The sequence below is a fragment of the Kitasatospora sp. NPDC018058 genome (genome assembly GCF_044327205.1).
Taxonomy (GTDB): Bacteria; Actinomycetota; Actinomycetes; order Streptomycetales; family Streptomycetaceae; genus Kitasatospora.
Genome location: NZ_JBIRFA010000025.1, coordinates 76,869 through 132,569 on the forward strand (window position 1 = coordinate 76,869; position 55,701 = coordinate 132,569).

Annotated in this window: 54 protein-coding genes; 35 read left to right on the plus strand and 19 right to left on the minus strand. The window is 73.2% G+C overall.

From position 1 onward, the window contains the following. Positions 1–142: 142 nt before the first annotated feature. On the minus strand, positions 143–1,372 hold the full coding sequence (locus ACH4E7_RS30105) for a serine hydrolase domain-containing protein (RefSeq protein ID WP_396252285.1): 1,230 nt from the start codon (positions 1,370–1,372) through the stop codon (positions 143–145). Positions 1,373–1,603: 231 nt separating this feature from the next. Here ACH4E7_RS30105 and ACH4E7_RS30110 point away from each other — a divergent pair, with 231 nt between their 5' ends. Then, a complete protein-coding gene (locus ACH4E7_RS30110) occupies positions 1,604–2,320 on the plus strand; it encodes a MarR family transcriptional regulator (RefSeq protein WP_396252286.1) in 717 nt (238 codons plus the stop codon). Positions 2,321–2,752: 432 nt separating this feature from the next. On the opposite strand, the gene ACH4E7_RS30115 is transcribed toward ACH4E7_RS30110, so the two are convergent. Next, the gene (locus ACH4E7_RS30115; RefSeq protein WP_396252287.1) at positions 2,753–3,469 is read right to left on the minus strand and encodes an SDR family oxidoreductase; all 717 of its coding nucleotides are present in this window, start codon (positions 3,467–3,469) and stop codon (positions 2,753–2,755) included. Between the two features lie 143 nt (positions 3,470–3,612). Between ACH4E7_RS30115 and ACH4E7_RS30120 the strand changes: the two genes are divergently transcribed. Beyond that, positions 3,613–4,560 carry an AraC family transcriptional regulator gene (locus tag ACH4E7_RS30120; protein ID WP_396252288.1) on the plus strand — a complete coding sequence of 316 codons (948 nt, stop codon included), beginning with the start codon at positions 3,613–3,615 and terminating at the stop codon, positions 4,558–4,560. A 37-nt stretch (positions 4,561–4,597) separates the two neighbouring features. Continuing rightward, positions 4,598–4,765 carry a hypothetical protein gene (locus ACH4E7_RS30125; protein ID WP_396252289.1) on the plus strand — a complete coding sequence of 56 codons (168 nt, stop codon included), beginning with the start codon at positions 4,598–4,600 and terminating at the stop codon, positions 4,763–4,765. A gap of 133 nt (positions 4,766–4,898) precedes the next feature. Here the strand turns inward: ACH4E7_RS30125 and ACH4E7_RS30130 are convergent, their stop codons facing one another. After that, complete coding sequence (locus tag ACH4E7_RS30130) at positions 4,899–5,450, minus strand: RICIN domain-containing protein (protein ID WP_396252291.1); 552 nt, start codon at positions 5,448–5,450, stop codon at positions 4,899–4,901. A gap of 490 nt (positions 5,451–5,940) precedes the next feature. Then, positions 5,941–6,399, minus strand: coding sequence for an ATP-binding protein (locus tag ACH4E7_RS30135; RefSeq protein ID WP_396252292.1), 459 nt, complete (start codon positions 6,397–6,399; stop codon positions 5,941–5,943). 119 nt (positions 6,400–6,518) lie between these two features. Here ACH4E7_RS30135 and ACH4E7_RS30140 point away from each other — a divergent pair, with 119 nt between their 5' ends. The 4 genes from ACH4E7_RS30140 to ACH4E7_RS30155 all read left to right on the plus strand — a co-directional run bounded on the left by ACH4E7_RS30140 (position 6,519) and on the right by ACH4E7_RS30155 (position 8,613). Further along, positions 6,519–7,400 carry a Scr1 family TA system antitoxin-like transcriptional regulator gene (locus ACH4E7_RS30140; RefSeq protein ID WP_396252338.1) on the plus strand — a complete coding sequence of 294 codons (882 nt, stop codon included), beginning with the start codon at positions 6,519–6,521 and terminating at the stop codon, positions 7,398–7,400. Continuing rightward, entirely contained in the window at positions 7,397–7,579 is a 183-nt protein-coding gene (locus ACH4E7_RS30145) for a DUF397 domain-containing protein (protein ID WP_396252294.1), read from the plus strand. Before ACH4E7_RS30140 ends, ACH4E7_RS30145 begins: the two co-directional genes overlap by 4 nt. Before the next feature lie 65 nt (positions 7,580–7,644). Beyond that, complete coding sequence (locus ACH4E7_RS30150; protein WP_396252296.1) at positions 7,645–7,827, plus strand: DUF397 domain-containing protein; 183 nt, start codon at positions 7,645–7,647, stop codon at positions 7,825–7,827. Between the two features lie 24 nt (positions 7,828–7,851). Then, positions 7,852–8,613 (plus strand): serine hydrolase, encoded by a 762-nt coding sequence (locus ACH4E7_RS30155; RefSeq protein ID WP_396252297.1) that lies wholly within the window; start codon positions 7,852–7,854, stop codon positions 8,611–8,613. Here ACH4E7_RS30155 and ACH4E7_RS30160 read toward each other — a convergent pair. The 7 genes from ACH4E7_RS30160 to ACH4E7_RS30190 all read right to left on the minus strand — a co-directional run bounded on the left by ACH4E7_RS30160 (position 8,600) and on the right by ACH4E7_RS30190 (position 15,640). After that, positions 8,600–9,046 carry a VOC family protein gene (locus tag ACH4E7_RS30160; RefSeq protein ID WP_396252298.1) on the minus strand — a complete coding sequence of 149 codons (447 nt, stop codon included), beginning with the start codon at positions 9,044–9,046 and terminating at the stop codon, positions 8,600–8,602. The two genes, ACH4E7_RS30155 and ACH4E7_RS30160, sit on opposite strands and share 14 nt — an antisense overlap. Positions 9,047–9,107: 61 nt before the next feature. Then, a complete protein-coding gene (locus ACH4E7_RS30165; RefSeq protein WP_396252299.1) occupies positions 9,108–10,241 on the minus strand; it encodes an FAD-dependent monooxygenase in 1,134 nt (377 codons plus the stop codon). Between the two features lie 26 nt (positions 10,242–10,267). Further along, the gene (locus tag ACH4E7_RS30170; RefSeq protein ID WP_396252300.1) at positions 10,268–10,870 is read right to left on the minus strand and encodes a GTP-binding protein; all 603 of its coding nucleotides are present in this window, start codon (positions 10,868–10,870) and stop codon (positions 10,268–10,270) included. Positions 10,871–10,873: 3 nt separating this feature from the next. Continuing rightward, entirely contained in the window at positions 10,874–11,239 is a 366-nt protein-coding gene (locus tag ACH4E7_RS30175; protein ID WP_396252339.1) for a DUF742 domain-containing protein, read from the minus strand. A gap of 105 nt (positions 11,240–11,344) precedes the next feature. Then, entirely contained in the window at positions 11,345–11,791 is a 447-nt protein-coding gene (locus ACH4E7_RS30180; protein WP_355677141.1) for a roadblock/LC7 domain-containing protein, read from the minus strand. Further along, positions 11,788–14,712 (minus strand): nitrate- and nitrite sensing domain-containing protein, encoded by a 2,925-nt coding sequence (locus ACH4E7_RS30185; RefSeq protein WP_396252301.1) that lies wholly within the window; start codon positions 14,710–14,712, stop codon positions 11,788–11,790. The genes ACH4E7_RS30180 and ACH4E7_RS30185 overlap by 4 nt, the downstream gene beginning before the upstream one ends. A 241-nt stretch (positions 14,713–14,953) precedes the next feature. Next, complete coding sequence (locus ACH4E7_RS30190; protein WP_396252340.1) at positions 14,954–15,640, minus strand: FadR/GntR family transcriptional regulator; 687 nt, start codon at positions 15,638–15,640, stop codon at positions 14,954–14,956. Between the two features lie 168 nt (positions 15,641–15,808). Here ACH4E7_RS30190 and ACH4E7_RS30195 point away from each other — a divergent pair, with 168 nt between their 5' ends. The 4 genes from ACH4E7_RS30195 (at position 15,809) to ACH4E7_RS30210 (ending at position 20,890) form a co-directional block, all read left to right on the plus strand. Beyond that, entirely contained in the window at positions 15,809–17,575 is a 1,767-nt protein-coding gene (locus ACH4E7_RS30195) for a 2-isopropylmalate synthase (protein WP_396252302.1), read from the plus strand. 183 nt (positions 17,576–17,758) lie between these two features. Continuing rightward, entirely contained in the window at positions 17,759–18,562 is an 804-nt protein-coding gene (locus ACH4E7_RS30200) for a nucleotidyltransferase domain-containing protein (RefSeq protein ID WP_396252303.1), read from the plus strand. 126 nt (positions 18,563–18,688) lie between these two features. Then, positions 18,689–19,903 carry a glycosyltransferase gene (locus ACH4E7_RS30205; RefSeq protein WP_396252341.1) on the plus strand — a complete coding sequence of 405 codons (1,215 nt, stop codon included), beginning with the start codon at positions 18,689–18,691 and terminating at the stop codon, positions 19,901–19,903. A gap of 54 nt (positions 19,904–19,957) precedes the next feature. After that, positions 19,958–20,890: a GNAT family N-acetyltransferase gene (locus tag ACH4E7_RS30210; RefSeq protein ID WP_396252304.1), complete on the plus strand. Its 933-nt coding sequence runs from the start codon at positions 19,958–19,960 to the stop codon at positions 20,888–20,890. A gap of 52 nt (positions 20,891–20,942) precedes the next feature. Here ACH4E7_RS30210 and ACH4E7_RS30215 read toward each other — a convergent pair whose 3' ends face one another. After that, positions 20,943–21,476 (minus strand): GNAT family N-acetyltransferase, encoded by a 534-nt coding sequence (locus ACH4E7_RS30215; RefSeq protein WP_396252305.1) that lies wholly within the window; start codon positions 21,474–21,476, stop codon positions 20,943–20,945. An 89-nt stretch (positions 21,477–21,565) separates the two neighbouring features. Here ACH4E7_RS30215 and ACH4E7_RS30220 point away from each other — a divergent pair, with 89 nt between their 5' ends. The 10 genes from ACH4E7_RS30220 (at position 21,566) to ACH4E7_RS30265 (ending at position 29,897) form a co-directional block, all read left to right on the plus strand. Then, entirely contained in the window at positions 21,566–22,324 is a 759-nt protein-coding gene (locus tag ACH4E7_RS30220) for an alpha/beta fold hydrolase (RefSeq protein WP_396252306.1), read from the plus strand. A gap of 320 nt (positions 22,325–22,644) precedes the next feature. After that, positions 22,645–23,409, plus strand: a complete 765-nt coding sequence (locus ACH4E7_RS30225) for a dienelactone hydrolase family protein (protein ID WP_396252307.1) — start codon at positions 22,645–22,647, stop codon at positions 23,407–23,409. Between the two features lie 563 nt (positions 23,410–23,972). Continuing rightward, positions 23,973–24,113: a hypothetical protein gene (locus tag ACH4E7_RS30230; protein WP_396252308.1), complete on the plus strand. Its 141-nt coding sequence runs from the start codon at positions 23,973–23,975 to the stop codon at positions 24,111–24,113. An 82-nt stretch (positions 24,114–24,195) separates the two neighbouring features. Further along, positions 24,196–24,501 (plus strand): urease subunit gamma, encoded by a 306-nt coding sequence (locus ACH4E7_RS30235; protein WP_396252309.1) that lies wholly within the window; start codon positions 24,196–24,198, stop codon positions 24,499–24,501. Between the two features lie 3 nt (positions 24,502–24,504). After that, on the plus strand, positions 24,505–25,350 hold the full coding sequence (locus ACH4E7_RS30240) for a sirohydrochlorin chelatase (protein WP_396252310.1): 846 nt from the start codon (positions 24,505–24,507) through the stop codon (positions 25,348–25,350). A 23-nt stretch (positions 25,351–25,373) separates the two neighbouring features. After that, entirely contained in the window at positions 25,374–25,868 is a 495-nt protein-coding gene (locus ACH4E7_RS30245; protein ID WP_396252311.1) for an urease subunit beta, read from the plus strand. Beyond that, a complete protein-coding gene (gene ureC, locus ACH4E7_RS30250) occupies positions 25,868–27,592 on the plus strand; it encodes an urease subunit alpha (RefSeq protein ID WP_396252312.1) in 1,725 nt (574 codons plus the stop codon). Before ACH4E7_RS30245 ends, ureC begins: the two co-directional genes overlap by 1 nt. Next, positions 27,589–28,290 (plus strand): urease accessory protein UreF, encoded by a 702-nt coding sequence (locus ACH4E7_RS30255; RefSeq protein ID WP_396252313.1) that lies wholly within the window; start codon positions 27,589–27,591, stop codon positions 28,288–28,290. Before ureC ends, ACH4E7_RS30255 begins: the two co-directional genes overlap by 4 nt. A gap of 45 nt (positions 28,291–28,335) precedes the next feature. Further along, positions 28,336–28,956: an urease accessory protein UreG gene (ureG, locus tag ACH4E7_RS30260; RefSeq protein WP_396252314.1), complete on the plus strand. Its 621-nt coding sequence runs from the start codon at positions 28,336–28,338 to the stop codon at positions 28,954–28,956. A 2-nt stretch (positions 28,957–28,958) separates the two neighbouring features. Then, positions 28,959–29,897: an urease accessory protein UreD gene (locus ACH4E7_RS30265; protein WP_396252342.1), complete on the plus strand. Its 939-nt coding sequence runs from the start codon at positions 28,959–28,961 to the stop codon at positions 29,895–29,897. Between the two features lie 49 nt (positions 29,898–29,946). On the opposite strand, the gene ACH4E7_RS30270 is transcribed toward ACH4E7_RS30265, so the two are convergent. Further along, positions 29,947–30,135: a hypothetical protein gene (locus ACH4E7_RS30270; protein WP_396252315.1), complete on the minus strand. Its 189-nt coding sequence runs from the start codon at positions 30,133–30,135 to the stop codon at positions 29,947–29,949. 68 nt (positions 30,136–30,203) lie between these two features. Here ACH4E7_RS30270 and ACH4E7_RS30275 point away from each other — a divergent pair, with 68 nt between their 5' ends. From ACH4E7_RS30275 to ACH4E7_RS30285, 3 genes are read left to right on the plus strand one after another with little or no spacing between them, the layout of a single operon-like run. After that, positions 30,204–30,389, plus strand: coding sequence for a hypothetical protein (locus ACH4E7_RS30275; protein ID WP_396252316.1), 186 nt, complete (start codon positions 30,204–30,206; stop codon positions 30,387–30,389). A gap of 27 nt (positions 30,390–30,416) precedes the next feature. Beyond that, positions 30,417–31,067, plus strand: a complete 651-nt coding sequence (locus ACH4E7_RS30280) for a DUF2867 domain-containing protein (RefSeq protein ID WP_396252317.1) — start codon at positions 30,417–30,419, stop codon at positions 31,065–31,067. Continuing rightward, positions 31,024–31,374 (plus strand): hypothetical protein, encoded by a 351-nt coding sequence (locus ACH4E7_RS30285; RefSeq protein ID WP_396252318.1) that lies wholly within the window; start codon positions 31,024–31,026, stop codon positions 31,372–31,374. Before ACH4E7_RS30280 ends, ACH4E7_RS30285 begins: the two co-directional genes overlap by 44 nt. Before the next feature lie 11 nt (positions 31,375–31,385). Here ACH4E7_RS30285 and ACH4E7_RS30290 read toward each other — a convergent pair whose 3' ends face one another. Continuing rightward, entirely contained in the window at positions 31,386–31,832 is a 447-nt protein-coding gene (locus ACH4E7_RS30290) for a protein phosphatase (RefSeq protein ID WP_396252320.1), read from the minus strand. Between the two features lie 45 nt (positions 31,833–31,877). Continuing rightward, positions 31,878–33,251 (minus strand): LuxR C-terminal-related transcriptional regulator, encoded by a 1,374-nt coding sequence (locus ACH4E7_RS30295; protein WP_396252321.1) that lies wholly within the window; start codon positions 33,249–33,251, stop codon positions 31,878–31,880. Between the two features lie 149 nt (positions 33,252–33,400). Between ACH4E7_RS30295 and ACH4E7_RS30300 the strand changes: the two genes are divergently transcribed. The 3 genes from ACH4E7_RS30300 to ACH4E7_RS30310 all read left to right on the plus strand — a co-directional run bounded on the left by ACH4E7_RS30300 (position 33,401) and on the right by ACH4E7_RS30310 (position 36,027). Beyond that, positions 33,401–34,330: an NADP-dependent oxidoreductase gene (locus ACH4E7_RS30300; protein WP_396252322.1), complete on the plus strand. Its 930-nt coding sequence runs from the start codon at positions 33,401–33,403 to the stop codon at positions 34,328–34,330. Positions 34,331–34,391: 61 nt separating this feature from the next. Beyond that, positions 34,392–35,168 carry an SDR family NAD(P)-dependent oxidoreductase gene (locus ACH4E7_RS30305; RefSeq protein ID WP_396252323.1) on the plus strand — a complete coding sequence of 259 codons (777 nt, stop codon included), beginning with the start codon at positions 34,392–34,394 and terminating at the stop codon, positions 35,166–35,168. 82 nt (positions 35,169–35,250) lie between these two features. Beyond that, positions 35,251–36,027 (plus strand): GNAT family N-acetyltransferase, encoded by a 777-nt coding sequence (locus ACH4E7_RS30310; protein WP_396252324.1) that lies wholly within the window; start codon positions 35,251–35,253, stop codon positions 36,025–36,027. A 71-nt stretch (positions 36,028–36,098) separates the two neighbouring features. Here ACH4E7_RS30310 and ACH4E7_RS30315 read toward each other — a convergent pair whose 3' ends face one another. The 4 genes from ACH4E7_RS30315 to ACH4E7_RS30330 all read right to left on the minus strand — a co-directional run bounded on the left by ACH4E7_RS30315 (position 36,099) and on the right by ACH4E7_RS30330 (position 41,163). Further along, the gene (locus tag ACH4E7_RS30315; RefSeq protein ID WP_396252325.1) at positions 36,099–37,907 is read right to left on the minus strand and encodes a hypothetical protein; all 1,809 of its coding nucleotides are present in this window, start codon (positions 37,905–37,907) and stop codon (positions 36,099–36,101) included. 534 nt (positions 37,908–38,441) lie between these two features. After that, positions 38,442–38,864, minus strand: a complete 423-nt coding sequence (locus ACH4E7_RS30320; RefSeq protein WP_396252326.1) for a MarR family winged helix-turn-helix transcriptional regulator — start codon at positions 38,862–38,864, stop codon at positions 38,442–38,444. 30 nt (positions 38,865–38,894) lie between these two features. Beyond that, the gene (locus ACH4E7_RS30325; RefSeq protein ID WP_396252327.1) at positions 38,895–40,232 is read right to left on the minus strand and encodes a M48 family metalloprotease; all 1,338 of its coding nucleotides are present in this window, start codon (positions 40,230–40,232) and stop codon (positions 38,895–38,897) included. A gap of 130 nt (positions 40,233–40,362) precedes the next feature. Next, positions 40,363–41,163, minus strand: a complete 801-nt coding sequence (locus ACH4E7_RS30330) for a universal stress protein (RefSeq protein WP_396252328.1) — start codon at positions 41,161–41,163, stop codon at positions 40,363–40,365. A gap of 274 nt (positions 41,164–41,437) precedes the next feature. On the opposite strand from ACH4E7_RS30330, the gene ACH4E7_RS30335 reads away from it, so the two are divergent. The 8 genes from ACH4E7_RS30335 (at position 41,438) to ACH4E7_RS30370 (ending at position 55,612) form a co-directional block, all read left to right on the plus strand. Beyond that, positions 41,438–42,586: a CapA family protein gene (locus ACH4E7_RS30335; RefSeq protein ID WP_396252329.1), complete on the plus strand. Its 1,149-nt coding sequence runs from the start codon at positions 41,438–41,440 to the stop codon at positions 42,584–42,586. Between the two features lie 21 nt (positions 42,587–42,607). Beyond that, a complete protein-coding gene (locus ACH4E7_RS30340) occupies positions 42,608–43,141 on the plus strand; it encodes a GNAT family N-acetyltransferase (RefSeq protein WP_396252330.1) in 534 nt (177 codons plus the stop codon). Between the two features lie 37 nt (positions 43,142–43,178). Continuing rightward, positions 43,179–43,751: a class IV adenylate cyclase gene (locus ACH4E7_RS30345; protein WP_396252331.1), complete on the plus strand. Its 573-nt coding sequence runs from the start codon at positions 43,179–43,181 to the stop codon at positions 43,749–43,751. A 47-nt stretch (positions 43,752–43,798) separates the two neighbouring features. Continuing rightward, on the plus strand, positions 43,799–44,530 hold the full coding sequence (locus ACH4E7_RS30350; protein WP_396252332.1) for an ABC transporter ATP-binding protein: 732 nt from the start codon (positions 43,799–43,801) through the stop codon (positions 44,528–44,530). Between the two features lie 270 nt (positions 44,531–44,800). Next, entirely contained in the window at positions 44,801–45,658 is an 858-nt protein-coding gene (locus ACH4E7_RS30355; RefSeq protein WP_396252333.1) for a DUF4132 domain-containing protein, read from the plus strand. Further along, positions 45,655–50,736, plus strand: a complete 5,082-nt coding sequence (locus tag ACH4E7_RS30360) for a hypothetical protein (RefSeq protein ID WP_396252334.1) — start codon at positions 45,655–45,657, stop codon at positions 50,734–50,736. Before ACH4E7_RS30355 ends, ACH4E7_RS30360 begins: the two co-directional genes overlap by 4 nt. Beyond that, positions 50,733–51,923, plus strand: a complete 1,191-nt coding sequence (locus ACH4E7_RS30365) for an AAA family ATPase (protein WP_396252335.1) — start codon at positions 50,733–50,735, stop codon at positions 51,921–51,923. The genes ACH4E7_RS30360 and ACH4E7_RS30365 overlap by 4 nt, the downstream gene beginning before the upstream one ends. Before the next feature lie 2 nt (positions 51,924–51,925). Beyond that, complete coding sequence (locus ACH4E7_RS30370; RefSeq protein WP_396252337.1) at positions 51,926–55,612, plus strand: DUF5682 family protein; 3,687 nt, start codon at positions 51,926–51,928, stop codon at positions 55,610–55,612. Positions 55,613–55,701 lie beyond the last annotated feature (89 nt).

The window sequence follows — 55,701 nt, forward strand, 5'->3', positions numbered from 1 at the left end:
CAGTCGTCTGGCCGCCGGCGCCGGGGGGGGGCCGCCCCGCCCCCCCCGCCTCCCACCCCCCCCACAACACCCCCCGCGGCCCGGGGGGGGGGGGCGGGGGGGGGCCCCCCCCCCCACTCCTCTTTCGTTGTGCGGGCCGGTGTCAGTCCTCGATCGCCTGGTAGACCGTGGTCCAGAAGTCGTGGATCAGCCGCGCCGAGTGCGGGACGGACATCCCGACCTGGGTGAGCACGATGCCGACGAGCCCGTTCTCCGGGTCGGCGTAGGTCGAGGTGCCGCTCCCGCCGTCCCAGCCGAACTGGCCGACGGGCGCGTAGTCGCCGCGGTAGGTGCGCACCGTCATCCCGAAGCCCCAACCGCCGTGCTGGCCCTGGCCGTACGAGAGGTGGACGAATTCGCGGGCCAGAGCGGCGCGGGCGGCGGTCAGCTCGGGCGTGAGGCGGTTGGTGGTCATCAGCTCCACGGCGGGCCGCGACAGGATCCGCTCGCCTCCGTGCATGCCGTGGTTCAGCAGCATCCGGAAGTAGGCGTGGTAGTCGTCGACGGTGGAGACCAGCCCGCCACCGCCGCCCTGGAACGCCGGGGGCTTGCTCCACTGTCCGTCCGCGGGCTCGTCCCCGACGGTGAACGCCCCGGTCTGCGGGTCGGGGGCGTAGAGCGGAGGCAGCCGGTCGATCTTGTCGGCGGGCACGTAGAAGCCGGTGTCCTTCATCCCCAGCGGGTCGAAGATCCGCTCGCGCAGGAAGGTCTCGAACGGCTGGCCGGTGACCCTGGCGACGAGCACGCCGAGGAGGTCGCTGGCGATGTGGTACTGCCAGAACTCCCCGGGCTGGTGCGACAGCGGAAGCGTGCCGAGGCGGCGCATCCACTCGTCCGGCTCGGGCATCGGCGTCGGCAGATTGGGCGTCAGCCCCTGTTCGAAGACCGCGTTCATGATCGGGGTGCCCAGCGCCGTCATATCCATGCCGAGCCCGAAGGTGCTGGTCAGCACGTCCCGAACGGTGATCGGCCGCTTCGCCGGCACGGTGTCGTCCAGGGGGCCGTCGATCCGCTTCAGTACACGGCGGTCGGCGAGTTCGGGCAGCCACTGCTCCACCAGGTCGTCCACCCGCAGCCCGCATTCGTCCAGCAGGACCATCGCGGCCGCCACCGAGACCGGCTTGGACGTCGAGGCCATCCGGAAGATCGTGTCCCGGCGCACCGGCGCGCCACCGTCGTGGCTCATCGTCCCGATTGCTTCGACGTACGTCTCGTCGCCCCGGCTGACGAGGGCGACGACCCCGGGGATCCTCCCGGAGTCGACGTGTCGCGTCAGCACGTCGCGCATCCTGCGCAGCCCTGCTTCCGAGAAGCCGCCGTTGGTCTTGCCCATGATGGATCTCCCCCTGCGTGAGTGTTCGGCAGTTGCTGAACGATTTCGAAGCTACATTGCGTTCATGAATCCGTCAACGAATGCTTGGTGGTCATTGCGCTTGCCAGAATGGGAGAACGGCCAAATATTGCAATGAGTGTGAAGGTGAATGCAATGGTTGATCAGAGTTCATGTTGCAATGAGATGTGAGTGAATGCATACTGCGCAGACCGACGGAGAAGGGGAGAGCTGATGCCCGGAGACAGACTCACCGGCGAGGACCGCCGGCTCATCGCCGAGGGACTGGCCGAGGGGCTCGGCTACACCGGGATCGGCCGACGCCTCGGGCGGCCCGCCTCGACCGTCATGCGGGAGGTCACCCGCAACGGCGGGCCCGAGGGCTACCGGGCGAACCGGGCACAGGAGGCCACCCGGCAACGCGCGCGCCGCCGGAAGCAGGACCTGCCTTCGGCGTCGACGGTTCCCGCCGGCGGCGACGGGCGCGACCCCCAACAGGTCCAGGAGTTCACGGAGTTCTTCACGGCCCTCGTCGAACAGCAGGGGCTGCCCAGGATGGCGGCCAGGGTGCTGACGTGCCTGTGCGTCACCGACTCCGGCGCCCTCACCGCCGCCGATCTGGTCCAGCGCCTCCAGGTCAGCCCGGCGTCCGTCTCGCAGGCCGTCAACGTCCTGGAGCAGCAGGGAATCGTCGGGCGCGAGCGGGCACCCGGCGAGCGCCGCGAGCGCTACGTCATCGACGACGACGTCTGGCTCCGCTCCACCCTCGCCGCGCTGCGGATGAACGACGCCCTGATCGCCGCATCGCGGCGCGGGGCGGAGATCCTCGGCGCCACCACCCCGGCCGGTGCTCGCTTCGAATCCTCCGCGGAGTTCCTCCTCACCATGAGCGAGGCCCTCCAGCAGGTGATGGACCGGTGGCGGCAGCGGGCGGCCGAACGGGAGCGGTGACGTCCGCTACGAGACGCCTGTACGTGCCGCGAGCTCCCGCGCACCGGAGGCCGTCACCGGCCCGTAGAGCAGGGCCGTCAGCGCCCGCAGCGCGGGTCGGCGTACCTCCTGGTACTCCGGCGTGACTCGCGATTTATGTGTTGGAGGGGGCGGAGAGCCGCTGCCGGTCATGGCTGCGACGTGCCGAAGCTTGGTGGCTTCCGCACCAGATCGACCAGTGCAGGAGTGCGTTCAGGGCTGTGATCGGCGGGCTGAACAGTGCGCCGGTCAGGCGGCGGATCTCCGGGACGGTCAGGTCGACCGGGTCTCCGCTTCGGGCCGGACGGTTCGGATCCGCACGTCTGGTCGGCCTCGCGTCGTTGACTGCCGTGGCAGGGAACGCGTCGTGTCGGTGCGGCGTTGCTCCGTTGGCTGTTATGTGTGGCTCCTATGTCACGCCAGTGCCGCGCCGCCGTCTATCGCGAGCGTGGTGCCGGTGACGTAGGCGTTGGACAAGACGAAGAGATAGGCCGCCGCGGCTTCCTCGGCAGTGCCGACACGCCGCGTGAGCAGCTCGGCCCCGGCGCCCTGGAGGAAGGCCTCCGGGTCCGGGACACTGCCGTCCCACAGCTCGGTACGGATCACACCGGGCTGGATCACGTTGACGCGCAGAGGGGCGAGTTCGACGGCGAGTGCCCGGGACAGGGCCTCGATGCCGCCGGTGATACCTGCCGTGAGCACGGTTCCGGACAGGGGGCGGATCGCGAGGACGCCGGAGCTGAAAGTGATTGAGCCGCCGTCGCGCAGTCGCGGTGCAGCGTACTTGGCGGAGAGGAACGCGCCCCAGAACCGGCGCTCGAAGACGGCCCTGGCCTCCTGCGGGGTGGTGTCGACCAACGGCTTGATCAGCAGAGGTTCGCCCGCGGTGTAGACGAGGTGGTCGAACTCCCCGACCTGCTCGAAGAACGCGGCGATGGCGTTGCCGTCGGCGACGTCCAGGCGGCGGCCTTCGGCCGGCTCGCCCAACCGCTTCGTCGCGGCGTCCACGCGGTCCTGATTGCTGGAGGCGACCACGACGTCCGCGCCAGCCGCCGCGGCCTGTTGGGCTACCGCGAAGCCGATGCCGGAGGTTCCACCGATGATCACGATCTTCTTGCCGGCCAGAGACATGGGATCCATTCCTTCGTCGATGCAGTGCCGGGGTTCGGCAACCGCCATGGCAAGAACGTACGCCTCCACATCGAGACGATGAATGACTTAAGATCTTGATTCCCTGTCATATCGTCTCGCCATACGGGCACTAGAGTGGCGCTATGGACATCCTGAGCGACACCCTCGAAGTCCTGCGCACGGGACGCCCGATGGTGACTCGCACCGACGCGCACGCCCCGTGGGCCCTGAAGTTCCAACCCATCTCAGGAGCCGGATTCCACGTGGTCGTGGAAGGGCACTGCCACCTGCTGCCACCGCACGGCCAACCGCTCGCGCTCGGGCCCGGCGACATCGTGTTCCTGCAGCGCGGCAGCGGACACACCCTGTGCGACGTGCCGGGCCGCGATCCGGTGGACTTCGTACCGGAGCGCGTGGACCGTTCCTCGCCGATCGGCCAGGTCACCGTGGACGGACCGGGGCCGCACACGGTGCTGGTGTGCGGCGCGTACGCGATCGACGTTGATCGCCCGCATCCGCTGTTCAGCGATCTACCGGAGGTCATCCACCTCCCTGCGGTTCCGGGCCGCCACCCGGTGCTGCGCTCGGCGGTCGATCAGCTGTGCGCCGAGTTCCACGCGCCGCAGCCGGGCTCGGACGCGGTCGTCACGGCGCTCATCGATCTGCTGCTGCTGTACATCCTCCGGTCGTGGTACGCCGAACTGCCGAAGGAGCGGACCCGGGGTTGGACAGCCGCGCTGACCGACCCGGCAGTCGCCCCGGCCCTGAAGGCGATCCACGACGATCCCGGCCATCCCTGGACCGTGGAGTCGCTGGGCACCCGCGCCGGGTTGTCCCGCGCGGCGTTCGCCCGCCGCTTCGCCTCGGTGGTCGGCGAGCCGCCGTTGACCTACCTGACCAACTGGCGGATGGCCACCGCGGCGCGGTTGCTGCACCGATCGCCGGCCCCGCTGAGCGCAATCGCGCAGCACACGGGGTACACGTCGGAGTTCGCCTTCGCCAAAGCTTTCAAACGACACTTCGGGTCGCCGCCGGGGGCCTACCGCAAGCGGGTCAAGACGGCAGGCGACGAACCAGGCGGATACAACTGACGGTGAGGGCCAGGACATCACCGCAGCGGATTGGGAAGTGGTGGTGGCTGCCGATCCCGGCCTCGCGGTGGCCCCGATGTGGTGGAGCGCCGAGCGGATCGTGTCCAAGAACCCCAGCGATGCGGTGATTGCGACGATGCGCGAGGTGGCGGATGTTCTGGAGGCGAAGGTCCAGGGTGACGACGGTGATTACTACGACGCCTGATGCGTGCGGCCACCGCGAGATGATCAAGGGTTTGTGTGGACTCTTGAAGATCGTGCGGTGGCCGCGGGCCGTAGCGTAGACCCTGCTCGATGGCAGGCGTTGTTCGACCAGGCCATAGCAGCGTGGTCCAGTCCTAGACCCGGTGCCAGCTCTGCTCGGGGCCGGCGTCGCAGCCCCACTGGATCACCGGGGCGCCGGAAACCGTGCTGCCGGCCCCGACGGCCGCGCACAGGCCGTTGAGGTTCCTCAGTTCCCATCCTCCGGTGCTGGTTCCGATCAGGGACCACCAGTGGTCGTTCCAGTCGCCGCACGGCCATTGCATCAGCTGGGTGTTCCAAGCGGTGGTGCCTCCTGGAACGGCGAGACACATGGGGGTCCCGTTGGCGGCGGTGCTGTGCTGATTGATGATGTGGAAGTACTCGATGCCATTGACGATCTTGCTCGGCAATGTCATGAACGACCAGTACTGCTCCGATGCCCCGGAGACGCAATCCCACTGGATCACGCTCGCACCGTTGTTGGTACTTGCGGCCCCGACGGCCAGACACTTTCCGCTGTTCGCGTTCTGGACCCAGGAGTAGCCGTCTGCGGCGGACGCGGTCGCCGCCCCTGTGCCGAGGACCAGCGCAGGGAGGCCGAGGATCAACGCGACGATCTTCGCACGGGTCTTGCGGAGCTTGAGCATGGTTACCGTCTCCTGACGTCGGGCGTCATGGCCCCGGTCGGGGGCGCGAGACAGTTGACCGTCATTGACGGGGGCACGTCCAGATATCCGGCAGAAGCGAAATGCTTCGGATTCGATTCACCGCAAACGGAAGGTCCCTTGCCTCCTGGGGTGAAAGCGCTTCGTCCGCTCTCACTCACCCCTCATGAATGCGATCACCAGCGAGTCCGACTCCGATGCGATGCAGTCGTACGTCGGGGAGTCGACGTGCCAATGATCGCGCGCATCCGCAACGGAGGCGAAGTCCTCAATTGAGGAGTGGGAAGTCGGCCCCGCCGACTTCCCACTCCTCGTGTTTCAGTAGGCGGTGGTTGGGCTCGAAGTGGGGTGCGGGTGTTGGTGGTTGTCGTGGCGGTGGGTGGTGAGGGGGTAGGCCCAGGCGAGGAGGGCGAGGAGGAGGGCGAAGGGGAGGAGGGTGCAGAGGGTTGCGTGGCCCTCGCTATGGCGGGGTTCAGGTGGCATCGGGGGTGGTGAGGTCGAGTTCGGCCCAGACGGTCTTGGAGTTGGGGTGGCGGGGGATGGTGCCCCAGCGGTCGGCGAGGGCGTCGATGAGGGTGAGGCCCCGGCCGGACTGGGCGTTGGGGAGGTGGACGGTGGGGAGGACGGGGAGCTTGTCGCCCCTGGGGTCGCTGAGCTCTATGCGAAGGGTGGTGCCCCGGCGCGCGGTGGTGGTGATCGTGAGGTGCAGCTCGAAGCCGCGCCCCGGAACGCGTCCGTGCGTGATCGCGTTCGCGGCCAGTTCGGCGACGATGAGGAGCGCGGAGTAGAACGGTTCGGTGTGGCTGAAGTTAAGTCCCCAGGCGGTGAGTTGGCGCCGGTCGATGCGGCGGCAGATCGCGGCACCCTTGGGTGTGGCGGTGAGGGTAGTGGTGTGGCTGCGGGGCCTGTCGAGGGGGATTTCGGTCGTCATGGAAGAAGGCGTGGCGGCGCGGACGTACGCTGACCATGCATCTGGCAAGTACGGAGAGTGCTTGTGCGGGTGCGGACAGCTTTTTGTCTCGTGGCTCAATCACAGGCGGGGTGGTCGCGATGGGTGCGGCGCGTAACAGCGAGTCGGGCGACGATGTGCGGACGGAACTGTCGGAGGACCTGACGGAGGTCTCGGACTTCTTCCGGGCGATCGGGAAGCAGATCAAGCTCCTGCGGGAACAGGCCGGACTGACGCGGAAGGAGCTCGGCGAGCGCGTCGGATACGGAGAGCACCTGATCAGCGCGGTGGAGCGCGGGGTGCGGACCCCGCAGCCGGAGTTGCTGGTCGCGGTGGACAGGCTGCTCAACGCTGGCGGGATGCTGGCGGTCGCGAAGGATGACGTGGTGAGCGCGCGGGCCAAGGCGCGTGTGCGGCACCCGGGTTGGTTCCGGGGATACGCCGCGCTGGAGCCCGTGGCGGTCGAGGTCCACGAGTACAGCCTGTACGCCATCCCGGGCCTCTTGCAGACAGAGGCGCACGCGCGAGCCGTGTACGGGATGAGGCAGCCGTTGCTGACCGAAGAGGTCATCGAGGAGCGGGTGGCGTCTAGGATTGCCCGGCAGGAGATCCTGACGCGATGGCCGCGTGCGATCTTCAGTTGGGTCATCGATGAGAGTGTGCTCCTGCGGCCTCTGGGCGGCTGGGGCGTTCACGAGGAACAACTGCTGCACCTGCTAGCCGTGGGACGCATGCGAGGCATGGCCATCCAGATCATGCCGTTGAACAGGAGCGAGCACGCCGGACTGGGCGGCCCGTTCAATCTGATCACTCCCAAGGGGCGTCCGCAGGCTGGGTACATCGAGGCGCAACAGAGCAGTCGACTGATCATGGATCAGGAGGAAGTCCGTATCATGAATGCACGCTACGGCGCCCTCAGAGCGCAGGCTCACACGCCGGAGGAGTCCCTGACGTTGATCGAGAAGATGTTGGGAGAACGATGAAGCAGGAATGGTTCAAGAGCAGCTACAGCACCAACGAAGGTGGTGCTTGCATCGAGGTCGCTGAGGCGCCCGATGTCGTTCACGTGCGTGACTCCAAGGACAAGAGCGGCCCGCAGCTGGCGTTCGAGCCGGCCGCGTGGGAGGCGTTCGTGACGTTCGCCGCCACCGCCGAGGTCTGACCGGACCTCCCCTCAACGGCCCACCGCCTTCCCGGCGGCGGGCCGTTGGCGTACCGTCAGAAGGCATGGAACTGGTCTGGTTCAAGAGCAGCTACAGCATCAACGAGGGTGGTCAGTGCGTCGAGGTCGCCGAAACCCCTGGCCTTGTCCACGTGCGTGACTCCAAGGACAAGAACGGTCCGCAGCTGGCGTTCGATCCCGCCGCGTGGGAGGCGTTCGTGTCGTTCGCCGCAACGGCCGAGGTCTGACCCGATCTCCCCTACTCTTCCTCCATGCTCTCCGTGGTGGTGGCCCCCTGGGCTGGCAATGCCGAACCGGTGTTCACGCATGCGCCGGACGAACTGCACGACGCTGCAAGCACGATGAAGATCGCGGTGCTCGCCGCGTTGACCCGCAGTGGGGCGAACCTCGATGCCGAGGTTCCGGTGACGAACCACCACAGGTCGGTCGTCGGTGGAGAGTTCGGCAACGACCCTGACTGGGACAGCGATCCGCTGCCCTGGGAACTGCTGGGCACCCATGTCCCACTCCGCCTGCTCGCCGAGCGGATGATTACCCACTCCTCGAACCTGGCCACCAATCTCTGCCTCGCTCGCACCGACCAGCGAGCCGTCGCCGAGGTCTGGCGCCAGGCGGGAGCCACTCGCAGTGCCAGCCCGCGCGGGATCGAGGACTACGCGGCGCGCGATGCGGGCGTGCACAACCGAGTGAGCGCCCGTGACCTCGTACGGCTGTTGCACTCGCTCGCGGACGAGCCGGAGCTCCTCGCGCTGCTGGAGCGCAACGACTTCCGGGTGGACCTCGCCGCCGGGCTGCCGCCGGGCACCCGGATCGCGTTCAAGAACGGCTGGGTCCCCGGCGCCCGGCACTGCGTCGGGCTGGTCCGCCCGTACGACTGCCCGCCGTATCTGATCGCGGTCTGCTATACCGGCCCGCTCGCCTCCGGCGCGGACCGTGACGACCCGGCGGCCCGCCTGCTGGCCCGCGTCTCGGCGAGAGTGTGGAAACGCCGTCAGGAGATCACTCCTCGCTGATCGCGGGCATCGCCGCGCCGTCCGGGTTCCAGGCCGCCAGGAAGTCCGGCTGCCGGGCGAGGTCGACGAGTTCGACCTGCGCGCCGATGCTGTCCAGCCGGTGGTAGGCGAAGGGCCGGCCGTACGGGCAGCCCGAGAAGGCCTCCGGGAATCCGGCCGCGCCGAGCCGGGCCGTGCCCGCCGTGACGTCGGTGGACCAGAAGCCGAGGTGGTGGAAGCGGGCTGCGGAGGTGTCGCCCCAGGGCCCGCCCGGCGGCGCCTCGATCAGCTCGATGTACGGTGCGTCCCCGGCGGTGAACACGATCCGGTAGTCCCACTCGCCGATCCGCCCGGCCACCGGCTCGCGCCATTCCACCCCTGCCGCAGCGGTGAGGTCGGCCATGGCGGCTGAGAGGTCCGGGACGGTGAAGCAGGCATGGTAGAAGGCCGTCATGATCGCCAGCCTGCAACGCGGTCCCGCGCGGGTGCAACCCCGCGCGGGACCGGACATCGCATCAGTACGGCTTGACCAGCACGTGGGCGGCGCCGGGGATGCCGACCTTCAGCAGCTCGTCCTCCTCCGCCGAAGTCGGCGTCCCGGTCTCCTGCTTGAGGATCGCCCGGGACATCGCCTGTACCCACATGGCGCGCGGGCGGCGCCTGGCCTCCCACGCCGCGAGCGCGGCCGGGACGGAGTCCGCCGCGTCCAGGCTCTCGGCCAGCACGAGGGCGTCCTCGACGGCCATCGCGGCGCCCTGGGCGAGGTGTGGGGTGGAGGCATGGGCGGCGTCGCCTGCCAGGGCGATCCGGCCGACGTGCCAGGGCTCCTCGACGGTGACCTGGGAGATCCGGGAGTAGACCACCGCCGCCGGGTCGGTGACCTGGGCGAGCGCCCCGGTGATCGGGCCGCCGAAGCCGGCCAGCCGCTCCCGCAGCTGCTCATGGGCGGTCGACGGGTCCGGGCGGAAGTCCTCGGCCTCGGCGAACACCGAGCCCAGGTACATGAGTTCCGCGCTGATCGGGGTGAGCAGTGCCTTGGCCTTGAGGTTGCCGGCCGACATCACCACGCCCTGGATCTCCGGCGAACGCGGCAGCGTGACGCGCCAGTTGGCGAAGCCGGTGTACTCGGGGGCGTACTTCTCGCCGTACAGGTGCCGGCGCAGCGGCGAGCCGATGCCGTCGAAGCCGACGACCAGGTCGTAGCGGCCGCCGTGCCCGTCGGTGAGGGTGACATCAACGCCGGAACCGTCGTCCTTCACCGAAGCGATGGTCGTCCCGAAGCGGACGGTGGCGCCCGCCGAGGTCGCGGCGGCGGCGAGTACCCGGGCCAGGGCGGGGCGCGGGATGCCGTTGTTGGAGGGGGCGTCGCCCATCCGGGGCTGGGGGATCCGGGCCAGGGTGGTGCCGGCCGGGTCGCAGATGGTCAGCACCTCCCACTCGAAGCCGACGGCGAGGCACTCGTCCAGCACGCCGATCTCGCGCATCACGTGCAGGGCGTTGGAGGGCTGGATGATGCCGACGCCGAGTGCCTCCAACTCGTCGCGCAGCTCGGCGACCTCGACGTGGTGGCCGCGGCGGGCGAGGGCGGTGGCGAGGGTGAGGCCGCCGATGCCGCCGCCGTGGACGAGGACGCGCAGGGGTGTGGTCATGGGTAACTCCCGTACGAGGAGGGGATTCAGCCGACGGGGGCGACGGCGGCGAGGTCCATCAGGTGGTCGACCAGGGCGAGCAGCAGGTCGCGGCCGAAGGCGCGCTCACGGACGTCGCCGATCAGCATCGGGACCTGCGGGTCGAGGTCGAGCGCGGCCCGGATCTCGTCCGGGGTGCGGGTGTTGTGGTTGTGGAAGCAGTTGATCGCGACCACGAACGGGATGCCCCGGCTCTCGAAGAAGTCGATGGACGCGAAGCTGGTCTCCAGCCGCCGGGTGTCGGCGATGACGACCCCGCCGAGGGCGCCGTTGACCAGGTCGTTCCACATGAACCAGAAGCGTTCCTGCCCGGGCGTGCCGAACAGGTAGACCACCAGCTCGCGGCTGACGGTGATCCGGCCGAAGTCCAGGGCGACGGTGGTGGTGTCCTTCTGGTCGACGCCGGCCAGGTCGTCCACGCCGACGCTGGCCGTGGTCAGGTACTCCTCGGTGCGCAGCGGGGTGACCTCGCTGACCGAGCCGACCAGGGTGGTCTTGCCGACGCCGAAGCCGCCCGCGATGAGGATCTTGACGGCGGCCGGGGCGGCGGCGCTCCCGTCAACGGCAGTGCTGGAGTGGGGTGTTGCCATGGTTCAGATTCTCCGGAGTCCTTCGCGTACGGCCGTGAGCAGGCCGAGGTCCACGCCCCCGGCGGTGCGGGCCACCGAGAGCGGAGCCCGGGCCCTCAGCAGGCCCTGGGCGACCAGGTCGCCCAGCAGGATCTTGGTGACCGAGACCGGGAGGTCCAGGCCGGCCGCCACCTCGGCGACGGCTGCCGGGCGCCGGCAGCGGTCGAGGATCAGCCGGTGCTCGGGCTGGAGGCCGCGGGCACCGGCGCGGCTGCCCCGCGCCAGGGCCGCGTCGGCCTCCTCGTCGACCGTGGTGATCACGGTGATCAGGGTGAGGTCGTCGCACTCGGGCGCGGTCCGGCCGCGGGTGATGGTGTACGGGCGCACCATGACGCCCGTCTCGTCCTCCGCCTCCGGCTCCTCCAGCTCGCTCCAGTGCGGCACCCGGTCGCGCGCCCAGCCGTCCCCCGGTTCGCTGTACGGGCCCACGCGGCGTCAGCCCCGGTTCCGGCTGGCGAAGACGTCGAAGGAGGCGGGCGCGGCCTCGGCCCGGGCGGGGGTGGTGAGCTTCTGGCCGACCTGCTGCACCAGGGTGTGCATCGCGACGGACATCACCTCGGCGTCCACCTCCTGGGAGGCGACCACGGCCAGGTGGGTGCCCTGCGCGGCGGCGATGATGAACAGCCAGCACTCGGCGAGCTCGACGATCACCTGGTGCACCGGCCCGCCGTCGAAGAGCTGGCCGACGCCCCGGGCGAGCGACTGCTGGCCGGTGGCGACGGCGGCCAGCCGCTCGGCGTCGGCCCGCTCGATGGTGCGGGAGTGGCTGACCACGAGGCCGTCGTCGGAGAGCAGGACGGCGTTGCGGGTCCCGGGCACCGAGTCGACGAGTCCGTCCAGCAGCCAGTCCAGGTCCTGGTGGGTGGCGATCGTGCGGTTCATGGCTGGTCTTCCGTTCGTGTGTTTCGGGGTTCCGCGGCCGGCAGGGCCCAGGGGGACGGGGTGGACGCGGAGGCTGGGGGACCGGCGGGCGTGCTGGGGGGAGCCGGCGGGGTGGTGGCGGCCCGGGGCAGCGGGTGTTCAGCGCTGTCCTGGGCGCGGGCGGCGCGGGACTGGCGCTGGAAGGCGCCGATGGTGGCGCCGGAGCGCCGTACCGGACGCTCGGGGCGGCCGGGCTGGTCGGGCCGGTGGAACGGGCCGTCGGCGGGCTGCCCGGCGGCCGGCTCGATCCACTCCTGGCGGGTCGTCGGCGGTACCCGCAGCTCGGCGGCCAGGCTGGCCTGACGGACCCGCTGCGGCAGTGGCGGCTGCCCGCCCTCGACCGGGCTCACCGGCACGGCGGAGGGGTACTCGCGGTGCCGGCGCCGCTCGGCCAGCCGGTAGTGGTCGGCCGGGCGGTACTGCTCGTCGGCGTACGGGGCCTCGGCCTCGGTGACCCGGGCGTAGGCGATGTCCGGGTAGGCGGGGGTGTCCTGGACGGGGTGGGTGTCCTGGACGGCCTGGGCCTCGTACGCCGGGGGCGGGTCAGCGGGGGAGCTGTGGTCGATCGGCTGCTCGTGCGGCTGTTCCCGGACCGTCTGCTCCTGGAACGTCTGCTCCTGGAACGTCTGCTCCTGCACCGCCGGTTCCTGCACCGCCGGTTCCTGCACCGCTGGCTTCTGGAGCGCCGGTGCGACGCGTTCGGCGGGTGCGAAGGACTCCCTGGGCCCGAAGGAGTCCACCGGTGCCACCGGCGGCCCCACCGGCAGGGCGGGCTGCGGCGCCTCGTCGGAGGCGGAGCGCACCGCCCGGCGGGACCGCCGGACCAGCGGGATCGGCTCGACGGGCGCGGCGTCCGGCAGCCCGGCGTCGCCGTCGATGACCAGCTCGTCCGGGACGAACACGACCACCCGGGTGCCGCCGAAGGCCGACGGCCGGAACTCGATCTTCAGACCGTTCAGCGCGGCGAGGCGCGCGACCACGTGGAAGCCGAGCCGGATGTCGTCGGCGCGGGCCAGCACGTCGGTGCGCGGCGGGCGGCTCATCAGCTCGTTGGCAGCGTCGTACTGCTCCGGGTCCATGCCGAGGCCGCGGTCCTCGATCTCGACCGCGAGCCCGCGCCCGACCATGGCGGCCCGGACCTCGACCGGGGTGGGCGGCTTGGAGAAGGTGGTGGCGTTCTCCATCAGCTCGGCCAGCACGTGCGCGACCGGCCCGACGGCCCGCTCGGAGAGCCACGGGTGGCCCTCGACGTCGATCACGATCCGGCGGTAGTCCTGCACCTCGCCCTGGGCGGAGCGCAGCACGTCCAGCAGCGGGACGGGCTTGCGCCAGCGCCGCTGCGGCTGGCCGCCGGCCATGATGACGAGGTTCTCCTCGTAGCGGCGCAGGCGGGCGGTGAGGTGGTCGAGGTCGAACAGGCCCTCCAGGACCTCCGGGTCCTCGTGCTTGCGCTCCAGCTCGTCGAGCTTGCGCAGCTGGCGTCCGATCAGCAGCTGGGTGCGGCGGGCGATGCGCTGGAGCAGCCGCTCGAAGCCGCGGTGCTGCTCGGCCTGCCGGACGGCGGCCTCCAGGGCGGCGGAGCGGGCCAGGTTGAGTGCCTGGCCGAGCCGGGCGAGTTCGTCGGTGCCGTTGCCGTGCGCCCCGGTGGTGACGGCGTGGCTCTCTGCTTCGACGTCGACCTGCTCGCCGCGGCCGAGGCGCTCGACCACCTCGGGCAGGGTGCGTTCCATCTCCTCGGCCTGGGTGTGCACCTCCTTGATCCGGCGGCGCAGCGAGCGGCTGAGCCGCCAGGAGGCGATGACGACGGCGACCACGGTGATCAGGCCGATGACGGCGGTCAGCACGACCTTGGTGAGCAGGTGGAGGATGCTGCCCTTGCCGACCTCGACGACCGCGCTGGTGCGGGCCTCGATGGCCTTGACCAGCAGCGGGTTGACCTGGTCGACGCCCTTGCGCCACTGGTCCTGGGCGGGCGGCAGTTTGACGGTGCCGTTGGAGTCGGCGGCGGTGGGCTTGGTGAGCTGCTGCTCGACGGCGGTCTTGGCCTGCCAGGCCGGACTGTTCAACAGGTCGTGCCAGGCGCCGGCCTCACCGTCCGGGACGTACGGGACGACCTGGACGGTGAACAGGTGGTCCTGGGCGCCGATCAGCTGCTGGACCTGCTGGTAGTCGGCGGCGCTGAGCCGCCCGCCCGGCCAGCCGCGGGCCAGGATCGCGTCCTCGCGGGCCAGCATCTCCTTCGCCCAGAAGGAGTTGACCAGGGTCTTGGACACCCAGGTGACCTCGCCCGTGTCGACGTGGCTGAGCGCGGTGAACAGCCGCAGGTCGACGGCGATCAGGTCGGTGTAGTAGGTGAAGACCGTCTGCTGGTCGATCGAGCCCTTGTCCACGGCGGCGCGCTGCTCGGCCAGTTTGCCCATGGCCTGCCGGGCCTCGGCGACGGCGGTGCGGACGTCGTCGGGGGCGTTGTCGGCGGTCTCGCCGGACAGCGCCTGGAACTGGCGCACCGCGTCATCGGTCAACTGCCGTTGGCGGCGCAGCTGGTCGGTGTTGGAGGCGGGCCGGGCGAGCGCCTCGGCGCTGAGCCGGCGCTCCTCCTGGAGGTTGTAGTAGACGATGTTGGACGGCTGGCCGGCCTTCTGGGCCAGCATCCCCTGGGCCGCCAGGCGCTGGAAGTCGAAGACTGTCTCACCGCTGGTCACCGCCCAGAGGGCGACCAGGGCCAGGCTGGGGACGACGGCCAGGACGAGCAGCGCCGTCCGCAGGGACAGGCGTGGACGCCTGCGGGGGGTCTTCGGCGTCGGGGGCCGCCGATTCGCACGCGCGCGCAGAGCAGACTCCTTGGGGCTGGCGGCCGGCTGAGGGGCGGGCCGTCCGGGCACGGGCTTCTTTTGACGAGGCGATATTAGCCATATCGTGTGATTGGAGTGAAAGCCCGTTCGCCGCCTGAGCGGTGCTTACACACCGACTGGACACAATGTCACCCGTAGGTTGACTGTTTGTGTCCGAAGCAGCCTGGTCCGAGGCTGCTTGACATAGTGTCAACACCGCTCGCAGACGCCGGATGGCCGCGGTGTGAAAACTGTGTGATGCCCCTTCCGGAAGCCCACCGGGCTGCCGTCTCTAGGAGCTGAGCAGCCGGGAGCGGGTCGCCTCCAGCTCCGCCGCCAGCACCCGTCCGGCGGTGTCGGGGTCGCCGTCGCGCAGTGCCCGGACCAGCTCCTCGTGTGCGGCGTACCCCTGGTTCGGATCGGCGTCGCGCAGGCCGAACAGGCTGACCAGTGCCACCAGATGATCCCTCAGAACCGGGGCGAACTGAGCGAAGAGGTCGTCCAGGACGGGGTTGTGGGCGGCAGCCACGATCGCCGTGTGCAGCGCGATGTCGGCGGCGACGAAGTCCGCGTCGTCCGCCCCGCCCGCCGCCAGGCGCGCGGCCAGCGCGGTGTCGACGGCGGCGAGGTCGGTCTCCGAGCGGCGCTCGGCGGCCAGTCTGGCGGCCTGCACCTCGACCATCGTCCGCACCTCGTAGACGTGCGCCAGTTCCGCGGCGCGCAGCCTGGTCGACCAGTCCCCGACCGTCGGGCGGTCGGCGGTCACGAACACCCCCGAGCCCTGCCGGCTCTGCACCATCCCGGCCGCGGCGAGGGTGCGCAGCGCCTCCCGGACGGTCGAGCGGCCCACGCCCAGCTCCTTGGCGAGTGCCACCTCGCCGGGCAGCTTGCCGCCGACCGGCCACTCGCCGGCCCTGATCTGCTCCTCGATCCGGGTGGCGGCCTGTTCGGCGAGGGGGGAGGGGCGGAGCGGGGGCATCGTCGTCACCTGTCAGGTTGTCTGAGGACTTCTGTCGTGGTTACCCTACCCGGCATGCAGTCGTGGGGGCTCCTCCTTCTTGGCGGCCGCAGCGGGGCGTGACCGGACCGGCACCCCGCTGCGGGGCGCCGTCCTGCCGGTCGCCGGTATCCCACTTGAGGACCTCCCATGCGATTCCCCGTGCAAAGCCCCGTGCAGAGCCCCGTGCGATTCCCGACCCTGCACGCCCCCGCCGGCCCCGTCCCGGCCGACGCCCCCGCCTGGAACCCGCAGCGCGGCGGTGCCATGCCCTCCCACCGCTACCGCCCCGCCCACGAGCGGGTGTACGTCCCCGCCCTGCCGCGCCGCTGGCCCGGCCGCCGGATCGAGCGCGCACCGCTGTGGGTGCCCGTCGACCTGCGCGACGGCAACCAGGCGCTCGCCGAGCCGATGGACCCGGCGCGCAAACAGCGGATGTTCGACCTGTTCCTGGCCATGGGCTTCAAGGAGATCGAAGTCGGCTACCCCTCCGCCAGCCGGACCGACTTCGACTTCGTCCGGCAACTGGCCACCACCCCCGGAGCGGTACCCGAGGACGTCACGGTCGTCGTCTTCACCGCCGCCCGGGCCGACCTCATCGACCGCACCTTCGAGGCCGTCGAGGGCCTGCCGCACGTGGTCGTCCACCTCTACACCGCGACCGCGCCGCTGTGGCGGGACGTCGTCCTCGGCAAGGAGCGGGCCGAACTGCGGGTGCTGATCACGGCGGCGGCGGAGCGGATGGCCCGGCTGGCGGAGGGGCGCGACGGCGTACGGTTCCAGTTCTCGCCCGAGGTGTTCAACCTGACCGAGCCGGACTACGTACTGGAGGTCTGCAACGGACTGAGCGAGCTGTGGGACGCCGACCCCGACCGGCCCGTCATCCACAACCTGCCGGCCACGGTCGAGATCGCCACCCCCAATGTGTACGCCGACCAGATCGAGTACATGGACCGGTACCTGGAACGGCGCGACTCGGTGATCCTGTCGGTTCATCCGCACAACGACCGGGGAACGGGCGTGGCCTGCGCCGAGCTGGCGGTGCTGGCGGGTGCGCAACGGGTGGAGGGGTGCCTGTTCGGCAACGGGGAGCGGACCGGGAACGTGGACCTGGTGACGCTCGCGCTCAACCTGCACACCCAGGGCGTCGACCCGATGCTGGACCTCTCCGACATCGACGAGATCCGCCGCACCGTCGAGCACTGCAACCGGCTGCCGGTGCACGAGCGGCACCCGTACGTCGGGGACCTGGTGCACACCGCCTTCTCGGGCACCCACCAGGACGCGATCAAGAAGGGGTTCGCGCACCACCGGAAGGCCGCCGCCGCGTCGGGAGTGCCCGAGCGGGAGGCGCCCTGGTCGGTGCCGTACCTGCCGATCGACCCGGCCGACCTGGGGCGCGACTACGAGGCGGTGATCCGGGTCAACAGCCAGTCCGGCAAGGGCGGGATCGCCTACCTGCTGCAGGCGGAGGAGGGGCTGGAGCTGCCCAGGCGGCTGCAGATCGAGTTCGCGCGGGTCGTACAGGAGGCGACCGACGACAGTGGGCGGGAGGTGACGGGGGAGGAGCTGTACGGGCTGTTCCGGGCGGAGTACCTCGACGCGGCGGCCGCTCGCGTCTGGCAGGTGGGCGACGACTGGGCCGAGGTGGACGGCCGGCGGGGCGCGGGCGCCGGGCCGGTGGACGCGGTGGCGGACGCGGTGGGGGTGGAGATCCTCTCCTTCAGCGAGCACAAGGTGGGGAGCGGGCGGGACGCGGTCGCGTACGTCGAGGCGCGGACCGGCGGTCCGGGCGGTTCCGACGGTTCCGGCGGCGCGGTGGTGTGGGGCGTCGGGCGGGACACCTCGGTGCTCACGGCGGGGGTGCGGGCGGTGCTGAGCGCTGCCGGGCGGGCGGCCGCCGGACTGACGCACTGACGCAGGTGGAGCGCGGCCCGTTGCACACAGACGGGCCGCGCTCCCCATCCGGGGGGATACTGCCGGGATGCTGTTGACGCAGTGAACGTCCGCCGGGCCGAGGGCGTGAAGGCGGGGCGCTGATCCGGTCGGCGCGCCGGAATCCGCTGGCCCGGCGCCCGTTCTGCGGCCAGACTTCCCGTCATGCGAGCGATCATCGAGCAGATGGCGGGCCAACTGGCGGACGTGCCGGGCGTGGTGGGGGTGATGCTCGGCGGGAGCCGGGCGCGAGGTGAGCACCGGCCGGAGTCGGACTGGGACCTCGGGGTCTACTACCGGGGCGACCTGGACCTCGCCGCGCTGCGGGAGTCGGCCGGGCCGGAGGTGGAGGTGGCCGGGCCGGGCGGCTGGGGGCCGTGGGTGAACGGCGGCGCGTGGCTGCGGGTCGACGGGGTCGCCGTCGACTGGATCCTGCGCGACCTCGACCGGGTCGAGCGGGTGTGGGCGGACTGTCGCGAGGGCCGGTACGAGGTGGGGGTGCAGGCCGGGCATCCGCTCGGCTTCTGGTCGCCCTGCTGCGCCGGTGAGGTCGCCCTCGGACGGGTACTCGCCGATCCCGCAGGGGAGTTGGCGTCGCTACAGGCGCAGACCGCCACGTACCCCGAGCCGCTGCGCGGCGCCTTGACGGCGGGTGCGTGGGAGGCGGAGTTCCTGGTCGGGGGCGCGGCGAAGGGCGCTGCGCGGGGCGACACCCTGTACGTCTCGCTCTGTCTGTCCCGCGCGGTCGGGGTGCTGGTGCAGGCGCTGTACGCGCACGACCGGCGCTGGTGCCTCAACGAGAAGGGCGCGCTCACCGTCGCCGCCCGACTCCCCGCTGCGCCCGAGGAGTTCGAGCGACGTGTGCGGAACCTGCTGGGGGTCGCGGGGGAGAGCGCCGGGGCGTTGGTGGAGACCGTGGAGCGGGCGCGGGCGCTGGTCGAGGAGACCGTGGCGGCGCTGCGGGGCTGATGAGGCGTCACCCACCCCCCGCCACTCTCAACGTATAGCGCACAGGGGGCCTTGCCGCAAGGCCCCCGTCGTGCCGCAGAATCTCCAACTCCAGGGCGGAGCCTGGGGGAACGGGAGATGCACGGGATGCGAGTGGTGTTGTCCACGTACGGGTCGCGCGGTGACGTCCAGCCGCTGGCGGGCCTCGCGGTCAAGCTGCGGGAACTCGGTGCGGAGGTACGGGTGTGCGCGCCGCCGGACGAGGAGTTCGCGCAGCGGCTGGCCGCCGTAGGGGTGGAGATGGTGCCGGTCGGGGAGTCGGTGCGTGCGCTGGTGAGCGGGGCGTCGTCGGCGCCGGTGGACTTCCCCACCCGGGTGGCGACGCTGGTCCGGCAGTTTCACGAGGCGGTCGCCGCGGTGGCCGAGCCGAGCGGCGCGGTGGTGGCGACCGGCCTGTTCCCGGCCGTGGCCGGTGCGCAGGCGGCGGCCGAGCAGGTGGGTGCCCGCTTCACGTACGCGGCGCTCCAGCCGACCATGCTGCCGTCCCCGCACCACCGGCCGTTCGAGTTCCCCAGCCAGCCGTACCCGCCGGAGATGACCGACAACCGGGAGCTGTGGGACTTCAACATCGGGACCATGAACGCCCTGTTCCGGGAGCAGGTCAACGCCCACCGGGCGTCGCTCGACCTCCCGGAGGTGGCGAACGTGCGCGACCATGTGTTCACCGACCGCCCGTGGCTGGCCACCGATCAGCTGCTCGGCCCCTGGCAGCAGCCCGCCGAGTGTGAGGTCGTGCAGACCGGCGCCTGGCTGTTGCCGGACGAACGCCCCCTGCCCGCCGATCTGTCGGCGTTCCTGGAGGCGGGCGAGCCCCCGGTGTACGTCGGCTTCGGCAGCATGCCGCTGCACGGCGTGCCGGACGCCGGCCCGGTGGCGATCGAGGCGGTCCGGGCGCTGGGACGGCGGATCGTGCTCGCCCAGGGCTGGGCGAACCTCGCGCCGGTGGACGGCGGGGACGATTGCTTCGCCGTCGGCGAGGTCAACCAGCAGGCCCTGTTCGCCCGGGTCGCCGCCGTCGTCCACCACGGCGGGGCGGGCACCACGACCACCGCGGCCCTGGCGGGCGCACCGCAGGTCGTGGTGCCGCAGATCGTCGACCAGCCGTACTGGGCCGACCGCGTCGCCGTCCTGGGCATCGGCGCGGCCCACGACGGCCCGGCCGCCACGGTCGACTCGCTCTCGGCCGCGCTCAAGCAGGCACTGACGCCCGGGGTCGGCGCCCGGGCGGAGGCGTTCGCGGGCGAGATCCGTACGGACGGGACGGCGGTGGCGGCGAAGCTGCTCCTCGACGCGGCGCGCTGAGGCCGGACGGGGTGTCCGCTGGCGCCCGATCCATTCTCTGACTAAGGTCAGAGAATGGATCGGGTTCAGCCAGAGGCACGGCTCGACGCAGAGGCCAGCGCAGAAGTCGACGCGCAGATCGGCCAGGTGCGGCGGTTCAACCGCACCGTCACCGAACGCGTGGGCGTCCTCCACGACCACTACCTGGGCCAGGACCGGCCCATCGGCGAGGCCCGGTTGCTCTGGGAGATCGGCGAGCAGGGCCAGGACGTACGGCGGCTGCGGGAGCGCCTCGGGCTCGACTCCGGGTACGTCAGCCGGCTGCTGCGCTCCCTGGAGGCCGACGGCCTGGTGACGGTCGAGCCCCAGCCCCGGGACCGGCGGGTGCGCACCGTCCGGCTCACCGACGCCGGCCGCGCGGAACGCGCCGCGCTCGACACCCGGAGCGACGAACTCGCCGCCTCCCTGCTCGAACCGCTCAACACCACCCAACGCGCCCGGCTGGTCGCCGCCATGGCCGAGGTCGACCGGCTGCTCACCGCCGCGACCGTCACCCTGGACACCATCGACCCGGACCACCCCGACGCCCGGTACTGCCTGCGCTCCTACTACGCCGAAATCCGGGAACGCTTCGACACCGGCTTCGACCCGGCGCGGAGCCTGCTGCCCGACGCGGGCGAACTCCGGCCGCCGCACGGCCAGTTCCTGTTGGCCCGGCTGCACGGCGAGCCGATCGGCTGCGCCGGCCTCAAACTGCCGCCCGACGCCCCCAGCGAGATCAAGCGCATGTGGGTCGCACCCCGGGCCCGGGGTCTCGGCCTCGGCCGCCGCTTCCTGGCCGAGCTGGAGGCGCGCGCCGCCCGACACGGCCGCACCGTGCTGCGCCTGGACACCAACAAGGCGCTCACCGCCGCGATCGGCCTGTACCACTCGTACGGCTTCCAGGAGGTCGCCGCGTTCAACGACGAGCCGTACGCCCACCACTGGTTCGAGAAGCGGATCGGCTGAGCGGGAGCGGGAAGTCGGCCCCACCGACGTCCCGCTCTGGGGCCGGAAGCGCTTACTCCTCTCCGTCGGGACGGTTCAGGCTCCGGAGGTACCAGTCGTGCCGGGTGCCGTCCTGCTCGAAGGTGTGCTTGTCGGGGGCGAACCCGGCGCGGCGGGCGACGGCGGCCGACGCGCCGTTCCCGGGCTCCACCCGGATCACCGCCTCCCGCGCGCCCGTACGCGCCGCGTACCCGCAGGCGAGGCGGACGGCGCGGGTGGCCAGGCCCCGGCCCCGCCAGGACGGGTAGAGACCGTAGGCGACGTTCACCTGGCCGGTGGCGAGGTAAGCCTGGACGAAACGCAGATCGACCGTGCCCGCGAGGTCGCCGCGCTCGCCCGCCCGGATCCCGAAGGCGTGCAGCGGACCGGCCGTCTCCCACTGCTCCCGGCAGTGCCGCAGGTAGGCCTCGACCGTTTCCGGGGTGCTGCGGCCGCCGCTGAGCCAGCGGACCAGCTCCTCGTCCTCCCCGGCGAGGTGCGCCTCGGCGTCCTCGGGGCGCAGCGGGGACAGCGTGATGACTCCGTCGGACAGTTCCAGTTCGCGCATCCGGACATTCTTGGCGCGGGGGCTCGGAGCGCGCCAACGGATTGCCAACTCCCTCGCATCCGGCCGCCGCGCTCGTTACGATCCGCCGAATGATCATCTCTCATGACGTATCAGGAACCGGGCCGGCCGTCGTCCTCCTGCACTCCGCGGTGTGCGACCGACGGATGTGGGACCCGCAGTGGCAGGCCCTGCTCGACGCCGGCTACCGGGTGGTCCGCTGCGACTTCCGCGGCTTCGGTGACACGCCCCTCGCCGACGCCCCCTACAGCGTCGCGGCCGACGTCCTGGCCCTGCTCGACCACCTCGGCATCGAGACCGCCGCCCTCGTCGGCGCCTCCTACGGCGGCCGGATCGCCCTGACCGTCGCGGCCCTGCGCCCGACGGCGGTGACCGCACTCGCCCTCCTCGGCGCGGGCAAGCCCGGACACGAGCCCAGCGACACCCTGCTCGCCTTCGACGCCCGCGAGGAGGAACTGCTCGACGCGGGCGACGTCGAGGGCGTCGTCGAACTCAACGTCCGGACCTGGCTCGGCCCGGAGGCCGACGAGGCGACCCGCGAGCTGGTCCGCCGGATGCAGCGCCACAACTTCGAGGTGCAGCTGACGGCGCAGGTCGGCCCGGAGAAGGAGGACGTCGACCTCACCCGCATCACCGCCCCCACCCTGGCCCTCTCCGGAGCCCACGACCTCCCCGACTTCCGCCAGATCGCCGCCTCCCTGCAGACCCTGCTGTCGAACGCCCGGCACCTCGAACTGCCCTGGGCCGGCCACCTCCCCAGCCTGGAGCGCCCGGCCGAGGTGACGGTGCTGCTCACCGACTTCCTGCGGGAGACCCTCGCGGGCGAGTAGGGCCGGAGCGGTCCCCTGCGAGCGGCGGGGCGGGACGTCGGACGGGCCGACTTCCCGCGCCGGCCGCCGGTCACTTGAACCAGAACCTGGCGGTCTCCATCGGCTTGGCCAGCCCGGTGGTGCCGATCCGCATGGCGAAGTAGCCGTCCGTGCGGCGGCGGCGAACCCGGCTACCGCAACTCCGGTTGGACCTTCAAGGCTGACGGGGCGAGCATCAACGCTCACCGTCCTGGCCTCCGATGCGACCACTGCGTGGTGACTATTGGCCAGGGCGGTGAAAGGGCAGGACTCGAACGTGCGTCGGGCGCCATCATGAGGGGATGCACTTCACCTCGGACACCATCCCGGACCTCAGCTCGGTCGGTGTGACCCAGCACCGCTTCACCCTCGACGGCGTACCCGGGGTGCTCTGGCAGCCCGAGGGATCCGCCCTGGGCGCACGGCCGTTGGTGCTGCTGGGGCACGGAGGGGGGCAGCACAAACTGAGTCCGTGGATGGTGGAGCGGGCCCGTGGATGCGTGACGCGGTACGGGTGGGCGGCGGTGTCGATCGACGCGCCCGGGCACGGCGAGCGGGAGCGCACCGCGCAGGACGAGCGATTCGCCACGGAGATCGGTGAGTTGCTGGCGGCCGGGCGGCCGATCAGCGCCTGGGTGGCGCGGCACACGGCGGCGCTGGCGGAGCGGGCGGTGCCGGAGTGGCGGGCGGTACTGGACGCCCTGGACAAGGCCGGTGGCGGCCTCGGCCCGGTCGGGTACTGGGGGCTGTCGCTGGGCAGCGTGATCGGCATTCCGCTCACCGCGGCCGAACCCCGCATCGCCGCCGCGGTGTTCGGGCTCACTGGGCACGCCGCGCAGGTGGAGGCGGCGCGGCGGGTGACCGTGCCGGTGCAGTTCGTGCTGCAGTGGGACGACGAACTCGTGCTCCGCGAGCACGCGTTGGCGGTGTACGGTGCGCTGGGCTCGGCGACGAAGACGCTGCACGCCAACCCCGGGGGCCACATGGCGGTGCCCGACTTCGAGCTGGACTCCGCGGAGCGGTTCCTGCTCCGGAAGCTCGGCACGATGGCGCGTGCGGCCGACTGACGGAATCCGGTGCGAGCACATCCCGGGTCGAACACATTTCCGCCACATCGACACCCCGTTCCACAGCGCCCTCGAGGCTTGAGATGTCCGTATTGCCGGGGTGGGGAGAATTTGTCGCGGATCGGTTGACGTGGTCACAATCCGGGGCCTGTTACCTGTAAGTAAAACTTCGCAAAGAATTGCCCCCTCCGGCCGCTCGCCGAGGCTTCATTTTCAACAGAATGTTGCAGCTCAGAGCCGTGGCGGTCACCCAGGGTTGGTGTGGCGTGACGCCAGGTATCCATCCCATTCGGCAATCCGCAGGAGTACGGTTCCCAACGAATCGCCGAACGGGCTCCCGAGCAATCTCCGGGGCCTTCTCGGCCGTACCGGGAATTGGTGCGCTGTATGGCTCGACAAAAGGGTGGGGAAGGTGCCTCGGAAGGGGCTCCCGAGGCTGCCTTCGCCGGCCCCTCCGAAGGGAGTTCGGAAGGGGGCGCCGGCTGGGGGTCCGGCCTCTACGGCCTCTACGGCCTGCTCGGAAGCGCCGTCTCCACCGCCGTCGCGTACGGGCTGGGGCTGCGGTGGGACGCCGCCGTGCTGACCCGGCGCTCGGCGCGATCTCCGCGCCCCTCGGTGGCCACGCCTTCACCCGGCCCTTCGTCCTGACCACCATGCTGTTCCTGGCAGCGGTGCCGACGATTCCCCGGTTGCGTCGGGTCTGATCCCGGCAGGCGCCGAACCTGAGTTTCCGCCGTCCGACTCCCTTTCATTTCATCGGATTCTCGGAAAGGAAGAGTGATTCCCGTGAATCTCTCCCCGCGTGAGATGGACAAGCTCTACATCTACGTCGTGGCCGATCTGGCCCGTAAACGCCGTGACCGCGGCGTCAAGCTCAACTACAGCGAGGCCTGCGCGCTGATCAGCGAGGCGATCATGGAAGGCGCCCGGGACGGCCGCACCGTCGCCGAGTGCATGGAGATCGGCAAGCAGGCCGTCAGCAGCGCGGACGTGATGCCCGGCGTGCGCGAGATGCTGTCGCTGCTCCAGGTCGAGGCCGCGTTCCTGGACGGCACCAAACTGGTCTCCTGTCACGACCCCGTGGGTGCCTGAGCGATGCCGGCACGTCGGGCCGCCACCGTCGAGCTCGCCACGGTGGTGCTGGCCGGCGGCCACGAGAGCGACGGCGGCCGCGACCTGGCCGCCCTGGTGGAACGCAGACCCGCCGCGAACGGGCCCACCGTACGGGCCGCGGCCGCCCCGGGTCGACAACTCGTCGAGGCCGTACGGTCGGCGCTGGCGGCCGCCGACGGACCGGTGTGCGTCGTACCGATGACACTCGGACGCGACCCCGCGTTGGTCGCCGACACCGCCCGCGCCCTGCGCTGGCTGACGGCCGGTGAGGGCCGGGGGCGGCTCACGCTGACCGCGCCCTTCGGCGCCGCCGAGCACCTGATCGGCTGGCTGCGCGCCGCGGCCGGAGCCGGCGGCGAGGGCGCCGTACTCGTCACCGCCCCGGCGGCCGGGCCCTTCGAGGACGCCGAGCTGTTCCGGATCGCCCGCCTGGTCCGCCAGTACGGGCGCCACCGCTGGGTCGAGGTCGCCCTCGCGGGCGGCGACCCGGACCCCGCCGCGGGCGCCGAACGCTGCCGCCTGCTCGGCGCGCGGGAGGTGACGGCCGTCCCGGCCTCCTTCGGTCCGGCGCTGCGCACCGCCCTGCCCGGCGTACGGGACGGCGGGCCGCTGCTGCGGCCGTCCGCGATCGCCGGCGTGGTCGCGGCCCGGACGGCGGCGGCGGTGCACCTGCTCGGCCACGGCGAGGACGGCATCGCGGCCGGTCTCGACGCCGAGCACGGACACGGCTACGCCCACAGCCACGGCCCGGGCGAAGGGCGCCACCACACGCACCCCCACGGCCACTCGCACCAGCACCCCCACGACCCCGCACACATCCCCCACTGAACCGGCAGAGAGGAAGGCCAGCCATGTCTGGTGGCGCCGCATACCTGTACGGCGACGACCCGGTGGAGATCAACGCCGGCCGCGCCAAGGCCGTCATCACGGTCAGCAACACGGGCGACCGGGCGATCCAGGTCGGTTCCCACTACCACTTCTTCGAGGCCAACCGCGCCCTCGACTTCGACCGCAACGCCGCCTTCGGCAAGCACCTGGACATCCCGGCCGGCACCGCCGTCCGCTTCGAGCCCGGCGACACCAAGGACGTCACGCTCGCCGAGTTCGGTGGCCACCGCCGCCTGGTCGGCTTCAGCAACCTCGTGGACGGCGGCATCACCGCGCCCGCCACCCGCGCCCGCGCCATCGACCGGGCGATCGCCCACGGCTTCAAGGGCACCAACCTCGACCTCAAGGACGACCAGCCCCGCGCGGACTTCCACACCGAGAGCCGCGAGAGCCACAGGAACGACGTGAACCACGTGAACCACGAGAGCCACGTGAACCACACGGAAGGCGCCCGCTGATGGCCATCCTGTCCCGCAAGCAGTACACCGACCTCTACGGCCCCACCGTCGGCGACCGCTTCCACCTCGCCGACACCAACCTGGTGGTCGAGATCGAGCAGGACCACAACCAGGGCCACTACGGCGACGAGGCCGTCTACGGCGGTGGCAAGGGCATCCGTGACGGCATGGCCCAGGACCCGGCCGCCACCTCCGTCCAGGGCGCGCTCGACCTGGTCATCACCAACGTCGTCGTGATGGACCCGGTGCTCGGCGTCGTCAAGGGCGACATCGGCGTCAAGGACGGCTTCATCACCGCCGTCGGCAAGGCCGGCAACCCGCACACCCAGAGCGGCGTGCACCCGAAGCTGGTGATCGGCCCCGGCACCGAGGTGATCTCCGGCGAGCACCTGATCGCCACCGCCGGCGGCATCGACACCCACATCCACTTCATCTCCCCGCAGCAGGTGCAGGAGGCGCTGAGCAACGGCATCACCACCCTGATCGGCGGCGGCACCGGCCCCTCCGACGGCACCAACGGCACCACCTGCACGCCCGGGCCGTGGAACATCGGCCGGATGTACCAGGCGGTCGAGGACCTCCCGGTCAACGTCGGGCTGCTCGGGAAGGGCAACGGCTCGCTGCCGGGCGCGCTGCGCGAGCAGGTCGAGGCGGGCGTGTGCGGCCTCAAGGTGCACGAGGACTGGGGCAGCACCCCAGCCGCGATCGACAGCGCGCTGAGCGTGGCCGACGAGTACGACGTGCAGGTGGCCATCCACACCGACACCCTGAACGAGTCCGGCTACTTCGAGGACACCCTCTCCGCGATCGACGGCCGCACCATCCACACCTTCCACACCGAGGGCGCTGGTGGCGGCCACGCACCCGACATCATGCGGATCGCCGGCGAGCCCAACGTGCTGCCGTCCTCCACCAACCCGACCCTGCCCTACACCGTCAACTCGGTGGACGAGCTGCTCGACATGGTGATGGTCTGCCACCACCTCAGCCACGACATCCCCGAGGACGTCTCCTTCGCCGACTCCCGGGTGCGCGCCGAGACCATCGCCGCCGAGACCGTGCTGCACGACGAGGGCGTCATCTCGATCTTCTCCTCCGACTCACAGGCCATGGGCCGGATCGGGGAGTCCTTCACCCGCGCCTTCCAGACCGCCCACCACTGCAAGGAACAGCGCGGCAAGCTGGCCGGCGACACCGAGCGCAACGACAACTTCCGCGTGCTGCGCTACCTCGCCAAGCTCACCATCAACCCGGCCGTCGCCTCCGGCACCGCCGACCACATCGGCTCGCTGGAGCCCGGCAAGCTGGCCGACATCGTGCTCTGGCCGATCAACTCCTTCGCCGCCAAGCCGAAGATGGTCATCAAGGGCGGCGTGATCAACTGGGCCCTGATGGGAGACCCGAACGCCTCGCTGCCCACCCCGCAGCCGGTCTACTACCGCCCGATGTTCGGCGCGTACGGGCGGGCCAAGCAAGCCACCCGGGTCTCCTTCATGTCCCAGGCCGCCGTGGACCTCGGCGTCCCGGCGCAACTCGGGCTGGACAGCCGGGTGTTGCCGGTGCGGCGGTGCCGCTCGGTCGGCAAGCAGCACATGCTGCGCAACGACGCCCTGCCGAAGATCGCGGTCGACCCGGAGACGTACAAGGTCACCCTGGACGGCGAACCGGCCACCATCGAGCCCGCCCGCGAGCTGCCGCTCAACCACCTGTTCTACCTCGCGTGAGCAGCGCGGATCCCGGGCTGGACGCCCTGCTGGTCAGCCTCCAACTGACCGACTCCGCCTTCCCCAGCGGCTTCTACACCCTCTCGCACGGCCTGGAGGGCTACGCCCAGGCCAAGGCCGTCACCCCGGACACCATGCCCGAGCTGCTCGCCGACCTGCTGCGGCACAGCGTCGGACCGTCCGACGCCACGGCGCTGGCGCTGGCCCACCGGGCCGCCTCGGCCGGCGACTGGGAGCTGCTCGCCGAGACCGACCAACGGCTGCACGCCACCAAGCTCAACCGCGCGCTGCGGCTCGCCGCCACCCGCACCGGGCGCCAACTCCTGGACATCGCCCGGGAGTCGGTGGGCGGCGAGCCGCTGGAGCGGTACGCGGCGCTGGTCGCGGCGAAACGGGCCCCGGGCTGCCAGGCCGTGGCCGCCGGGGTGGCCTACGCCTCGGCTGCCGTACCGGTCGAACAGGCCGTCGCCAGCGACCTGTTCGCCTTCTGCGCCAGCTTCGTCGGCGCCGCGCTACGGCTGCGGCTGACTGATCACCGCAAGGCGCAGGTGATGCTGCGGGCGGCCGCTCCGGTGATCCGGGAGGTCGTAGCGGCCGCGCTGGTACGGGAGTCGGCGGACCTCGGCGGCTGCGTGCCAGTCGCGGACGCGATGTCAGGGCGGCACGAGCGGGCCGAGGCCCGGCTGTTCGCGAGCTGAAGGCCAACGAGCGAGAGCTGAAAGTCAACGAGCAAGGGAGAAAGCGTGACCGAGAACGTGCTCCGCGTGGGCATCGGCGGCCCGGTCGGCTCCGGCAAGACGGCGCTGATCGAGGCGCTCGTTCCGGTGCTGATCGCGCGCGGCCACCGCCCGGCGGTCATCACCAACGACATCTACACCCAGGAGGACGCCCAGCACGTCCGCCGCACCCTCGCGGGGGTGCTCGACCCCGAGCGGGTCGTCGGCGTCGAGACCGGCGCCTGCCCGCACACCGCCGTGCGGGACGACCCGACCATGAACCTCGCCGCCGGGGCCGAGATGCTGGAGTGCTTCCCCGATGTCGACACCCTGCTGTTCGAGTCCGGCGGCGACAACCTGACCCTGACGTTCAGCCCGGTGCTGGTCGACCTCTTCCTGTTCGTCCTGGACACGGCCGAGGGCGAGAAGATGCCCCGCAAGCGCGGCCCGGGCATCACCGAGTCGGACCTGCTGGTGATCAACAAGATCGACATCGCCCAGTACGTCCGCGCCGACCTCGGCATCATGGAGTCCGACGCCCGGCGGGTCCGCGAGGGCGGGCCGGTGGTGCTCACCAACTGCCTGACAGGGGAGGGGCTGGAGGAGATCGCGGCCTTCCTGGCGACCTTCCGGAAGGTCCCGGCGTGACCATCGCGGCGGCCGTCCCCCGGCTCGACCCCCGGCACTACGAGCCGGCCCGCGTCCCGTACGAGGTCCGTCGGCACGCCGGGACGCCCGACACCCTCGCGGTCGGACGCCCCGGCAAGGTCGGGCTGCTGGAACTGGCCTTCGAGAAGATCGGCGAACGCACCGAACTCACCAGCCACTACCAGAAGTCGCCGCTGCAGATCATGCGCCCGCTCTACTTCGACCCCGCCCGCCCCGACCTGGCCGTCACCTTCCTGATGTCCACCGGCGGCGGCATCCTGCAGGCCGACCGGCTGCGCACCGACATCCGCTGCGGCGCCGCCACGGCGGTCCACCTGACCACCCAGGCGGCCACCAAGGTCTACCGGATGGAGCACGACTACGCGACGCAGCTGGTCAACCTGGAGGCCGGGCCGGGCGCCTACGTCGAGTACCTGCCCGAGCCGGTGATCCCCTTCGTCGACTCCCGCTCCTACCAGCGGACGGTGCTGACCGTGGACGCGGATGCGACGGTGGTGGCCGGGGAGACCCTGATCGCCGGCCGGCTGGCCCGGGGCGAGCGGCACGCCTACCAGGTGTTCGCCGCGGACCTCGAAGTGCGGCGCCCGGGCGGTGAGTTGGTGGCGCTGGACACGGTGCGGCTGGAGCCCGCGGGCGGCGGCGTGGCCGGCCCGGCCGTGCTCGGCGGGCACGACGTGATGTCCAGCCTGTACGTGCTCAGCCCGCTCGCCCCGGCCGCGCGGATCGCCGACGTGCTGCACGAGGCGCTGGCGGACCGCGGGCTGCTGTACGGGGTCAGCGTGCTGCCGCAGGACAGCGGCGCCTGGCTGCGGTTGCTCGGCTCCGACACCCGGGCCTGCGCGGCCGCGCTGCGGACGGCGTGGGACGCGGTGCGGCGGCTGCTGATCGGGGTCCCGGCGCCGGAGCTGCGGAAGACCTAGAAGGCCTGGAAGCCTGGAAGGCCGGGAAGAGCCCGAGGAGCTGGAAGGCCTAGACGTCCCCGCTCGCCAGGCGGGCGATCTGGCGGTGGCCGAGCTCCACCGTGCGGTTCATGTGCCGTAGCAGGAAAGCGAGTTCGTCCTCGCTGTCCTCGGCGAAGATCGCCACCCAGTCGCCGCTGAGGCTGCGCCACACCTCCCCGAAGCGCTCCAGCGCCTCGGGGAGGACGGCCACCAGCACCCGGCGGCGGTCCGCCTCGTCGCGTTGCCGGGCGACCAGGCGGCGGACGCCCGATCCGCTGCGAGGAGGTGCCGCTGACCGTCGTCGAGACCTACTCCGAGGACCTGGCCGCGATGTTCCGCTACTTCCAGACCACCGGCCTCGACATCGACACCGCCGCCCTGCACGCCGCCCACCCGGGCGTCGAGTGGCAGACGGTGGAGGACTGGGCTGCCGGGCAGCCCTGGGAGCTGTGGGCGTGTAAGGAGGTCTAGCCTCGTTCGGTGAGGGGGGTGACCACCATGCGGCTTCCACGCACAGCACACACCCGACAGCCCTGGCGGATCCACGAGTTCACCGGGGACTTCCGGATCGAGGACGTCTGGTCCTACCGCACCCCGGGCGCCGGGCCCGATGACTTCCCGGTGATGCTCGCCGCCGTCCGCGCCGGCCGCGAGGGCGCCGGCCAGGCCCTCCCGGCCCGCATCCTCTTCGCCATCCGCTGGAAGCTCGGCGCCCTCCTCGGCTGGGACGACCCCGCCACCGGCCTCGGCACCCGCGTCCCGTCCCTGCGCGAGCGCCTCCCGCAGGACCTGCGCGACACCGTCGACCCCGTCGGCTCGCCGCTCACCCCGGTCTACCTGACCGACACCGAGTACGTCGCCGAGATCGCCAACCGCACCGTCCACGGCCTGATGCACCTCGGCTGGGTCCCCCTCGCCGGCGGCGGCCACGAGCTGCGGATGGCCGTCCTGGTCAAGCCCAACGGCCGCCTCGGTCGCCGCTACATGGACCTCATCGCGCCATTCCGGCGCTACGTCATCTACCCGGGCATGACCCGCCAGTTCGAGCGCGCCTGGCGGGACCGCGCCCTGCCGGTGCCCGGGGCCGGGGGCGTATCGTCGCGGGGTGGCACAGAGGGCACCGCGCAGGATCCACGTCGACGGCCGTGACTACCGCTGGACGGTCCGCTTCCGCGACGCCGAACACGTGGTCGTGCGCGTCTGGCTCGACCGACCCGGCCGCGGCGGCCGGGTCCTGGCCGTCACCCGGCGCTTCGACGACCCCTGGCTGCACTTCGGCGTGCTGCTGACGGCCCCGCCCGAGCGGATCGCCGAGATCCTTCAACTGGAACCCGTCACCCCGGCGCTCACCGCCGACCTCGTCCGGGAGGGCCTGGCGGCCGGGTGGCGGCCGGAGGAGACCGGGGCGGAGCTGCGCTTCACGACGGCGGGGGACTCGCTCGTCCGGGAGGCGTGAGCAGACCCGCGTCAGCCGCTCCAGCGCTCCACGAACTTGCGTTGCCAGGGCGTCTCCACCGCGTGCGGGCTGTAGTGCTCCCGGACGTACGCGACGGCCTCCGCCGCCGGGACGCCGTCCAGCACCGCGATGCAGGCGAGGGCGGTACCGGTACGGCCGCGGCCGCCCGCGCAGGCGAGTTCGACGCGCTCGACGGCGCAGCGCTCCCAGGCCTCGCGGAAGGCGTCGGCCGCGTCGGCGCGGTCGGAGGGCAGCCGGAAGTCCGGCCAGCGCACCCAGCGGGCCTCCCAACCGGAGGTCTTCGGCGGGCGGCCCAGCAGGTAGACCCCGAAGGTGGGCCGAGGACCGGGCGGCAGAGGCTTGAGCACGCCGCGGCCGCGCAGCAGCCGCCCGGAGGGCAGGCGGAGCACGCCGGGGGCGGCCGGGTCCCAGGTCGTCGGCAGCGGGTCGTCGGTCATGCCGTCTGATCTATCAGATTCCGGGGTGGCCCACGAGCTCCAGCGTCATCCAAACCCGCGGGCCCGGTCGTTCGCGGCCGGGTCGGGGCACGATGCCACGTGCAGCTGCGGCGCCCCCGGCAGGCCCGCCCGGTGCGCGAGGGCGGCCGCCTCGCCGCGCGAGCTGACGCCCAACTTGGCCAGGATGTTGGCCACATGGAACTTCACCGTGGACTCGCTGATGTGCAGCGCGGCGGCGATGTCCCGGTTGCGGCGGCCCTGGGCCAGCTGGTCGAGGACCTCCAGTTCGCGCGGCTGGAGTCCGTCCAGGGGATCGGTGACCGTCGCGGGCGAGGGCAGGGCGAGCGGCAGGTCGACGGTGACGGTGGTGCCCCAGCCGGGGACGGCCTCGACGGTGTGGCGGCCGCCGAGCGCGGCGATCCGGTCGGCGGTGCGGTGGACGGCCAGGGCGTCGGCGGCGAGCAGGCCGAGGCCGTCGTCGCGGACCACGGCGCGCAGCGATCCATCGTCGGTGAACTGCCAACTCACGTGCAGCCGGCTCGGCTTGTCCTGCTCCAGCATCAGCAGGACGGCCACCCGGACGGCGTCCCGGGCGGTGTGCGCGGTGTCGGCCGGGATGGACCGGGCGGCCTCCGCCGGGGGCGCGAGGTCCAGCCGGGCCCGGGCGTGCCGCAGCAGCGGGCGCAGTTCGCGGGCCAGCCGGGCGAAGGCGGCGTCGGCAGGCTCCTCGCTGAGCGCGCGGTCCAGGTCGGCGCCCCGGCGCAGGTCCAGCAGGGCGGTGACGGCCAGTTCGGTGGCGGTGCGGCGGGCGGCGGCGTCGTCCAGGTCGGCCGAGCGCAGCGGCGCCAGGATCGTGCTGAGGGCGGCGCTGTGGGTGCCGGTGAACTCGGCGATCGCCCGGGCGCGGGCGTTGGCGGCGGCGCGGGAGACCGCCGCCAGACTGGGCGCGGCGTCGGTGGCGCGGTGGTCGGAGTGGGCGATCACCAGGTCGCACAGCTGCTGGAGGACGGCGAGCGCGCCCGGGGCCACCGGCTCGGCGGTCGCCCGGACGAGCACCAGGACCGCGCCCTTGCCGTCACGCGGCGCGGCCGAGACCACCACCACCGGCCGGGTGCGGCCCGCGAGTTCGGCCTCACCCTGCCAGGGCCGGCCGGTCGCGGTCGTCGCGGCCGCGCGGTCGGCCAGCTGGGCCAGTTCCAGGCCGCTGATGCCCTCGGTCAGCTCGGGCGGGCCGTAGCTGTGGGTGGGGGAGTAGGTGCAGATGTTACTGAGGTGTGCGATCGCCGCGTGCGGGACCAGGGTGCCGACCACCTCCGACAGGCGCGGCAGCACATCCGGCCGGGGTGCGCGCAGCACCTCGACGGCCCGCGCCAGCGCGTCCTCGGGGCGGCCCCAGTGTTCCTGCCACGTGTCGTCCATGCCGTCCAGCCTAGGGCCTGTGCCGATGCCGGCCACCTGTCCGTTCGGCCAGGTCGAACCGTCCGAACGGATGGCCGGGCGCCCGCCGCCCCCGCCGCAGGATGGAGCCGTCGGAAGCACGCAACTCACCGAAACCCCAAGGATCTTCCATGACCAAGGCGATCGCCTTCCCGCAGTACGGCGGCGCGGACGTGCTGCGCCCGATCGACATCGAGCTGCCCGCCCCCGGCCCCGGCCAGGTGCTGGTCGCGGTCCGCGCGGTGGGCGTCAACCCGCTGGACCACAAGGTGCGCAGCGGAGCGCTGGCCGCGATCTTCCCGGTCACCTTCCCCGCCGTGCCCGGGTACGAGCTGTCCGGCGTGGTGGAGGCGGTCGGCGACGGCGTCACCGGCTTCGCGCCGGGCGACGAGGTGTTCGGCGCCGTGATGGGCGGTGGTTACGCCGAGCGGGCGCTGGTGCCCGCGGACCAGCTGGCGCCCAAGCCCGCCACGCTGAGCTGGGAGCAGGCCGCCGCGATTCCGGTGGCGGCCGAGACCGCCGAGCGCGCCCTCGACCTCCTGGACGCGCGGGCCGGCCACACCCTGCTGGTGCACGGCGCGGCCGGCGGGGTGGGCACCCTGCTGCTGCAGTTCGCCCGGGCGCGCGGGATCACCGTGGTCGGCACCGCGAGCGAGGCCAACCACGCCCACCTGCGCGAACTCGGCGCGATCCCGGTGACGTACGGCGAGGGCCTGGCCGAGCGGGTGCGGGCGGCCGCCCCGGGCGGGGTGGACCGGGCGCTGGACGCGGCCGGGCAGGGCGGGGTGCTGCCGCTGTCGGTCGAGCTGACGGGCAGCGCGGACCGGGTGCTGACGATCGCCGACATCCCGGGCGCGCAGGAGCACGGCATCCGCTTCTCCGGCGGTGCCGAGGGCGTCGAGCCGTACCACGGGCGCGCCTACGCGGCCGCGCTCGCCCTGCACGAGGCGGGCACCCTGCGGCTGCCGCTGCACCGGGTGTTCCCGTTGGCGGAGGCGGCCGAGGCACAGCGGGTCAGCGAGTACGGGCACCTGCGCGGCAAGATCGTCCTCACGGTCTGACCGGACGCGGGATCGTCGTGGAAGCCCGGTTCCCGGTCCCTTGCTCGGTAGAGTCCCGCCCATGGTGACTCTGAACGCGGCAGGGCGGCTGGCCGGGCGCTCCTGCGTGGTGACCGGGGCGGCGAGCGGCATCGGGAGGGCCGTGGCCGAGCGGTTCGTCCGGGAGGGCGCGTCGGTGGTCGCCACCGATGTGGACGCGGACGGGCTGCGCCGGCTGGCGGAGCGGCTGCCGGGCGCCGTCAGCACGGTGGTGGGCGACGTGTCGCGGGACGAGGACGCGCGGCGGATGGTCGAGTCGGCCGTCGAGCGGCATGGACGGCTGGACGTGCTGGTGGCCAACGCCGGGGTGATCCCGCTGATGGAGATCACCGAGGCGAGCGCCGAGGACTGGGACCGGGTGATGGCCGTCGACGGCCGGGGGATGTTCCTGACCTGCAAGTACGCGGTCCAGGCGATGACCGCCCAGCAGCGGCCCGGCGGCTCGATCGTCTGCCTGTCCTCCATCTCCGGCGAGGCCGGCCAGCGCGGCCAGTCGGTGTACGGGCCGGCCAAGTTCGTCGCCTCCGGGCTGACCAAACACCTCGCCGTCGAGTGGGCCGACCGCGGGATCCGGGTCAACGCCGTGGCCCCGGGCACCATCTCCACCGAACGGGTGGCCCGGCTGCGCGACGAGCCCGGCGGGCCCGCGTACCTGGAGGCGATCGAGAAGCTGCACCCGATGGGCCGCCTCGGCGACCCGGCCGAGGTCGCGGCCGCCGTCCTCTTCCTCGCCTCGGACGACGCCTCCTTCATCACCGGGGTCGTGCTGCCGGTCGACGGCGGGTACTTGGCGCAGTAGGCCACCGGGTTGGGCGCGGTGGGGCGGGAAGCGGGGCGGAAAACCGGTGGCGCGCACCAGCGGGCCGTGCTGGAGTGGCCGGATGGATCATGATCACGTACTCGCCCTGTTCGACGACCGGATCCGGCGCAACGCGCGGCCCGACGGCCCCGGGGTCCGCGTCGAGCACGATGGCGCGGTGGTGCGCCAGCTGGGCGGGGAGCACGGCTGGAACGGCGTCGTCTGGTCGGGCCTGGACGAGGCCGGGGCGGACGCGGCGATCGCCGCGCAGGTGCGCTACTTCACCGAACTGGGGCGGGAGTTCGAGTGGAAGACGTACGCCCACGACCGCCCCGCCGACCTCGGTCGGCGGCTGCTGGCGGCCGGGTTCACGGCCGAGCCGGACGAGGCGCTGATGATCGCCCGGATCGGGGACCTGCCGACCGGCCCGGCGCTGCCGGAGGGCGTCCGGCTGGAGACGGTGACCGACCCGGCCGGGGTGGACCTCATGGTGGCCGTCCACGAGCTGGCCTTCGGCACCGACCTGCCCGGCCTGCGGGAGCGGATGCTCGACCACCTCCGGCACAGCTCGGAGACGGTCGGCATGGTCGTCGCGATGGCCGGCGACCAGCCGGTGAGCGCGGCCCGGATGGAGCTGAACCAGGGCACCGGCTTCGCGGGCCTGTGGGGCGGCGGCACGGTGCCCGGCTGGCGCGGCAAGGGCATCTACCGCGCCCTGGTCGCCCACCGGGCCCGCCTCGCCGCCGACCTCGGCTACGAGTACCTCCAGGTCGACGCGAGCGACCAGAGCCGTCCCATCCTGGAGCGTCTCGGCTTCGCGCGGCTGAGCACCACGACGCCGTACGTGTACCGGCCGTAGCACCCCGAACCGGGATGGCCTGGCCCCCGGTGCGGCGGACGCCGGGGGCCAGGCGTTCAGGTGGGCCCGGGTCAGTGGCGCGGGATGGCCACCGCCGTGACCTGCTGCTGTTGCAGGTGGGCCGGGTTGGTGCCGTCGTCGTAGGTGGTCACCGAGGTCGTGTAGTCCGTCGTGCCGCCGATGGTGTTGCCGAAGTAGTCGCCGATGAAGGCGTCCGAGCCCTCGACCGGGGCGTCGAGCTGCGGGTCGAAGGAGTGGGCGCTGAGACGGAGGTTGTGGCCCAGCGGCTTCAGTGTCGGGTCGTAGAACTGGACGCTGGTGTCCACGCAGTAGTCGACCGCGCCGTAGGGTGCGCCGGGGTGCTTGGGGTTGGCGGTGTCCAGGGCGAGCCCGGCGGCCTGCGCCTCGGCGGTGCCGGCGGCGGGGCAGGCGAGCCGCCGGTCGTAGAAGGCGACGCTCACCGTGCCGTCGGGGCCGGTGGTCAGGTTGGGCTGGAACTCGTCCACCGCGGCGGTGTTGTCGTTGACCCGGATCGGGTCGCTCCAGCTGGCGCCGCCGTCGTAGGAGGCGGTCAGCAGCACGTTGACCACGCCGGTGGCGTAGTCCTCGTACGCGACGTAGAGCGGGTAGTGGCCGTTCACCGGCCGGCTGCCGAGGGTGAAGGTGTCCTCGATGCCGTCGCGGAAGGTGGTGTTGGCGTACGAGCCGGGCGGCGGGGTGATGGTGCCCGGCAGGCTGGACACCGTGGACCAGGTCCGACCGCCGTCGTGCGAGGCGTCCAGGAAGATCGCGTCGCAGCAGAAGCGGTGCGCCGGGTCGGAGTTGGTGAGGGTGGTGTACACCGTCCCGTCCGGGGCGACGTGGGGCAGCAGGTAGGTGGCGCCCTGGGGGGTGCTCGGCGGCTCGGGCAGTACCTGCGGGGCCGACCAGTCGGTGTGGGTGCCGTCCGGGCGGGCGTCCGCGTACGCGATGTACGGCACCGCGGTCTTGCTGTGGAAGTCCACCCACATCGCGTAGATGCGGTTCAGGTGCGGACTGCCGGGGTTGGTGTCGATCGCGATCCACTGCTTGTCGGGGCCGTTGCCGATGCTGTCGTAGCTCGCGACGTAGTCCGGGTGGCCACCGTGGGTGGTCAGCCACTGGGTGGCGGTGGTGGCGCCGTGCGGACGCACCGACACCGAGATGACCTGGGACGGCACGGCCGGGTCGGCCTCCTGCGAGGCGCCGGGCATGAAGTCGTGGGAGCCGTCGGCGTCGTAGACGAACTGGTAGGGCAGCAGCAGCGAGTAGTAGTTGCCCCAGGTGTCGAAGGCCCCGACCGGGTCGGTGTTGTCCGTCCAGCCCTCGTAGCCGGGGATGTGGCCCTGCACCGGCCAGCTGCGGCCGCCGTCGAAGGACTCGAAGAAACCGAGCAGGTGGTTGTAACCCTCCGCGCTGACCACCCACTTGGAGGCGCCGATGAGGTGGCCGGGATTGGTCGGGTCGACCCGCAGGTCCGACTCCGAGTGCCCCTTGACCAGCATCGGCGTCGCCGCCGGGTACCCCGGGTTGCTGCCGGCCTGGGTCGCGTACGGGCCCGCCGCGCCGGTGTCCTCACCGGTGGTCGCACCGCCCGCCGGGCAGGGTGTCATGCCGCTGTAGCCCTCGGCGGGGCCGCTGTCGGCGGTGTACGGCACCTCGGGGCGGAAGCAGCTGGTCCGGGCGGCGGTCGCCTCGACGTTGCTGACGGCGTCGGCCGCCTGGCTCGCCGCGTAGGCGGAGTCGCTCTGGGTGCCCTGGGGCAGGGCAGGGCCCCCGGTCGCGGCGGAGGACGAGGGGGAGAGGAGGGAGAGGGCGAGCAGGGCCGGGCCGAGCGACAGGGCGAGTCTGCGATTGCGCAACGGGGTGCCTCCTGCGGTCTGGGGGTGAACCTGGGGCAGTGCGTCGGGAGTTGCCCGCGGCCGCCAGGGGGTCGGGCGGCGCGGGCCCGACGAAGGTAGTGAGGGCAAGGTCACGACAACAAGGGCGGGGACCGGAAGTTGACGACCCGTTTGCCGCCGGTGGGGGAGGTCATGGTGTACGGCGGGGGCTTGTCGGCACCGCCGACGCCGGTTCCCCGCCCGGGAGCGGCACTGCGGCCCGGGTGCGGGCACCGACCGGACGATCAGGCGGTACGGACCAAGGCGGTCAGGACGTGGGCGTGGACCGCCCCGGACCGGCTCCCCGGGCTCGCCCGAGAAGACCCCCTCGCCCCCCGGCTCCTACGGCAGCCGCTCGACCACGACCATCGCCGCGTCGTCGTCCAGCCGCCCGCCGACGTGGGCGAGCGGCGAGGCGCCCCTCCGGCAGCGGTGCGCGTGTGCCCGGGGGTACCTCCAGGCCGAAGGTCGGGGGAACGTCGCGGACCCGGCGAAGATCCGCGGGGCAGGCCCTGGCTAATTCTCCTGGCCGTAGCGGGCCAGGTAGGCGGCGAAGCGGGCGACGTCCTCGTCGGACCAGTCGGTGAAGCGGGCGGTGAAGGACAGTCGGCGCTGCTCGTTGGCGTCCCGCAGCAGGGTCAGTCCGGCCTCGGTGGCGCGCAGGATCTGGCCGCGCTGGTCGTCCGGGTCGGCCTCGCGGCGCAGCAGGCCGAGTTTCTCCAGGGCGGTGACCTGGCGGCTGACGGTGGACTTGTCGAGCATGAAGTGCGCGGCCACGTCGGCGGCCCGGCAGCCGCCGCGCTCGGTGATCAGGTCGAGGATGCTGTAGGTGACCAGGGAGAGGTCGGGGTGCAGCTGGGAGGCCTTGTGCCGGGCACGGCGGGCGAAGGCGGTCAGCTCGCGCTGGATGGTGTCGATGGACGACTGGCGGCCGGGCACGGCGTTCCTACCTCCTGGGAATTTGTTGCACTATACAACGGATTCGCCCGGGGTCGCGCGCGGCTCGCCTGCGGTCTCATCCGCGGTTTCGCCCGCCGCCCCGGTGGCCGCCTCGGCGGCCGTCCCGGTCGCCGAGCTGCTCGCCGCCGCGCGTGCCGTCAGGCCGGGTCCGGCCTGCCAGGCGCGGGCGGCCGCGATCCGGCGGGTCGCACTCGGATGAGTGGCGAAGAGTAGCTCAAGCACCCGGGGCGGGTCGACATCGGAGACGTTCGCCAGTGCCAGTCTGCGCTGCATCGCGATGAACTGCTCGGCGTCCCCGGTCAGTTCGAGGGCGTGCCGGTCCGCCCTGGCCTCGATCCGGCGGCTCACCGCGCCCTGCACCGGGCCCGACAGGGCACTGATCAGCGCGGCCAGTGCGGCCAGCAGCGGCAGTGCCCGGGGATCGGCCGCGTCGCTCGCCCCGGCGGCGTCCAGCAGCGGGCGCCAGGTGCTCGACAGGCCGAGGACGGCCACCGCCACGGCCGCGCCGAGCGCACCCAGCGCCGTGCCGAGCGGCACGTCGCGGTGCTTCACGTGCCCCAGTTCATGCGCCACCACCAGCTCCACCCCGCGCGGCTCGCCGGTCGACAGCAACGTGTCGTACACGACGATCCGGCGGGTCGCGCCCAGCCCGGAGACGTACGCGTTCAGCGCGGTGGTCCGCCGGGAGGCGTCCGCCACCAGGACGTCCCGCACCCGCACGCCGTCCCGCTCGGCCAGCGCCAGCAGAGTGCTGCGCAGCCGACCCGCCGGCATCGGGGTGAAGCGGTTGAACACCGGCTCGATCAGCAGCGGGTGGAGGAACGAGAGGGCGGCGGTCAGCAGCGCCGCCGCCCCCGCGGCCGGGAGCCACCAGCGCTGCGGGGACCAGTCCGTCAGGGCGAACAGGCCGACGGCGAGGGGGAGGACGAGGAACAGGGTGAGCGCCAGTGCGCGCAGGACGTCCAGTACCCAGCCGGCCCAACCCTGGGTCACCAGGCCGTACCGGGCCCGGACGGAACGCGCCCCGGCCCCGAAGGGCAACTGCAGCGCCTGGCCGAGCAGGACCAGGGCGGCCGCACCGGCCAGGACGGCGGCGGTGCGGGAGCCGCCGAACCAGCGGCCGGTGGTGGTGACCAGGGCGGCGCCGGCCGGGGTGAGGCCGAGCAGCAGGGTCAGCGCCAGGCCGGCCAGGCGCCCGCCGAGCGCCCACGGCAGCTGGGCGCGGCGCAGGGCGCGACCGCGGGCGCGCTGGGCGGGGCTGAAGTCGGGGTCGGGTGGCGGGACCGTCGACAAGGGGTCCACGGGCGGGGTGTCAGCGGGCGGGGTGTTGATGGGTGGAGTGTTCATGGGTGGGGTGTCCATGGGCGGGGCGTGGCTCCGGCGGGTGGGGTGGGCGTGGCGGTTCAGCATCTCCTGCCGCGTGTACCGCGTGCCGCCGGTGCTCACCCCTGGCGTGTGACCGTCCCGCTCCGGTGGTTCACTCCTCGGCGGGTCCGGTGGCGTCGTGCACGCCGGCGCGCAGCAGTTGGTGGCCGAGGTCGACCAGGGCGCGGCCGACCGCGAACTCGTCGCCGACCGCCGGGGTCGGGGTGTCGAGGGGGTTGCGGCGGGCCAGGGCGTCGCTGTGCAGCACATTGCCGTCGGCGTCCAGGACGGCGTGCACCCGGGTGGTGTCGCGGTCCTCGACCACGTGCAGGCTGAGCCGCCAGTCCTTTTTGCGGACGGCGTCGGGGGCCTGCTGCCCGGCCGTCGCCACCTCCTGAGGCGGCGCGGAGACCGTACCGTCAGTGCGGACGATCACCACCGGGCAGACCCCGTGCACCGCGCAGCGGGTCGACACCGAGCCGAGCAGCGTCCGGGCGAAGGCGCCCCGGCCGCGGCTGCCCAACACCAGCAGGTCCGCGTCCTCGGCCGCCTCCAGCAGCACCTCGGCGGCGTGCCCGAGCACCAGGCTCTCCCGGACTTTCACCGGGTGCTCCGGGCCGACCACCTCGTTGACCTCGGCGGACAGTGTCCGGCGGGCGGCCTGCTCGAAGCCGTCGTCCACCATCGGCGCGAACCAGCCGTACAGCGACGGGTACTCCCAGGCCGCTACCGCGTGCACCGTGGCTCCGGTGAGCACCGCCTGCCCGACCGCCCAGCGCAGCGCCGCCTTGGACGGCGGCGACCCGTCGATCCCGACCACGATCCGGCGCGGCCCGCCGGGGACGGGGCGGTCGCTGACGCGCTGGTGTCGGACGCCGGCGGATCGGTTGCTGGCGGATTGGTTGCTGGCCATCACGTACCACCTCCGGGGTGCGTCCCTCCGGTGTGAACCGGCCGCTTCCACTCCACGCTGCGCGCCGCCCGGCCGGGGCGCCAGGGACGCGGTGGCCGGGTGGACCGGGGGGATTGGGCCGGGCGGGCCAGTGGGGGGCCACGGGGCGGGGCGGGGCGGGGTGGAAACCGCCGGTGCGCCTTTGTGTCCGGAATGTTGCGGGTGCGGGCTCAAGCGGTGGCGATTCGGTGGCGTAGGCTGACCGCTCTTGCGTCGTCCTCGGGGGGAACCACTCATGCGCCGTGCCGCGGCCGCCGTCGCGCTGTTCGTCGGGCTGACCGCCGTCGCCGCCTGCGGGCCGGACGACCCGGATCCCGCCCCGGCGTCCACCTCGGGTGCCGCGGCCGCCGCGCCCTCCACGACCGCCGGTGCGCCCTCCGGTGCGGCGGCCCCGGCGCCGGCCCCCACCAAGGGCGGCGCGCCCCGGCCGGACGGCAGCATCACCGTCGCCTTCGCCGGGGACGTCCACTTCGAGGGCCGCACCGAGGCCCGGCTGTCCGTCCAGCCGTCCGAGCCCGCGCTCGGCCCGATCTCCCGCACCCTCGCCGACGCCGACCTGTCCGTCCTCAACCTGGAGACCGCGATCACCGGCCGCGGCGCGCCGGAGCCGAAGACGTACACCTTCCGCACCTCGCCCAAGGCGCTGTCCGTACTCAAGGACTCCGGCGTCGACGTCGTCTCGATGGCCAACAACCACGCCGTCGACTTCGGCGCCGACGGCCTCGCCGACACCCTCGCCGCCAAGGACTCCTCGCCGATCCCGGTGCTCGGCGTCGGGCACAACGCCAAGGAGGCGTACGCCCCGTACGTCACCACCGTGCGCGGGGCGAAGGTCGCGGTGGTCGCCGCCAGCCAGGTCGAGGACATCACCAACCAGAAGTGGCGGGCCGGCGCCGACAAGCCGGGCATCGCCTCGGCGCTGGACGTCCCCGCGCTGGTCAAGGCGGTGGAGACGGCCAAACGGCAGGCCCCGGTCGTGCTCGTCTACCTGCACTGGGGCGAGGAGGGCAAGGCCTGCCCGACCAGCGCCCAGACCGCCGTAGCCAAGAAGCTCGCCTCCGCCGGGGCCACCGCCGTGGTCGGCACCCACGCCCACACCATGGTCGGCTCGGGCATGATGGGCAACACCTACGTCGGCTACGGCTTCGGCAACTTCCTCTGGTACGGCACCTCCAACTACCCCAACTCCAACGAGACCGGCGTCACCACCCTCACCCTCACCGCTGACGGCAAGGTGACCGGCGAGACGTTCACCCCGGCGACCATCGACGACAAGGGCATCCCCCAGCCGGTCACCGGCGCCACCGCCGAGGCCGCCCTCAAGCGCCGCGACGGCCTCCGCGGCTGCGCCGGGCTCACCCCGCCCCCGGTGGCGGTGCGCTGACCCGGTTCGTACGATCACCGGATGAGCGGACACGAGGAACTGACCACCCGCCGGCTGTCGTTGCGGCGCCCCACGGCTCATGACGTCGACGCCGTCCTCGCGATCCACCGCGACCGGGCGGCCTGCGCCCACAACCCCTCGGACTTGCTCGCCTCGCGGGTGGACGCGGAGGAACGCTACGACCGCTGGGACGCCCTGTGGCAGGACCGCGGCTACGGCTACTGGACGGTCCGCTCGCACGGCGCCCCGGCGGTGCTGGGCTTCTGCGGGGTCAAGCCGATGGACATGGCGGGCCGGCCGATCCTCAACCTCTTCTACCGCTTCGACCCCCGCGCGTGGGGCCGGGGCTTCGCGACCGAGGCGGCCACGGCCGTCGTGGCGTGGTCTGCTTCCGCCGTGCCCGGGTTGCCGCTCATCGCCCGCATCCGCCCCGCGAACCTCCCCTCCCAGCACGTCGCCCTGCGCGCCGGCCTGCGCCGGGCCGAACACCTGGACGGCCCGGGTTGTGACGGCTTCGACTGGATCTACGCGAGCAATCTGCCCGAGGACCGGTAGTCTCGCCGCGCGGTCGGTCGACTCTGGAGGTGGCGGGATGATCGAGGCCGAACTGAAGGCCCTGGTGCGCCAACCTTCCTTGATGCTCAGGACGCTGGAAGGCACCTACGGCCCCGGCCGCGCCGAGGTCTACCGCGACACCTACTACGACCTGCCGGACGGCAGCCTGCTCGCGGCCGACCGTGAGCTGCGCATCCGCGACATCGAGTCCGTCGACGGCACCCGGCGGACGCTGCTCACCTACAAGGACCCTCGGGTCGACCGGGCCTCCGCCGCCAAACCCGAACACGAGACGGCGGTGGCCGACGCGGAGGCGGCGCACGCCATCGTTCGGGGCCTCGGCTACCGGGTCCGGCTCGCGTACCAGAAGCACTGCCGGAACTACGTGTGGGAACGCGAAGGGCGGCTGTTCCTGGCGTCGCTGGTCCGGGTGCCGCAGCTGGAGGGGGTGTTCCTGGAGGTGGAGACGGCGGCCGGGAGCGCGGCCGAGCTGGCCGGGGCGTTGGCCGCTGTGCGCGGGGTGATGGCTGAACTCGGGGTGTCGGAGGGGGACTTGACCAGTGAGCTCTACACCGATGCGGTGCTGAGGGCCCGCCGCGGTCGCGGGTAGGGCGTGTTCGGGGGGCCCTCACCGCCGGGTACGGACCCGGCCGCCCGGTGCTCGGCGGCATCGACCTCACCGTGCCCGCCGGGCGGGTGGTGGCCGTGGTCGGCCCGAACGGCTGCGGCAAGTCCACCCTGCTGCGGGCCGTCGCCCGGCTGCACCGGCCCGACGGCGGGCGGGTCCTGGTCTGCGGCGAGGACATCTGGCGGCTGAGCCCGCGCCAGGCGGCCCACCGGGTCGCCCTGCTCCCGCAGAGCCCGCAGGCCCCCGTCACCGTCACCGTCGCCGGCCTGGTCCGCTACGGGCGCCATCCGCACCAGGGGCTGTTCCGCCAGTGGTCGCCCGACGACGAACGGCTCACCGTCGAGGCCCTGCGTGCCACCGGCGTCGACGCGCTCGCCGAGCGCCGTCTCGACCGCCTCTCCGGCGGCCGGCGCCAACGCTGCCGGCTCGCCATGGTCCTCGCCCAGGACGCTCCGGTGGTGCTGCTGGACGAGCCGACCAGCGCCCTCGACCTCGGGCACGCGGTGGAGGTGCTGGAACTGGTCCGCGGGGTCGCGGCGGGCGGACGGACGGTGGTCATGGTCCTGCACGACCTCGCGGCGGCCGCCCGCTACGCCGACCTGCTGGTCGCCCTGCGGGACGGTGCTGTGGTCGCCTGCGGGCCGCCCCGGGAGGTGGTGGACGCGCCGCTGGTGCGGGCGCTCTACGACATCGACAGCCATGTGCTGGCGGCTCCGGGCGACGGCGCCCCGGTCATCGTGCCCCGGGCGCCGCTGGGCTGACGGCGCCGCACCCGCGCGGTGCACCGCGTGGTCCGGGCGGCTGTCCGCGCACTCGCGCACCCGTGGTCCGAGCGGCCCGTCGCCCGGCCGTCCGCCCACGCCCTATCGCCCCTCACCGGCCGCTCGACCATCCGTTCGAGTGGTTTGAACTCCGCAGCCGACCACCCGCCTCCACCCCGCCCGTCGCGTTGTCAGTGCCCCTCGCTACGTTCCTCGCATCGCTGGTCAGACGGCGATCAGAACGACGTTCCCGGTGGGAGGAGTACGGCCGTGGCATGGGTGGAGACGGGCGCGGGAGGGTACCGCGTCGGGCTCGACGGGGAGGGCAAGGTGGTGTGCCGCAACGCGGCGGGCCGCGAGCTCAAGTCCCTGCCGTCGAAACTCGGTGACGACCCGGTGGTCACCCAGCTCAAGCAGCTCGCCGAGTGGCTGGCCGCGCACGAGCGGCGCTGCCAGGAGGACGTCGAGCGGTGGATGGTGCGCTCGCTGCCGGTGCCCGCCGAGGTGATCACCGCCGTCTGGCCGGACGAGGCCTGGCAGGCCGTTCTGCGCGACCTCGTGGTCACCGGCCCGGACGGCGCCGTCGCCGGATTCCTGCGCGGAGCCGACCCCGAGCGCGGCCTCGGCCTGGTCGACCTCGACGGCGACACCGTGCGCCTCACCGACGGCGAGATCCTGATACCCCACCCCGTGCTGCTCCAGGACCTCGACGAGCTGCGCGAGTTCGCCGTTGAACTCGGCGTCTCCCAGCGCGTCCAGCAGCTCTACCGCGAGGTCTGGCACCGGCCTGAGGAGGTGCCCGCCGGCACCGAGGTCACCACCTACTCCGGCGGCCGCTACCGCGAACTGCGCGAGCTGATCGGCCGCTGCAACCGGCTCGGCTGCCGGGTCCGGGGCGGCTCGGCCGTGCAGCCGATCACCGAGGACGGCCGCACCGTCGAGGCCCGGGTGTGGGTCGGCGACTACTACGAGTACGACGCCTGCGAGACCGGCGCGCTCAGCTGGGCCGGCCCCGACGGCCGGGCCCTGCCGCTCGCCGAGGTCGGACCGGTGGCCTGGTCCGAGGGCATGCGGATGGCCGCCGCCCTGTACGCGGGCCGCACGATCGAAGGGGAGGAAGCCGCATGACCACCACCGTCCCGAACCAGGGCACCGCGACGCCCGAGGCCCTGCTCGACGCCGGGGCCGTGCTGCCGCCCGGCACCCTGCCCGGCGCCGGCCGCCCCGACAGCGCCGCCGACGTGCTGACCGCCCGCGCCTACGCCCACCCCGCCCTGGACGACCGCCGGATCGTCCGGCTGGTCCCCGGCGCGCTCGGCCGGGCCGAGGACCTCGCCCTGGAGTTCCTCGGCCTCGCCCCCGAGGGGGAGCCCGCCGAGGTCGGCCAGGTCCGCCAGGAGGCGCTCGGCTTCCCCGCCTGGGCACTGGTCCACGATCCCGCCAACGGACACCACGCGCTGGCCCTGGTCAAGGAGTTGGAGCGGCTCGCCCGCCAGGCCGGGTCCAAGCCCGGCGCCGCCAAGGACGGCTTCGACGAACTCGCCACCCGGCTCGGCCGCGCCGTGCCGAACTTCCTGCCCACCTTCTGCGAGGAGGTCGGCCGGATCTTCCTCACCCACGGCAACCAGACCTACGCCGCCGCCTGGTTCGGCAAGGCCCGCGAGGCCGAGCGCACCCACAACCTGACCGTGGACGAGGAACGGCTGCGCGCCGTCTTCCTGGAGTTCGCCCTGGCCGGCGCGCTCACCGTCAAGTCCCTGCGCCAGTACGTCAAGGAGCTCGCCCAGCGGCTCGACCCGCTGACCGCCTGGCAGCGCTTCCGTCAGCTGTGCACCGAGCGCTCCGCGGCGGGCATGGCCCCGTACGCCGGGGTCGCCGAGGACGCCCGCGCGCTGATCCGGGCCGCCGGGCTGGACCGTGCCGAGCACGAACAGGCCCTGCTCGCCGAGCTGTTGGACGCCCCGGCGGTCAACCGGGCGCCCGCCGCGTTCTGGAAGTCCTGGCACGGCCCGCTGGTCGCGCTCGGCCGGAAGGACGCCGCCGTCCGGGCCCGTCTGCTGGAGCTGCTGCCCGACCCGGCCGGCTCCGACGCCGCCCCGCACGACACCGCCTGGCTGGAGGTCCTCGCCGAGACCGGCGCCGAGCAGCTGCTCACCGGCCCCCGCGCCGAGGGCGCCGAGCCCGCCGCCGCCTGGCTCCAGCGCTGGTGCCACCACCTCGGCCGCAGTTGGCGCGCCCGGCCCAGCTGCCCCGCCACCCTCGCCTTGGCCGGCCGGATGGCCGAGCGGCTGCGCGCCGACGCCGTCCCGGTCGACCTCTTCACCGGCATCCGCGCCAGCCACACCCGACTCGACCTGCTGGACGTGCTGCTGGCCGCCGGCGTGCCGGTCGCCGACCCGTTGTCCAGGGACCAACCCGACCTGCGCGGCTGGGTCGAGCAGTGCGGCCCCGACAGCACCCGCCTCGCCGCCGTCGCCGCCGACCCGCGCTTCCGGCCGCTGCTGCGCCAGGCCACCCCGCCCGCGTGGGAGACGGCCGTCAAGCGCCAGGTGGCCGCGCTGCCGCTGATGCGCCGGCTGTTCGCCGAGTGGGCCGAGGACCGAGCCGACGAACTGGCCGCCGCCCGCGGCCTGGCCGGCGCCGCCGACCTGGTCCGCTCGCTGACCCAGTACCGCACCGCCATCCGCGAGGTCGCCCCGGCCGCCGCCGAGCGGATCGCCGCCCTCGACGTCGCCGGGCTGCTCGCCCGAGCGCTGGGCGCCGGCATCCTGGACGAACTCGGCTGGCCCGCCCTGGAGGAGGCGCTCGCCAAGCTCGCCGACCCGGCCGACCCCAGCGCCCCCGAGACCGACCCGCCGAACGACGCCCCCGGCTACCGCACCGCCGGCCTGACCGGCCTGATCGTCGAGGACGCCTGGCCGAACCTGATCCTCGCCCGCCTCGACAGGGCCGTCGTGGTCAGTCCGCAGGGCATCGTGCTGGAGCACACCCTGCGCCTGCCCAAGCTGGACCAGTGGAACCGGCCCCGGCTGCGCTTCGTCGACGGTGAACTCCTGGTCGTCTGGTACCAGGACGGCAAGCAGGTCGGCTACTGGTCCAGCCGTCCGGACGAGACCGTCGCACTCGGCGGCGAGACCATCGCCGGCCACCACTACGGCGAACGCCAGCCGGCCGCCCCGTCCCTCCCGCTGCCTGGCGGCGGCCGCACCACCGGCGAGCGCCCGCTGCACCCCGGCGACACCCGGCTGCCCGCCCAACACCGCGTCCTCGGCGACGGTACGGGCTACTGGACGCTGCGCCCGGGCGGGCAGGGCCTCGTCCTGCACGAGTTCGACCCGCTCACCGGCACCCTCGGCCGCGCCGCCGAACCGCCCGTGATCGCCGCCACCGCCGCCGCCGGCCGCCTCGCCGACACAAGCCCCCGACTGCTGCCGCTGCAGCCCGGCCTGGAGCAGACCCCGCTCGGCACCGACGGCACGGTGCTCGGCAGCTGGGTGCGGATCGACCCCGGGCGGACCATCACCACCTTCTTCGCCGACGGGCAGCGCATCGTCCTGCCGCTGACGGGCAACCGTCGGGTCTACGGCCTGGTCGGCCGACTCGCCCTGCCCGGCGACGCCCGCCCGGTCGTCGTCGACCCGACCGGCAACTCCTTCTCCCTCTGCCTGCCCGACCTCGCCGACAACCACGACCGCACCGCCGACCTGCGCTCCTGCCGCTCCGGCGAGCTCTCGGCCGCCGGCACCGTGCTCGTTCCGCCACGCGACCACTGGCACGCCCTGCGGCCCCGCGACGAGGCCGGCTCGCGCGTCCTGCGCACCGTCGACGCCGAACAGGCCGCCGCACTGATCGACGCCGCCTGGCCCGCCGACGTCCAGCCGGAGCCGGAGGACCAGCGACTCTGGATCACCGTCCAGGGCGTCCGGCGCCAGGTCGCCCAGCACAAGAGTGCCCGCCGCAGCCTGCCCGTCCAGGCGGTCGGCGAGCTGCTGCCCGGCATCAGCCACCCGCTGCTGCTGGCCGGCGTCGCCGGGCTCGCCCGCGCCGCCGCCGACCTGCTCGACCGGATCGCCCGCTTCGTCCCGCAGCCCGAGGCCGAGCGCCCGAGTAGGACGGAGGCCGCCGAGTACCGTCCCGCCCACGGCCGCGACCACGAACTGCGCGACGCCGTCGGCGCCGTCCTGCCCGGAATCGGTGGCTTGAGCGGCAGCTGGGGCACCGACGACCGCTACTGGGTGCTCAACAACCTGCGCACCGTCGGCGGCGTGCTCGCCGCCCCGCCCGCCGCGAGCGGCGAGGGCTGGAGCACCCCGGCCACCGTCACCCTGCGCGGGGGCGACGCCAACCACGGCTGGCTGCACCTGCTCGGCCGGGTGGACGTCCTCGCCCACGCCGTGGCTGCCCCGCTCACCGAACCGGCCCACCGCTCCACGCTCGTCCTGCTGCTCGGCGAGCTCACCAGGGGCCCGCTCGCCGACCGCGGCACCACCCTGCGAGAGATCGTCCTCGCCGAGACGGACGACCGCGCCAAGACCGCGGGACCGGTGACCTTCCGCCAGGGCGAGGTACTGCGCCACGGCGAACGCACCGTCGTCATCCTCGGCCACCGCAGCCACAGCGTCGACGGCACGGTCCAGTGGCTCGCCGTCGACCACGACCCGAGCGGGAAGTTCGGCCCCGTCGCCCACTTCACCACCGTCGAGGAGCGAGGCACCGAGGAGCGGGTCAGCGCCGCCTGGGTCGCCAAGTTCTGGCGGGTCGCCGCCCTGCGCGGCGCCGTCCCCTGGGCCCCCGAGCGTGCCGCCGCCTTCGCCGAACTCACCGGCATCGGCGCCGCCCGCGCCACCCTGCTGCTCAGCCCGTCGCCCGCCCTCTTCCAGTGGGGCAAGGCCGTCGTGCCCGCCGAGTACGGCCTCAAGGCCGCCGAGGTCACCGCCGCCCGCGACTGGCTGCGCGGCCACGACCACAACGCCCTCGCCGACGTCTGGGGCGCCCTGCTGCCCACCGACGACCCCAAGCGCCTGTGGACCGAGGGCCCCGACCTCGCCGCCGGGGCCGAGGCCTGGATCCGCCACTTCGGCTGGCTCGTCACCCTCCCCGAGGACGCCCAGGCCGGTGTCAAGGGCGTGCCCATCAGCCGCATCGAAGCGGTGCTCAACCCCGCCCACACCCCCTGGCTGACCGGCACCACCGCCTTCAAGTTCGGCGACGCCGGCCAGGGCGCGCCGCAGCTGCTCGCCGAGGACCCGACCGCCGTACCCGACTCCGGCGCCCTCCACCAGACCCTCGACGCCCTGCGCTGGCTCGCCTACCACCTGCCCGCCGACAGCCCCCTGCGTGCGTTGTTGCCCCAGGCGGCCGCCGCGCTGCGGACCCGCCTCACCGACCCCGGACTGCTGCTCGACTTCCACCTCGTCCACGCCCCCAAGGGCGGGCCGATATCGGCACTCGTGCGCACCTACTTCGGCCTGCCGGCGGAGGGCGGAGCCGACCGGGACGGCCTGGTCCGCTGTGGGCAGGCCGTCGTCCTGACGCCGTACCACGGTGAGTACGAGCGGGTCTGGCTGCGCCCGGCCGGACTCACCGGCCCCGACGACCCGGTGCTCGACCTGCTCGGCGGGCTGGGCGGCAACTACTGGTTCGACAGCGAGCGGGCCGCCATCGAGTCCATCCTGCGCGGCGAACCGGAGCGCCTCGCGGCCGCTGCCACCGCCACCGATACCGCCACCACCGCGGCCGACGGCCCGGCCTGGCTGCAGAACCCGCAGCTCACCGTCCCCGACCTGGTCGCCGAGGCGGCGGGCACCCACGGGCTCGGCGAGGACACGGCCGCGCTCTACCTCCAGCTGCTCGCCCTGCCCGACCCCACCGACCGCAACACCGCCCGCTGGACCGGCTGGAAGCCCGCCCGGCTCAAGCGCGCCCGCGCCGAACTCGCCGCCAGCGGCCTGGTGCTGGAGGCCAAGCGGGCCCGGGCCGGCCGCAGCCTCTTCCTGCCCGGCGGCTGGCTGGAGGCCAAAGCCCCCGCCCTGCCGGTCGAGACGTGGAAGGCCGCCCTGTACGAACTGCCCACCCACCACCGGCCGGTGCTGGCGCAGCTGACCGTCCCCGAGCTGTTCGCCAAGGCGTGGCAGCGCACCCTCGACGGCGATGCCCCCGGTTACGAAGAGCTCCAGACCAGCAAGCGCAGGAAGGCCCGCCGATGACTGCCACCGAGACCACCACCGGACCCGACACCACGGGCCCCGATACCACTGGCCCCGACTCCACCGGCCCGGTACGGCAGATCGTCCCGCCCGAGGAGAAGTACGCCGCCGAACTGGAGTTCCTGGCAGCCCACGACAGCGGCCCGCGCCCGCCCGGCTGGCGCCTGACCCCGCGCGCCGTCGTCACCTTCGTCATGGGCAGCGGCGGCGAGAAGCTCAAGGCGGGGCGCCGCGGCCTGGCCATCGAGCCGAAGTTCGTCGGCGAGCGCGCGCTGGTCGAACGCTGCGTCGTCACCCTCGCCGGGGAGCGCGGCCTGCTGCTCGTCGGCGAGCCCGGCACCGCCAAGTCCATGCTCTCCGAACTGCTCGCCGCCGCCGTCTGCGGCACCAGCGCGCTCACCGTCCAGGGCACCGCCGGTACCACCGAGGACCAGCTCAAGTACGGCTGGAACTACGCCCTGCTGCTCGCCAAGGGCCCCAGCCGCGAGGCCCTCGTGCCCTCCCCGGTGCTCACCGCGATGACCACCGGGGCGGTCGCCCGGGTCGAGGAGGTGACCCGCTGCCTGCCCGAGGTGCAGGACGCCCTGGTCTCCCTGCTCTCCGAACGCCGGATCGCCGTACCCGAGTTGGCCGGCAGTCCGGACGGTCAGCTGCACGCGGCCGCCGGCTTCACCCTGATCGCCACCGCCAACCTGCGTGACAAGGGCGTCAGTGAGATGTCCGCGGCCCTCAAGCGGCGGTTCAACTTCGAGACGGTCGGCCCGATCGGCAGCCTCGCCGCCGAGGTCGAGCTGGTCCGCCGCCAGTCCACCGCCGCCGTCGCCCGGGCCGGGGCCGGCTACGCCGTGGACGACGCCGTCCTGGAGGCCCTGGTCACAGCCTTCCGCGACCTGCGCACCGGCCGCTCCACCGAGGGCTGGGACGTCGAGCGCCCCTCCACCGTGATGAGCACCGCCGAAGCCGTCTCGGTCGCCACCGCGCTCGGCGTCACCGCCGCCTACCTGCCCGACGGCGGCGACCTCCTCGGCCGCCTGCCCGGCCAACTCCTCGGCGTCGTCCGCAAGGACGACCCGGCCGACGCGGCCCGCCTGCTCGGCTACTGGGACGGCCCGGTCCGCCGCCGAGCCGAACAGGGCGCCGCCACCTGGCGCACCCTGTGGGACCTCCGTTCGGCGTTGGAGGCCTGACGATGACGAGCAGCGCGGTGAAGCCCGCCCCGGACGGCGTCGGCGCGATCGACGCCGACCCGGACGTCCGGACCGAGACGGAGCGGCTGGCCGGCTCCGGCACCGACCGCCCCGGGCCCTACCTGATCGGCGTGCGCCACCACGCGCCGTCCCTGAGCGCGGTCCTCCCCGCGCTGCTCGACGCCGCCAGGCCGGAGGCGGTACTGGTCGAACTGCCCGCCGAGTTCCAGCCCTGGCTCGACTGGTTGGCCGACGACGCCACCGAGGCCCCGGTCGCCCTCGCGGCCGCCCCGGCCGGCCCCGAGGAGCCGGCCGGTCCGGCCTTCTACCCCTTCGCCGACTTCTCCCCGGAACTCGTCGCCCTGCGCTGGGCCCGGCGCAACGGCGTCGAGGCCATCGCCTGCGACCTCCCGCTCGCCCACCGGGCCGCCGCCCGGGGCGCACGACCGGTCGGCAGGCCCGACGCCCCCGGGGTGGCCGACGCGCTGCGCCACCGCCTCACCGGCCGGGACTCCGACGAGGACCTCTGGGACCGGCTGGTCGAGACCGCCGCCCCCGGCTCCACCGCCGAGGCCGTCCGGCGAGCCGCCCTACTGGTCGGCTGGGCGCTGCGGCACGACGCCGAACACGGCCCCGGCGTCGACCCGTACGACCTGCGCCGCGAGGCCTGGATGCGCGCCCGCATCCTGGCCGCCTCGGCCGGCGGGCGCCGGATCGCCGTCGTCGTCGGCGCCTTCCACGCCCCGGCCCTGCTGGACGTCCCGACCACCGCCGAGGAACCGCCCGGCCCGGACGATCCCGGGCACGTCCTCTCACTGATCCCGTACACCTACCCGCTGCTCGACGCCCGCTCCGGCTACCCGGCGGGCATCCGCGACCCGGAATGGCAGCGCACCGTCTTCGACGCCGGTGGCGACCCCGAGCGCCTCACCGAGGCGCTCACCGCCACCGCCGTCCGGATCTGCGCCGCCCTGCGCACGCAGGACCACCCCTCCGGTCCGGCCGACGCCCGCGAGATCGTCCGGCTGGCCGGCGACCTCGCCCGCCTGCGCGGCCACGCCGCCCCCGGCCGCGGCGAACTCGTCGAAGCCGTCCAGACCGTCCTCGCCCAGGGCGAACCCCTTGGCCGCGGCCGGGCCGTCGCCCGTGCCCTCGAACAGGTCCTGATCGGCACCCGCACCGGCCGCCCCACCCCCGCCGCCCCGCGCAGCGGACTCGCCCCCGCCGTCGAAGCCCTGCTCGCCGAACTCGGCCTCCCCGGCCCCACCGACCCCGGCCCGCGCGAACTGCGCCTCGACCCGCTGCGCAGCCCCCTCGACCGCCGCCGCGAGATCCTCCTCCACCGCCTCACCACCTGCGACGTCCCCTACGCCGACCCCGTTCCCACCACCGGCCCCGGCGGCACCGAAACCCTCGGCACCCGCTGGCGCCTGCACTGGACCCCGGCCACCGCCGCCATGCTCACCGTCGCCGCCACCCGCGGCGTCACCCCGGCCCAGGCGGCCGAGGGCATCCTCCGCGCTCGCCTCACCGACGACCCCACCCCCCGCGAGATCATCGACGGCCTGACCGCCGCCGCCTCCTGCGCCCTCCCCGCCCTCACCGCAACCCGCCTCACCCAACTCACCACCGTCCTCCCCACCTCCGCCACCCTCCCCGACCTCCTCGACGCCCTCACCCTCCTGGACCGCCTCACCGCCGGCCACTTCCCGGGCGCCACCGCGGTGGCGGAGCCCCTTGCGGGTGTCGGTGCACCGCCTGCACGCGGTCAGGGCGGCGCCGAAGGCCTGGCGCCTGTCGGCGCGGGCGCCGGGTCGGGACCGGACTGCGCCGTGCCGGCCGGCCCTGCCGCGCCGGCGGCCCCAGGTGGTTCCTCCGGTGGCGGGCGGCTCACGGCCGCCCAGGAGGTGCTGACCGTCGCCGCGGTGCGGCAGTTGGAGGGGATGGGCGGGTCGGACGACCCGGCGGACGCGCGGGCGTTGGTGGAGTTGGCGCGGCGGGCGGACCGCCTGGGCGGGGTCCGGTTGGGCTATGTGCTGGGCGAACTCGCGGAGCGGGGGAGTCCGTTGGTGCGCGGGGCGGCCGCGGCGGTGCGGGTGCTGCTCGGGCAGGAGCCGGCGGAGGTGTTCGGAGGACGGGCCGCGTCCTGGGTGGACGGCGCGACCGACGTGCGGGCGCGGCAGCTGCTCGGGCGAGCGCTGGTCGGGCTGTTGACCGCGGCGGAGGGGCTGTTCGACAGCGCGCCCGAGGCGCTGGAGCCCCTGCTGGAGCGGGTCGGTTCGCTGCCGGACGCCGCGTTCCTGGACCGGTTGCCCGCACTCCGCGGCGGCTTCGACACGCTCAGCCCGGCCGCCCGCGACCGGCTGCTGACCCTGGTCGAGGAGCGCCTGGGCACCCGGCTCACCGCCCTGCCCGAGCAGACCGACCCGGCCGTGGTGGCGCGTTGGGTCCGCGCGGACCTGGTCGCCCGCCATGCGCTCGCCGGCCGCGGCCTGCTGCCGTCCGCACCCCGACACACCGAGCCGGAGCCGACCCCGGTCGCCGTCGAACGGTCGCCGCACCCTGAGCGGCACACCCTCACCCCCGCCGAACGCTGGCGCCTGCTGCTCGGGCGCCCCGGCAACGACGGCCTGAGTGGCCGCTGCGCCCGACTCGCCACCGCACTCGACGAGTTGTACGGCAGCGGCCACGGCGAGGGCTCCGGCCCCGGCCTCGACGGCAGGAACGGCAGGGGAGGGGGCCGTGAGGCGCCGTTCCCCGGCGTGCGCGAGTGGGCCGAGGAGTTGGAGGCGCTGTTCGGCCCGGGTGTCCGGGAGGAGGTCCTCGCGGCCGCCGTCGCGAGCGGCCGGACCGACGTCCTGGAGGCGATCGATCCGGCCGCCGTCCGCCCGTCCGTCGAGCTGTTGCGTGCCGTGCTCGATCACGCGGGCGGTCTGCCCGAGGCACGGGTGGCCCGGCTGCGACCGCTGGTGCGGCGTCTGGTGGACGAGTTGAGCCGGGAGCTGGCGACCAGGCTGCGCCCGGCGTTGACCGGGATCAGCGTGCCGCGCCCGTCCCGGCGCCCGGGCGGGGGGCTGGACCTGGACCGGACCATCCGGGCCAACCTCGCCACCGCCCGTCCCGCGCCGGACGGCTCCGGCACGCTGATCGTGCCGGAGCGCCCGGTGTTCCGGACCAGGGCGAGGCAGGCCAACGACTGGCGGCTGATCCTGGTGGTGGACGTCTCCGGGTCGATGGAGGCCTCCACGGTCTGGGCGGCGCTGACCGCCTCGATCCTGGCGGGGGTGCCCTCGTTGAGCACCCACTTCGTCGCCTTCTCCACCGATGTCCTCGACCTGACGGAGCGGGTGGCGGATCCGCTGAGCCTGCTGCTGGAGGTGCGGGTCGGCGGCGGTACCAGCATCGCGACCGGGCTGCGGTACGCGCGGGAGCTGGTGACGGTGCCGTCCCGGACGCTGGTCGCGGTGGTCAGCGACTTCGAGGAGGGCGGCCCGGTCACCGGGCTGCTGGCCCAGACCCGGGCGCTGGTGGACTCCGGTGTGCACCTGCTCGGCTGCGCCGCGCTGGACGACACCGGGACGGCCCGCTACTCCAAGGCGGTCGCGGGCCAACTGGTCGCGGCCGGAATGCCCGTGGCGGCACTGAGCCCGCTGGAACTGGCCCGTTGGGTGGGGGAGAAGGTGCGATGAGTTTCCTGAGTCAACCCCTATGCCGCCAGAGTGGTCTCGGGAGTCGTTTTGATCTTGCTGTTGGCCTGGTGGGTGTCGGGGTCGTAGGG

Coding starts and splice junctions, on each gene's coding strand:
- ACH4E7_RS30360 (WP_396252334.1), top strand. CDS start 45,655: ATGACCACCACCGTCCCGAACCAGGGCACCGCGACGCCCGAGGCCCTG.
- ACH4E7_RS30140 (WP_396252338.1), top strand. CDS start 6,519: ATGGGTGCGGCGCGTAACAGCGAGTCGGGCGACGATGTGCGGACGGAA.
- ACH4E7_RS30225 (WP_396252307.1), top strand. CDS start 22,645: ATGCACTTCACCTCGGACACCATCCCGGACCTCAGCTCGGTCGGTGTG.
- ACH4E7_RS30290 (WP_396252320.1), bottom strand. CDS start 31,832: ATGACCGACGACCCGCTGCCGACGACCTGGGACCCGGCCGCCCCCGGC.
- ACH4E7_RS30145 (WP_396252294.1), top strand. CDS start 7,397: ATGAAGCAGGAATGGTTCAAGAGCAGCTACAGCACCAACGAAGGTGGT.
- ACH4E7_RS30340 (WP_396252330.1), top strand. CDS start 42,608: ATGAGCGGACACGAGGAACTGACCACCCGCCGGCTGTCGTTGCGGCGC.
- ACH4E7_RS30175 (WP_396252339.1), bottom strand. CDS start 11,239: ATGGTGCGCCCGTACACCATCACCCGCGGCCGGACCGCGCCCGAGTGC.
- ACH4E7_RS30240 (WP_396252310.1), top strand. CDS start 24,505: ATGCCGGCACGTCGGGCCGCCACCGTCGAGCTCGCCACGGTGGTGCTG.
- ACH4E7_RS30300 (WP_396252322.1), top strand. CDS start 33,401: ATGACCAAGGCGATCGCCTTCCCGCAGTACGGCGGCGCGGACGTGCTG.
- ACH4E7_RS30365 (WP_396252335.1), top strand. CDS start 50,733: ATGACTGCCACCGAGACCACCACCGGACCCGACACCACGGGCCCCGAT.
- ACH4E7_RS30325 (WP_396252327.1), bottom strand. CDS start 40,232: ATGAACACTCCACCCATCAACACCCCGCCCGCTGACACCCCGCCCGTG.
- ACH4E7_RS30195 (WP_396252302.1), top strand. CDS start 15,809: ATGCGATTCCCCGTGCAAAGCCCCGTGCAGAGCCCCGTGCGATTCCCG.
- ACH4E7_RS30310 (WP_396252324.1), top strand. CDS start 35,251: ATGGATCATGATCACGTACTCGCCCTGTTCGACGACCGGATCCGGCGC.
- ACH4E7_RS30205 (WP_396252341.1), top strand. CDS start 18,689: ATGCGAGTGGTGTTGTCCACGTACGGGTCGCGCGGTGACGTCCAGCCG.
- ACH4E7_RS30335 (WP_396252329.1), top strand. CDS start 41,438: ATGCGCCGTGCCGCGGCCGCCGTCGCGCTGTTCGTCGGGCTGACCGCC.
- ureC (WP_396252312.1), top strand. CDS start 25,868: ATGGCCATCCTGTCCCGCAAGCAGTACACCGACCTCTACGGCCCCACC.
- ACH4E7_RS30330 (WP_396252328.1), bottom strand. CDS start 41,163: ATGGCCAGCAACCAATCCGCCAGCAACCGATCCGCCGGCGTCCGACAC.
- ACH4E7_RS30220 (WP_396252306.1), top strand. CDS start 21,566: ATGATCATCTCTCATGACGTATCAGGAACCGGGCCGGCCGTCGTCCTC.
- ACH4E7_RS30135 (WP_396252292.1), bottom strand. CDS start 6,399: ATGACGACCGAAATCCCCCTCGACAGGCCCCGCAGCCACACCACTACC.
- ACH4E7_RS30120 (WP_396252288.1), top strand. CDS start 3,613: ATGGACATCCTGAGCGACACCCTCGAAGTCCTGCGCACGGGACGCCCG.
- ACH4E7_RS30130 (WP_396252291.1), bottom strand. CDS start 5,450: ATGCTCAAGCTCCGCAAGACCCGTGCGAAGATCGTCGCGTTGATCCTC.
- ACH4E7_RS30180 (WP_355677141.1), bottom strand. CDS start 11,791: ATGAACCGCACGATCGCCACCCACCAGGACCTGGACTGGCTGCTGGAC.
- ACH4E7_RS30370 (WP_396252337.1), top strand. CDS start 51,926: ATGACGAGCAGCGCGGTGAAGCCCGCCCCGGACGGCGTCGGCGCGATC.
- ACH4E7_RS30295 (WP_396252321.1), bottom strand. CDS start 33,251: ATGGACGACACGTGGCAGGAACACTGGGGCCGCCCCGAGGACGCGCTG.
- ACH4E7_RS30305 (WP_396252323.1), top strand. CDS start 34,392: ATGGTGACTCTGAACGCGGCAGGGCGGCTGGCCGGGCGCTCCTGCGTG.
- ACH4E7_RS30190 (WP_396252340.1), bottom strand. CDS start 15,640: ATGCCCCCGCTCCGCCCCTCCCCCCTCGCCGAACAGGCCGCCACCCGG.
- ACH4E7_RS30110 (WP_396252286.1), top strand. CDS start 1,604: ATGCCCGGAGACAGACTCACCGGCGAGGACCGCCGGCTCATCGCCGAG.
- ACH4E7_RS30245 (WP_396252311.1), top strand. CDS start 25,374: ATGTCTGGTGGCGCCGCATACCTGTACGGCGACGACCCGGTGGAGATC.
- ACH4E7_RS30215 (WP_396252305.1), bottom strand. CDS start 21,476: ATGCGCGAACTGGAACTGTCCGACGGAGTCATCACGCTGTCCCCGCTG.
- ACH4E7_RS30210 (WP_396252304.1), top strand. CDS start 19,958: ATGGATCGGGTTCAGCCAGAGGCACGGCTCGACGCAGAGGCCAGCGCA.
- ACH4E7_RS30150 (WP_396252296.1), top strand. CDS start 7,645: ATGGAACTGGTCTGGTTCAAGAGCAGCTACAGCATCAACGAGGGTGGT.
- ACH4E7_RS30165 (WP_396252299.1), bottom strand. CDS start 10,241: ATGACCACACCCCTGCGCGTCCTCGTCCACGGCGGCGGCATCGGCGGC.
- ACH4E7_RS30345 (WP_396252331.1), top strand. CDS start 43,179: ATGATCGAGGCCGAACTGAAGGCCCTGGTGCGCCAACCTTCCTTGATG.
- ACH4E7_RS30280 (WP_396252317.1), top strand. CDS start 30,417: ATGCGGCTTCCACGCACAGCACACACCCGACAGCCCTGGCGGATCCAC.
- ACH4E7_RS30200 (WP_396252303.1), top strand. CDS start 17,759: ATGCGAGCGATCATCGAGCAGATGGCGGGCCAACTGGCGGACGTGCCG.
- ACH4E7_RS30105 (WP_396252285.1), bottom strand. CDS start 1,372: ATGGGCAAGACCAACGGCGGCTTCTCGGAAGCAGGGCTGCGCAGGATG.
- ACH4E7_RS30155 (WP_396252297.1), top strand. CDS start 7,852: ATGCTCTCCGTGGTGGTGGCCCCCTGGGCTGGCAATGCCGAACCGGTG.
- ACH4E7_RS30170 (WP_396252300.1), bottom strand. CDS start 10,870: ATGGCAACACCCCACTCCAGCACTGCCGTTGACGGGAGCGCCGCCGCC.
- ACH4E7_RS30160 (WP_396252298.1), bottom strand. CDS start 9,046: ATGACGGCCTTCTACCATGCCTGCTTCACCGTCCCGGACCTCTCAGCC.
- ACH4E7_RS30115 (WP_396252287.1), bottom strand. CDS start 3,469: ATGTCTCTGGCCGGCAAGAAGATCGTGATCATCGGTGGAACCTCCGGC.